Source organism: Gilvimarinus agarilyticus, assembly GCF_000832015.1.
GTDB classification, from domain to species: Bacteria; Pseudomonadota; Gammaproteobacteria; order Pseudomonadales; family Cellvibrionaceae; genus Gilvimarinus; species Gilvimarinus agarilyticus.
Window position 1 is genome coordinate 17,156 of record NZ_JXCJ01000001.1, and the last position, 57,671, is coordinate 74,826.

The 57,671-nt window shown below is 54.1% G+C and carries 51 protein-coding genes; 25 read left to right on the forward strand and 26 right to left on the reverse strand.

Annotation, left to right across the window (positions count from 1 at the left end; genetic code table 11):
* Positions 1–18: 18 nt before the first annotated feature.
* From SD69_RS00085 to glnA, 5 genes are all read right to left on the reverse strand, one after another.
* Complete coding sequence (locus SD69_RS00085; protein WP_041521576.1) at positions 19–1,368, reverse strand: alanine/glycine:cation symporter family protein; 1,350 nt, start codon at positions 1,366–1,368, stop codon at positions 19–21.
* Positions 1,369–1,478: 110 nt separating this feature from the next.
* Complete coding sequence (gene glnG, locus SD69_RS00090) at positions 1,479–2,903, reverse strand: nitrogen regulation protein NR(I) (RefSeq protein ID WP_041521577.1); 1,425 nt, start codon at positions 2,901–2,903, stop codon at positions 1,479–1,481.
* Entirely contained in the window at positions 2,890–3,993 is a 1,104-nt protein-coding gene (gene glnL, locus SD69_RS00095) for a nitrogen regulation protein NR(II) (protein WP_041521578.1), read from the reverse strand. Before glnL ends, glnG begins: the two co-directional genes overlap by 14 nt.
* Before the next feature lie 218 nt (positions 3,994–4,211).
* Complete coding sequence (locus SD69_RS17895) at positions 4,212–4,751, reverse strand: DUF4124 domain-containing protein (RefSeq protein ID WP_052480754.1); 540 nt, start codon at positions 4,749–4,751, stop codon at positions 4,212–4,214.
* Positions 4,752–4,880: 129 nt separating this feature from the next.
* A complete protein-coding gene (gene glnA / locus SD69_RS00105) occupies positions 4,881–6,284 on the reverse strand; it encodes a glutamate--ammonia ligase (RefSeq protein WP_041521579.1) in 1,404 nt (467 codons plus the stop codon).
* A 366-nt stretch (positions 6,285–6,650) separates the two neighbouring features.
* Between glnA and thiI the strand changes: the two genes are divergently transcribed.
* The 8 genes from thiI to SD69_RS00150 all read left to right on the forward strand — a co-directional run bounded on the left by thiI (position 6,651) and on the right by SD69_RS00150 (position 17,626).
* Positions 6,651–8,132: a tRNA uracil 4-sulfurtransferase ThiI gene (thiI, locus tag SD69_RS00115; RefSeq protein WP_041521581.1), complete on the forward strand. Its 1,482-nt coding sequence runs from the start codon at positions 6,651–6,653 to the stop codon at positions 8,130–8,132.
* Positions 8,133–8,134: 2 nt separating this feature from the next.
* Positions 8,135–8,596: a hypothetical protein gene (locus tag SD69_RS00120; RefSeq protein ID WP_041521582.1), complete on the forward strand. Its 462-nt coding sequence runs from the start codon at positions 8,135–8,137 to the stop codon at positions 8,594–8,596.
* A gap of 141 nt (positions 8,597–8,737) precedes the next feature.
* The gene (gene typA / locus SD69_RS00125) at positions 8,738–10,561 is read left to right on the forward strand and encodes a translational GTPase TypA (RefSeq protein WP_198144030.1); all 1,824 of its coding nucleotides are present in this window, start codon (positions 8,738–8,740) and stop codon (positions 10,559–10,561) included.
* A gap of 242 nt (positions 10,562–10,803) precedes the next feature.
* A complete protein-coding gene (locus SD69_RS00130; protein WP_041521583.1) occupies positions 10,804–12,147 on the forward strand; it encodes a glycoside hydrolase family 2 TIM barrel-domain containing protein in 1,344 nt (447 codons plus the stop codon).
* Positions 12,148–12,265: 118 nt separating this feature from the next.
* Positions 12,266–13,003: an alpha/beta fold hydrolase gene (locus tag SD69_RS00135; RefSeq protein WP_041521584.1), complete on the forward strand. Its 738-nt coding sequence runs from the start codon at positions 12,266–12,268 to the stop codon at positions 13,001–13,003.
* Between the two features lie 141 nt (positions 13,004–13,144).
* A complete protein-coding gene (locus SD69_RS00140; RefSeq protein ID WP_041521585.1) occupies positions 13,145–15,268 on the forward strand; it encodes a BCCT family transporter in 2,124 nt (707 codons plus the stop codon).
* Positions 15,269–15,278: 10 nt separating this feature from the next.
* Positions 15,279–16,541 (forward strand): hypothetical protein, encoded by a 1,263-nt coding sequence (locus tag SD69_RS00145; protein ID WP_052480756.1) that lies wholly within the window; start codon positions 15,279–15,281, stop codon positions 16,539–16,541.
* A 5-nt stretch (positions 16,542–16,546) separates the two neighbouring features.
* Positions 16,547–17,626 (forward strand): ABC transporter substrate-binding protein, encoded by a 1,080-nt coding sequence (locus SD69_RS00150; RefSeq protein ID WP_041524252.1) that lies wholly within the window; start codon positions 16,547–16,549, stop codon positions 17,624–17,626.
* A gap of 4 nt (positions 17,627–17,630) precedes the next feature.
* Here SD69_RS00150 and SD69_RS00155 read toward each other — a convergent pair whose 3' ends face one another.
* The 4 genes from SD69_RS00155 to fusA form a co-directional block, all read right to left on the reverse strand.
* The gene (locus tag SD69_RS00155) at positions 17,631–18,257 is read right to left on the reverse strand and encodes a MarC family protein (protein ID WP_041521586.1); all 627 of its coding nucleotides are present in this window, start codon (positions 18,255–18,257) and stop codon (positions 17,631–17,633) included.
* A 3-nt stretch (positions 18,258–18,260) separates the two neighbouring features.
* Positions 18,261–19,214 carry a hypothetical protein gene (locus SD69_RS00160; protein WP_052480758.1) on the reverse strand — a complete coding sequence of 318 codons (954 nt, stop codon included), beginning with the start codon at positions 19,212–19,214 and terminating at the stop codon, positions 18,261–18,263.
* 236 nt (positions 19,215–19,450) lie between these two features.
* The gene (locus tag SD69_RS00165) at positions 19,451–20,464 is read right to left on the reverse strand and encodes a Solitary outer membrane autotransporter beta-barrel domain (protein ID WP_084591436.1); all 1,014 of its coding nucleotides are present in this window, start codon (positions 20,462–20,464) and stop codon (positions 19,451–19,453) included.
* 128 nt (positions 20,465–20,592) lie between these two features.
* Entirely contained in the window at positions 20,593–22,680 is a 2,088-nt protein-coding gene (gene fusA / locus SD69_RS00170; protein ID WP_041521587.1) for an elongation factor G, read from the reverse strand.
* Between the two features lie 353 nt (positions 22,681–23,033).
* Here fusA and SD69_RS00175 point away from each other — a divergent pair, with 353 nt between their 5' ends.
* A complete protein-coding gene (locus SD69_RS00175; protein WP_041521588.1) occupies positions 23,034–23,327 on the forward strand; it encodes an immunoglobulin domain-containing family protein in 294 nt (97 codons plus the stop codon).
* Between the two features lie 21 nt (positions 23,328–23,348).
* Here SD69_RS00175 and SD69_RS00180 read toward each other — a convergent pair whose 3' ends face one another.
* Entirely contained in the window at positions 23,349–24,149 is an 801-nt protein-coding gene (locus SD69_RS00180) for a polysaccharide deacetylase family protein (protein ID WP_041521589.1), read from the reverse strand.
* Between the two features lie 140 nt (positions 24,150–24,289).
* Between SD69_RS00180 and SD69_RS00185 the strand changes: the two genes are divergently transcribed.
* The 6 genes from SD69_RS00185 to SD69_RS00210 all read left to right on the forward strand — a co-directional run bounded on the left by SD69_RS00185 (position 24,290) and on the right by SD69_RS00210 (position 28,948).
* Positions 24,290–25,003 (forward strand): glutamine amidotransferase-related protein, encoded by a 714-nt coding sequence (locus SD69_RS00185; RefSeq protein ID WP_052480760.1) that lies wholly within the window; start codon positions 24,290–24,292, stop codon positions 25,001–25,003.
* Positions 25,004–25,060: 57 nt separating this feature from the next.
* The gene (locus SD69_RS00190; RefSeq protein ID WP_041521590.1) at positions 25,061–25,609 is read left to right on the forward strand and encodes a YdeI/OmpD-associated family protein; all 549 of its coding nucleotides are present in this window, start codon (positions 25,061–25,063) and stop codon (positions 25,607–25,609) included.
* 526 nt (positions 25,610–26,135) lie between these two features.
* Positions 26,136–26,495, forward strand: coding sequence for a Rid family hydrolase (locus SD69_RS00195; protein ID WP_041521591.1), 360 nt, complete (start codon positions 26,136–26,138; stop codon positions 26,493–26,495).
* A gap of 115 nt (positions 26,496–26,610) precedes the next feature.
* A complete protein-coding gene (locus SD69_RS00200) occupies positions 26,611–26,967 on the forward strand; it encodes a hypothetical protein (RefSeq protein ID WP_041521592.1) in 357 nt (118 codons plus the stop codon).
* A 90-nt stretch (positions 26,968–27,057) separates the two neighbouring features.
* Positions 27,058–27,519 (forward strand): hypothetical protein, encoded by a 462-nt coding sequence (locus SD69_RS00205; RefSeq protein ID WP_041521593.1) that lies wholly within the window; start codon positions 27,058–27,060, stop codon positions 27,517–27,519.
* Positions 27,520–27,643: 124 nt separating this feature from the next.
* The gene (locus SD69_RS00210; RefSeq protein WP_157471582.1) at positions 27,644–28,948 is read left to right on the forward strand and encodes a hypothetical protein; all 1,305 of its coding nucleotides are present in this window, start codon (positions 27,644–27,646) and stop codon (positions 28,946–28,948) included.
* Between the two features lie 157 nt (positions 28,949–29,105).
* On the opposite strand, the gene SD69_RS00215 is transcribed toward SD69_RS00210, so the two are convergent.
* The 10 genes from SD69_RS00215 to SD69_RS00260 form a co-directional block, all read right to left on the reverse strand.
* Positions 29,106–30,308 carry an MFS transporter gene (locus tag SD69_RS00215; RefSeq protein WP_041521595.1) on the reverse strand — a complete coding sequence of 401 codons (1,203 nt, stop codon included), beginning with the start codon at positions 30,306–30,308 and terminating at the stop codon, positions 29,106–29,108.
* A gap of 246 nt (positions 30,309–30,554) precedes the next feature.
* Positions 30,555–30,812 carry a cell division topological specificity factor MinE gene (gene minE, locus SD69_RS00220; protein ID WP_041521596.1) on the reverse strand — a complete coding sequence of 86 codons (258 nt, stop codon included), beginning with the start codon at positions 30,810–30,812 and terminating at the stop codon, positions 30,555–30,557.
* The gene (gene minD / locus SD69_RS00225) at positions 30,812–31,621 is read right to left on the reverse strand and encodes a septum site-determining protein MinD (protein WP_041521597.1); all 810 of its coding nucleotides are present in this window, start codon (positions 31,619–31,621) and stop codon (positions 30,812–30,814) included. The genes minE and minD overlap by 1 nt, the downstream gene beginning before the upstream one ends.
* A 27-nt stretch (positions 31,622–31,648) precedes the next feature.
* On the reverse strand, positions 31,649–32,365 hold the full coding sequence (gene minC, locus SD69_RS00230; RefSeq protein WP_041521598.1) for a septum site-determining protein MinC: 717 nt from the start codon (positions 32,363–32,365) through the stop codon (positions 31,649–31,651).
* A gap of 167 nt (positions 32,366–32,532) precedes the next feature.
* Positions 32,533–33,672: an endo-1,4-beta-xylanase gene (locus SD69_RS00235; protein WP_041521599.1), complete on the reverse strand. Its 1,140-nt coding sequence runs from the start codon at positions 33,670–33,672 to the stop codon at positions 32,533–32,535.
* Between the two features lie 22 nt (positions 33,673–33,694).
* Entirely contained in the window at positions 33,695–34,243 is a 549-nt protein-coding gene (locus SD69_RS00240) for a DUF2058 domain-containing protein (protein ID WP_041521600.1), read from the reverse strand.
* A 200-nt stretch (positions 34,244–34,443) separates the two neighbouring features.
* The gene (locus SD69_RS00245; protein ID WP_041521601.1) at positions 34,444–36,411 is read right to left on the reverse strand and encodes a glycoside hydrolase family 97 protein; all 1,968 of its coding nucleotides are present in this window, start codon (positions 36,409–36,411) and stop codon (positions 34,444–34,446) included.
* Positions 36,412–36,600: 189 nt separating this feature from the next.
* The gene (locus SD69_RS00250; RefSeq protein WP_041521602.1) at positions 36,601–36,930 is read right to left on the reverse strand and encodes a hypothetical protein; all 330 of its coding nucleotides are present in this window, start codon (positions 36,928–36,930) and stop codon (positions 36,601–36,603) included.
* 1 nt (position 36,931) lies between these two features.
* Entirely contained in the window at positions 36,932–37,729 is a 798-nt protein-coding gene (locus SD69_RS00255; RefSeq protein ID WP_052480761.1) for a transporter substrate-binding domain-containing protein, read from the reverse strand.
* 98 nt (positions 37,730–37,827) lie between these two features.
* Positions 37,828–38,520 (reverse strand): TrmH family RNA methyltransferase, encoded by a 693-nt coding sequence (locus SD69_RS00260; protein ID WP_041521603.1) that lies wholly within the window; start codon positions 38,518–38,520, stop codon positions 37,828–37,830.
* 62 nt (positions 38,521–38,582) lie between these two features.
* Here SD69_RS00260 and SD69_RS00265 point away from each other — a divergent pair, with 62 nt between their 5' ends.
* Together SD69_RS00265 and SD69_RS00270 are read left to right on the forward strand one after the other, a co-directional pair.
* Complete coding sequence (locus tag SD69_RS00265; protein WP_041521604.1) at positions 38,583–38,834, forward strand: hypothetical protein; 252 nt, start codon at positions 38,583–38,585, stop codon at positions 38,832–38,834.
* A 30-nt stretch (positions 38,835–38,864) separates the two neighbouring features.
* Complete coding sequence (locus SD69_RS00270; RefSeq protein WP_198144031.1) at positions 38,865–39,671, forward strand: sulfite exporter TauE/SafE family protein; 807 nt, start codon at positions 38,865–38,867, stop codon at positions 39,669–39,671.
* Between the two features lie 154 nt (positions 39,672–39,825).
* On the opposite strand, the gene hemH is transcribed toward SD69_RS00270, so the two are convergent.
* The 3 genes from hemH to SD69_RS00285 all read right to left on the reverse strand — a co-directional run bounded on the left by hemH (position 39,826) and on the right by SD69_RS00285 (position 42,790).
* Positions 39,826–40,845, reverse strand: coding sequence for a ferrochelatase (gene hemH, locus SD69_RS00275; protein WP_041521606.1), 1,020 nt, complete (start codon positions 40,843–40,845; stop codon positions 39,826–39,828).
* A 152-nt stretch (positions 40,846–40,997) separates the two neighbouring features.
* Positions 40,998–42,134, reverse strand: a complete 1,137-nt coding sequence (locus SD69_RS00280; RefSeq protein ID WP_041521607.1) for a PQQ-dependent sugar dehydrogenase — start codon at positions 42,132–42,134, stop codon at positions 40,998–41,000.
* A gap of 59 nt (positions 42,135–42,193) precedes the next feature.
* Positions 42,194–42,790, reverse strand: coding sequence for a DNA-3-methyladenine glycosylase I (locus SD69_RS00285; RefSeq protein WP_041521608.1), 597 nt, complete (start codon positions 42,788–42,790; stop codon positions 42,194–42,196).
* Positions 42,791–42,907: 117 nt separating this feature from the next.
* On the opposite strand from SD69_RS00285, the gene SD69_RS00290 reads away from it, so the two are divergent.
* The 5 genes from SD69_RS00290 to SD69_RS00310 all read left to right on the forward strand — a co-directional run bounded on the left by SD69_RS00290 (position 42,908) and on the right by SD69_RS00310 (position 47,288).
* The gene (locus SD69_RS00290) at positions 42,908–44,218 is read left to right on the forward strand and encodes an endo-1,4-beta-xylanase (RefSeq protein ID WP_041521609.1); all 1,311 of its coding nucleotides are present in this window, start codon (positions 42,908–42,910) and stop codon (positions 44,216–44,218) included.
* Positions 44,219–44,332: 114 nt separating this feature from the next.
* Positions 44,333–45,304 carry a prolyl aminopeptidase gene (gene pip / locus SD69_RS00295; protein WP_041521610.1) on the forward strand — a complete coding sequence of 324 codons (972 nt, stop codon included), beginning with the start codon at positions 44,333–44,335 and terminating at the stop codon, positions 45,302–45,304.
* 3 nt (positions 45,305–45,307) lie between these two features.
* Positions 45,308–45,751 carry a D-aminoacyl-tRNA deacylase gene (dtd, locus tag SD69_RS00300; RefSeq protein ID WP_041521611.1) on the forward strand — a complete coding sequence of 148 codons (444 nt, stop codon included), beginning with the start codon at positions 45,308–45,310 and terminating at the stop codon, positions 45,749–45,751.
* A gap of 58 nt (positions 45,752–45,809) precedes the next feature.
* Positions 45,810–46,679 carry a TraB/GumN family protein gene (locus SD69_RS00305; protein WP_041521612.1) on the forward strand — a complete coding sequence of 290 codons (870 nt, stop codon included), beginning with the start codon at positions 45,810–45,812 and terminating at the stop codon, positions 46,677–46,679.
* 51 nt (positions 46,680–46,730) lie between these two features.
* Complete coding sequence (locus SD69_RS00310; RefSeq protein WP_041521613.1) at positions 46,731–47,288, forward strand: HdeD family acid-resistance protein; 558 nt, start codon at positions 46,731–46,733, stop codon at positions 47,286–47,288.
* Positions 47,289–47,389: 101 nt separating this feature from the next.
* On the opposite strand, the gene SD69_RS00315 is transcribed toward SD69_RS00310, so the two are convergent.
* The 3 genes from SD69_RS00315 to epmB form a co-directional block, all read right to left on the reverse strand.
* Positions 47,390–49,501, reverse strand: a complete 2,112-nt coding sequence (locus SD69_RS00315) for an EAL domain-containing response regulator (RefSeq protein ID WP_041521614.1) — start codon at positions 49,499–49,501, stop codon at positions 47,390–47,392.
* A gap of 283 nt (positions 49,502–49,784) precedes the next feature.
* Entirely contained in the window at positions 49,785–51,578 is a 1,794-nt protein-coding gene (locus SD69_RS00320) for a hypothetical protein (protein WP_041521615.1), read from the reverse strand.
* A gap of 95 nt (positions 51,579–51,673) precedes the next feature.
* A complete protein-coding gene (epmB, locus tag SD69_RS00325) occupies positions 51,674–52,681 on the reverse strand; it encodes an EF-P beta-lysylation protein EpmB (RefSeq protein WP_041521616.1) in 1,008 nt (335 codons plus the stop codon).
* Between the two features lie 40 nt (positions 52,682–52,721).
* Here epmB and efp point away from each other — a divergent pair, with 40 nt between their 5' ends.
* The 3 genes from efp to ppc all read left to right on the forward strand — a co-directional run bounded on the left by efp (position 52,722) and on the right by ppc (position 57,304).
* Positions 52,722–53,294 (forward strand): elongation factor P, encoded by a 573-nt coding sequence (efp, locus tag SD69_RS00330; RefSeq protein WP_041521617.1) that lies wholly within the window; start codon positions 52,722–52,724, stop codon positions 53,292–53,294.
* A 3-nt stretch (positions 53,295–53,297) separates the two neighbouring features.
* Positions 53,298–54,263, forward strand: a complete 966-nt coding sequence (epmA, locus tag SD69_RS00335) for an EF-P lysine aminoacylase EpmA (protein WP_041521618.1) — start codon at positions 53,298–53,300, stop codon at positions 54,261–54,263.
* A 425-nt stretch (positions 54,264–54,688) separates the two neighbouring features.
* Positions 54,689–57,304, forward strand: coding sequence for a phosphoenolpyruvate carboxylase (gene ppc / locus SD69_RS00340; RefSeq protein WP_041521619.1), 2,616 nt, complete (start codon positions 54,689–54,691; stop codon positions 57,302–57,304).
* Positions 57,305–57,671 lie beyond the last annotated feature (367 nt).

Here is a 57,671-nt window from a genome sequence, read left to right on the forward strand (position 1 = left end):
TCCGTCATCCGTCATCCGTCATCCGTCATCTTCCTGCCGTGCAAAATACTCTTTAGCAGCCTGCATTATGCGCGGTGCAAGTACTAGGGCCGAGATCATAGTGGGTATGGCCATGGCGGCATACATGGCGATTAAAAAATTAAAAATAACCCCTACCGAGCCAACACTACCTGCGATAATCAGCAGGCCGTAGGCCCACACATAATGATGTTGATGTTGAGCGCCAATTAAAAAGCCCAAGCATTTACTGCCGTAGTACCAAAAGGTCATGATGGTGCTAAGGCTCAAAAAAATCACCATAACCGTTAACAACAGTGGGCCCCAGTTGCCGTAGGTACTGCTAAAGGCGTTGGCGGTGAGTGTTACGCCACCGGCCTCGGTGCCCTGCCAGACGCCAGTTATAAGAATCACCAACGCGGTACAAGTGCAGACGATTAAGGTATCGATTACCGGGCCTGTCATGGCGACCAGCCCTTCGCGTACGGGCTCGTTGGTGCGCGCGGCGCCGTGGGCCATGGATTCTGTGCCAATACCGGCTTCGTTTGAAAACGCGCCGCGACTAACCCCAACCTGAATCACTGTGCCTAACGCGCCGCCAGCCACCGCCTGGCCGGTAAATGCGTCTTGAAAAATTAAGCCAAAGGCGGCCGGGATGTCGCTTACGTGAGTTACCAGAATACCGGCGGTCATTAGCATGTAGCCGATCACCATGCTCGGCACTAAACGAGAAGTTACTTTGCCTACGCGTGGCAGGTTGCCACTGATAACCGCGAGCACCAACAGTGCGGCGATAACGCCGACGATTAAATCAAAACCAAAGTGCGATTGCTCGCTGGCCAGTTGCAGCGGGTAAGCGACCGAGGTGCGCAACATGGCCACCAGCTGATTAATTTGAAACACTGGTTGAGTGCCGCACAAACCAGCAAAGGAGAAAAATATCGCCAGTGGTAGCCAGCGTTTGCCCAGCCCTTCGCGTATGACATACATTGGGCCGCCCTGTAACGCCCCCTGGCTGTCATAACCCCGATACATAACAGCCGCAGTACCGGTAAAAAACTTGGTGGCAATACCGACAACGGCGGTGAGCCACATCCAAAATACAGCACCCGGGCCGCCGGCGGTAATGGCGAGCGCCACACCGGCAATATTGCCGAGTCCGAGCGTGCCCGACAGGGCGGTGGTGAGGGCCTGAAAATGACTCAGCGTGCCTTTATCGTTGCTGTTGTCATAGCGGCCGGTGAGAATCGCAAAGCCGTGGCCAAAGTGGCGGTAGGGAAGGGCGCGGCTATAAATAAGAAAAAATAAACCGCCACCTACCAGCAGTAAAATTAGGGGCGTACCCCACATAAAGCTGGCGAATCGCTCCATCCAGTTAGCCACGTAATTGCTCCCGTTAATAAATGTACGGGATATACCCTAGCATGGTCACGGGGAACGGGGAACGCCGGGCCATCTGAGTAGCCCGGCGTAATGCAGGTTTAGTTGTTAGCTTCTTCAGCGCCGGCCATGCCCAGCTCTTTGAGTTTGCGGGTGAGGGTGTTGCGGCCCCAGCCCAACAGGTTGGCAGCGTCGCGCTTGCGGCCTGCGGTGTATTTCAGGGCTGTTTCGATCAGCGCTTTCTCAAACGTGGGTACGGCTTCGCTGAGTAGCTGGTGGTGACCCCGTGCCAGCGCTTGGTCGGCCCAGTGACGCAGTGCTTTCTCCCAATCATCAGCAGGTGCGTTGCCCTCTTTGTTATCCATCAGTTCGGGGGGTAAGTCTTCGGTGTGAACTTCCCGGCCCGATGCCATGACGGTAATCCAGCGGCAGGTGTTTTCTAATTGGCGTACGTTGCCGGGCCACGCCAGGCTGCACAAAAACTCTTCGGTTTCTGGCAGTAAAATTTTGGTGTCGACGTTTAGCTCGCCCGCGGCTTTTTGCAAGAAAAACTGTGCCAGCTTGGGGATGTCTTCACGGCGTTGCGACAATTTCGGGATGTGAATCCGGATCACGTTCAGGCGGTGGAATAAATCTTCGCGGAACGAGTTTTCGGTGACCAGGTTTTCTAGGTCTTGGTGCGTAGCGGCAATAATCCGCACGTCGACTTTCACCGGGGTGTGGCCACCCACGCGATAGAACTCCCCGTCGGCTAAAACTCGCAGCAGGCGCGTTTGAGTCTCGGCGGGCATATCGCCAATTTCATCCAAAAACAGCGTGCCGCCATTGGCTTGCTCAAAGCGGCCCTGACGCTGGGTCGCGGCACCGGTAAAGGCGCCTTTCTCGTGACCAAACAGCTCGGACTCCATTAAGTCTTTGGGGATAGCCGCCATGTTAAGCGCGATAAATGGTTCGTTGCGACGTGGGCTGTGGCGGTGCAACGCACGCGCTACCAGCTCTTTACCGGTACCGGATTCACCATTTATGAGCACGGTGATGTTCGATTGCGACAGGCGGCCAATTGCGCGAAACACCTCTTGCATAGCCGGCGCTTCGCCGATAATTTCGGTATCGATCTCGACGGTGTCTGGATGGCTGCGCTCGGACTTTTGTTCTTCGGCGTGCGCTAAGGCACGTTGCACCACGGCCACGGCCTCGTCGACGTCAAAGGGCTTGGGGAGGTATTCAAACGCGCCGCCTTGATAGGCCGCCACAGCACTGTCGAGGTCGGAGTGGGCGGTCATAATAATAACCGGCACGGTTGGGTGATTGGCGTGTAACGTGGATAGCAACCCCAAGCCGTCGACGCCAGGCATACGGATATCGCTGACGATGGCGTCGGGCACTTCGCGGTTTAGCTGGCCAAGGGCCGCATCACCGGAGTCAAAGGTGCGGGTTTCTATATTGGAACCTTGCAGGGCTTTCTCTAAAACCCAGCGGATAGAACGGTCGTCGTCAATGATCCAAACTCGATTAGACTTCTGCATGGCGGTTTCTCATTGGTGTTGAGTTTGTGTTGGAGGCGGCCATTGGCAAAAACAGCGAAAAGCGGGTTTCGCCTGGTTCACTGTGGCACTCGATTAGCCCCTGATGTTGATGTATTAAATGCTGTGAGATGGTTAGCCCGAGGCCGGTGCCTTCGGCGCGCCCCGATATCATCGGGTAGAAAATTTGTTTGGCCATGTCGTCGGGAATACCGGGGCCGTTATCAATCACCTCAACATGGGTGACCAATGGGTGATGTTGCCGGCCAATGGTAAATTGGCGGCGCACCCGGGTGCGTAACGTCAACGCCGGTGCCAATGTTTGGTTTTCGAGCATTGCCTGCATGGCGTTGCGGGCGATATTGAGCAGAGCCTGAATCAACATCTCTTTGTCGCCGTGCATGTCCGGTATGCTTGGGTCGTAGTCGCGCACGATGCGAATCGCATCGTCGCTCTCGGCGCGGATCATAGTGGCGACGCGCTCTAACACCTCGTGGATGTTTAAATCACTTTGCTGCGGCAACTGATTGGGGCCGAGCATACGATCAACGAGGTTGCGCAGCCGGTCGGCCTCGTCGATGATTATGTTGGTGTACTCCGTAAAGGTGTCGCCCGGTAGCTCGCGTGCCAACAATTGCGCCGCACCGCGAATTCCACCCAGCGGGTTTTTAATCTCGTGAGCCATGCCGCGAATTAAGCCGCGGGTGGTTTCCTGGCTTGAGGTCATCATCTCTTCGCGGGAAATTCTCAACAGCCGATCGATGGGTAAAATCTCGATCACCAGACCGTCATTGTTGGTAAAAGGCGTTACGGTGTAATCCACCGTAATTTGTTCGCCATTCAGTAGCTGCCATTCGGCATGACGTTTGGTGTAGTGATCGGCGTTACGCGCCGCTTGCAGTAGCTCGCCCGCGGTGTCCGCTGACTCGTGAAAGAAGTGAGTAATAGCCTCACCCTGACAGCGCTCACAGCTGATCGACAGCAGCACCTCGGCGGCCGGGTTCATGTGGCACAGCTGCAGGTGACTGTCGAGCAAGATGATCGCCGTGCTCAGGCTGTCCAGCAGTGGTTTGTGTATATCTTGGGGCGTCACGTCGGCTTACTACTCCAAAGACCGCGTTGCGGTGGTTGATATAGGTGCACTATGCAAATAGCGAACCAAAGCGAAAAAGCCCGAAAAACGGGCGTTATCGTCACAAATGCTTAAGTTACTTGTTTATTTTTGCACAAAAATAGTGCTTTTGCGTTAAAGAAGGGCGCAGTGTGCGCCCCCGAATGGGGTGTGACGCAATTTAGGGCTGGCCGCGGGCGTTAGTTGATCACTGAAGCCCGGTGAACATAAACAGTCACGGTATCACTCTTGGATAGCACCTTACCTTTGGCGGATTCTACCTGAGCATAGATTTTGTGCTCGCCGCGGTATATCTCGCGAATCGAGTAGTTGTTAACCGTGCCTTTGCCAAGCAGCTCGCCATCCATAAAGTAGGCGATTCGGGCGCCGTCTTGCAGTGGTGCCTGCAAGCTGACCGCGATAATTAAATCTCGCTGGCCTGGGGTTACGGTGTACTCGTCGGCGGGGCTGACAATGCGGATAGCGTAGTTGGGCCGGTCGCGCTCGGTCTGGCTGGGCGCTTCGGGTTCGGTAATCTCGATGGGCTTACCGGCGGGCATCACATTGGTGGGGCGCACCTCGATTTTTTCCGATTTGCCGCTTTTTTGCGCCGTGCCCGGATCGTCGGTATAGGTGACGTTGCCGTATTTGTCGACGGACTTGTACACCTCGGCCTGTGCGCTAGCCGCAAACATCAGCAGAGCGGCGATAAAGAGTTTTTGTCCTATATGCGGTTTCATGGTGCTGTCCTGCGATTAACCGTTCAGAGCTATAAGATAGCGTGTCGGCCGGCAAAGAAAAAGGCCCGATCATTGCTGATCGGGCCTTTTTGTGAGCATTGACACGCGGGCGTGTCGGGCTCGGGTGACTTACACGCTGTAGTAGAGTTCGAATTCTACTGGGTGTGGAGTCATTTGCAGACGCTGGATGTCGGCTTTTTTCAACTCGATGTAAGAGTCGATGAAGTCTTTGGTGAAAACACCGCCAGCTTGCAGGTACTCGTTGTCGTCTTCCAGCGCTTGCAGAGCTTGCTCCAGGCTTGAGCACACGGTTGGGATTTGTGCTTCTTCTTCTGGGGGCAGGTCGTACAAGTCTTTAGAGGCTGCTTCACCTGGGTGGATCTTGTTCTGAACACCGTCGAGGCCAGCCATCAGCAGTGCTGCAAAGCACAGGTATGGGTTGGCGGTTGGGTCAGGGAAGCGAGTCTCAACGCGCTTGGCTTTAGGGCTGGTGACAAACGGAATGCGGATAGACGCAGAGCGGTTGCGAGCCGAGTAAGCCAGCATAACAGGAGCTTCAAAGCCTGGAACCAAACGCTTGTACGAGTTGGTAGAGGCGTTACAGAAGGCGTTCAGTGAGCGCGCGTGCTTGATGATACCGCCGATGTAGTACAGGGCAGTTTCAGACAAACCAGCGTAGTCGTCACCGGCAAACTGGTTTACACCGTCTTTGGTGAATGACTGGTGTACGTGCATACCAGAGCCGTTATCGCCAATCAGTGGCTTAGGCATAAAGGTAGCGGTTTTGCCGTAGGCGTGTGCCACGTTGTGTACGCAGTACTTCAGGATCTGGACTTCGTCCGCTTTCTTCACCAGAGTGTTGGCGCCAACACCGATTTCACACTGACCAGCAGTGGCCACTTCGTGGTGGTGTACTTCAATTTCCAGGCCCATGGCTTCCATGGCGTTACACATTGCGCCACGCAGGTCGTTCAGTGAGTCAACTGGAGGAACGGGGAAGTAGCCGCCTTTAACGGTTGGGCGGTGGCCGGCGTTGCCGTCTTCAAAGTCGTCGCCAGAAGACCAGGCGCCTTCTTCTGATTTGATTTTGTAGAATGCGCCGCCCATTTCAGAGGCCCAGTGTACGCTGTCAAACACAAAGAACTCAGGCTCGGGACCAAACAGGGCGGTGTCACCCAGACCGGTAGACTTCAGGTACTCTTCAGCGCGCAGGCCGATAGAGCGTGGGTCGCGATCGTAGCCTTGCATGGTGGTAGGCTCAACGATGTTACAGCGAATAATAATAGTCGCGTCTTCAGAGAATGGATCGACGATAGACGTTTCGTCGTCTGGCATCAAAATCATGTCTGATTCGTTAATGCCTTTCCAGCCGTTGATGGATGAGCCATCAAACATTTTGCCTTCTTCAAAGAAGTCGTCGTCGATGGTAGATGCAGGAATGGTTACGTGCTGTTCTTTACCGCGAGTGTCGGTAAAGCGCATATCTACCCAGCGAGCTTCATGTTCTTTGATCAGATCCAGTGTTCTAGACATCGAGTGCCTCCAGTTTGTAATAGCCAGCAGGGCTACGGTCGTTAATAATCAAACTTATTTGAAAATACGTGGTAGCGCATTTTCGGTGCTTGCTCGCCGCGCTGCAAGCAGCTTGGCGAACAAACATATTTTTGTCTCTGGCTAAGGGCAAGAAGTATGCCACCGCTCCGGCTGCCAGTGTAGCACGGCAAATGCGCGCCTGAAGCACAGAAAGTGAGTTGCCCTTGCTTTTGTGTGCGCCAATTTGGTGCGGCACCGGCTTGGGGTTGCACAAGCTTGGTGCGATGGTGTTTGGGCGAATTTTGTCTCGCCTTGCTCCATGCATTATAATGTTGCGCCATTACCCCGCGCTTACAGTAGGCTTTCATGCATTTCATCGTCAAGGTTTTCCCAGAAATAATTATCAAGAGCCCGCCGGTTCGCAAACGCTTTATTCGTCAGTTGCGCGACAACCTGCGCTCACTGTTGGCGGGCATTGATCGCGATATCAAAGTGCAGCGCGATTGGGAAAAAATCGAAATTACCGCGGATGATTCCAGCCTCGATGAGGCGGCCCGGGCGCAGCGTGAAGCGCAGGTGGCCGAAGTGCTGTCGCGCACCCCTGGCATCGGTAATTACCTGCATGTGGTCGAGTACCCGCTGGGTGATTTGCACGATATTTACGAGAAAACCCTGGCTAACTGGGGCGACTCGCTGGCCGGACGCACCTTTTGCGTGCGAGTAAAGCGCAGCGGCAATCACGATTTTACCTCCACCGAGATCGAGCGCTATGTGGGTGGCGGCTTGGCGCAAAATACAGAGAATGCTGGCGTGGCGCTGAAAAAGCCCGATGTCACCGTGCGGCTGGAAGTAAAGCAAGAGCGGCTGTTTGTGGTAGCGCGTCAGTGTCAGGGGCTGGGCGGCTATCCACTGGGCTCACAGGAATCGGTGTTGTCGCTGATCTCTGGCGGCTTTGACTCGACCGTGTCCACCTACCTCACCATGAAGCGCGGTATTCGCACCCACTTTTGCTTTTTTAATTTGGGTGGGCGCCAGCACGAGCTTGGCGTTAAAGAGGTGGCCTACTATCTGTGGCATAAATATGGTGCGTCGCACCCGGTTAAGTTTGTCACCGTGCCTTTTGAGGGGGTGGTGTCCGAGATATTACAGCACGTGGATAACTCCTATATGGGGGTGGTGCTTAAGCGCATGATGCTGCGCGCCGCCAGTGCCGTGGCTGAGTCGGCCAAGTTGCCGGCGCTGGTAACCGGCGAGAGTGTGGCGCAGGTGTCGAGCCAGACGCTGCCCAACTTGAGTGTGATCGACCGGGTCACCGATACGCTGGTGCTGCGGCCGCTGATTACCATGGATAAGGGCGAAATTATCGATATCTCGCGCACCATTGGTACCGAAACGTTTGCCGCGAGTATGCCCGAGTACTGCGGGGTCATTTCCGTTAAGCCCACTACCCGGGCGCGGCTCGATAAAGTCGAGCAGGTAGAGTCGAAGTTTGATTTTGACGTGCTCGAGCGCGCGATCGCCGAGCAAGTAACGGTGGATGTGCGCGAGCTGGCCGAGACTATCGACGATGGCGCCACGGCCGAGGTAGTAGAAGTATTGCCTGCGGGGGCGGCTGTGGTGGATATTCGTCACCCCGATGAAGAAGAATTGAAGCCCCTGTTAATCGACGGAGCTGAAGTGTTGAAAATTCCGTTTTACACACTCAATAATGCCTTGGCGCAACTAGAGGCCGGACGTCAGTATTACCTGTACTGTGAGAAAGGCATCATGAGTCAGCTGCACGCCTCCCACTTAGTGGACGACGGCCACGCCAATATCGGTGTGTATCGCCCTCAGGGTGCGCTCTAGCTGTGCCGGCTAAGACGCCGTTGCGCCAATTGCTTGCGCTGCTGGCGCTAGCTCTGGTCATAGTGGCGCTATCGGTCGCCTCGACGCTGTATGTATTGGATGTTCCGGCGGGGCAATTTGCCGGTAAGGTGGGCCGCTCACTGGGGCTGCGTTATTACCACGCCACCATGACGGACGCTCAGCTCAACTGTGAAAAAAAGCTGAATACCAGCTTTAAAGATCGCATCAGTGTGATGCATGTGGACAGCTACAGTAGCCGCTTGTCGGCCGATGGTGAGTTGTACAAGATTTTTCTGGAGGCGGATGTTTACCCCGATAGCGCCCGTCAGGGTAAGCCGCGCGAGCTATTTGTCAGCTGTTTTGTGTTTGCCGGCAGTGGCAAAATCGAGCGCTTTCAGTACGCCGGCGACGGCGAGCCGGTGCGCGGCGTTGACGGGGAAGGTACCAATGCCTTCGGTTTATAGCACTAATTCACCATTGTTTGTCTGATTTCTGATCTTTTTGATTCCTGCCGGCGCACTTGATAGGTATAATGCGCGCCTTTTCAGCGCTATCGCCCTTGCTAAGGGTACGCTGCCATTTCTATCGCACCCGAGAGCATTACAGTGACCAGCCAATCTAAAATCGCAAATTTGCGAAATATCGCCATTATCGCCCACGTTGACCACGGCAAGACGACCTTGGTGGACAAGCTACTGTCGCAGTCCGGCACTCTCGATCGCCGCGACGAAGGCGCCGAGCGCATCATGGACTCTAACGATCAGGAGCGTGAGCGCGGCATTACCATCCTGGCCAAAAACACCGCGATCCAGTGGAACGACTATCGCATTAATATCGTCGACACCCCCGGGCACGCCGACTTTGGCGGTGAAGTAGAGCGGGTACTATCGATGGTGGACTCGGTATTGCTGTTGGTTGACGCCGTTGATGGCCCCATGCCACAGACGCGCTTTGTTACCAGTAAAGCGTTTGAGAAGGGTCTAAACCCAATCGTTGTTGTTAACAAGGTCGATCGCCCCGGCGCGCGCCCTGATTGGGCTGTGGACCAAGTGTTTGACCTGTTTGATCGCCTGGGTGCCACCGACGAGCAGCTCGACTTTCCGATCATTTACGCCTCGGCCCTAAACGGCGTTGCCGGCTCCGAGCCAGATGATTTGGCCGACGACATGACGCCGCTGTTTAAAATGATCACCGAGCACGTAAAAGCTCCCGACGTTGATATCGATGGCGATTTCCAGATGCAGATCTCGGCGCTCGATTACAACAGCTACACCGGCGTTATTGGTATTGGCCGCATTTCGCGCGGTAGCTTGTCGCCCAACCAGCAAGTGGTTGTGGCCAAGCGTGAAGGCGGTACTAAAAAAGCCAAGGTGCTGCAGGTGATGGGTTACCACGGTCTGGAGCGGGTTGAGACGGATCGCGCAACGGCGGGTGATATCGTTTGTATTACCGGTATCGATGGCCTGGGTATCTCCGATACGCTGTGTAGCCCTGATAATATCGATCCGTTGGTGCCGTTAACTGTAGATGAGCCCACTGTTAGCATGACCTTCCAGGTAAACGACTCGCCGTTTGCCGGTAAAGAAGGTAAGTTTGTGACCAGCCGTAATATTCGCGAGCGCCTTGATCAAGAGCTGATCCACAATGTGGCGCTGCGGGTAGTGCAGGGCGATAGCCCTGACAAGTTCGTGGTATCGGGTCGCGGTGAGCTGCACTTGTCGGTGTTGATTGAAAACATGCGCCGCGAAGGCTTCGAGCTGGGTGTGTCGCGCCCAGAGGTGATTCAGCGTGAAGTGGATGGCGAAATCCACGAGCCCTATGAAAATGTTGTGATCGACGTAGAGGAACAACACCAAGGCTCGGTCATGGAAGAGCTGGGCTTGCGCCGCGCGGAAATGACCAACATGGAGCCAGACGGCAAAGGCCGCGTTAAGCTTGAGTTTATCATTCCGTCGCGCGGGCTGATTGGTTTTCGCGGCCAGTTCCTGACGCTTACCTCCGGCTCGGGCATCATGACCAGTATTTTTGATCACTACGGCCCGGTGAAGGGCGGTGAGATCATCAGCCGTCACAACGGCGTGCTGGTTTCTATGGTTAAAGGTAAAACGCTGGCGTACGCGCTGTTTACTCTGCAAGATCGTGGCCGTCTGTTTTTGGGTCACGGCGCCGAGGTGTACGAAGGCCAAATCATTGGTATTCACTCACGCGATAACGACTTGAGCGTTAACCCGACTAAGGCTAAACAGCTGAATAATATTCGCGCCGCCGGTACCGATGAGGCGCTGACCCTGTCGCCGCCAATTCGCCACACGCTGGAGCAAGCGCTGGAGTTTATCGAGGACGACGAGCTGGTCGAAGTGACCCCCGAATCAATCCGGGTGCGTAAAAAGCTGCTGACCGAGAACGAGCGTAAGCGCGCTAAGAAGTAAGTACGACTTTGCGCATTGGTGATGCACCAGGCGTCACTCCAAAAGCCCTGCCAAGTGCAGGGCTTTTTTGTGGGCGGTTTTTATTGCGCCCCGCGTGGCTGCTAAGCGCTAGCTGCTTGCGTGTTTTGGGTGCAATTGGGCAGAGGTGGTTAATGTAGCGTCCCACTTTTGTGGCCGTGTGTTAGTGGGCCGCAAACGCTGCCAGAGTTTGGTCTGATGGGCAAAAAACCATGAGGCTTACTATGTATAAAAATATCATGATAGGGGCAACACTACTGGTTGCCGCCGCGGGCGCATCCACGACGACTCTCGCCTCATCCGAGCCGGCCACCGTGGCACACGTTGAGATCGTCAAGCGCGATGGCGCCTACCAGTTGATGGTTAATGATGCCCCATTTGCGGTTAAGGGCGTGGGGTTAGGCGGCAATGCCCAGGGCAGCTTAAGTATGCTTACCTCGGCTGGCGGCAATAGCATACGTACCTGGAGCGCACGCAACGCGGAAGCGGTATTACAAGAGGCGGCGGACGAAAACGTGATGGTTGCGCTGGGCTTTGATACCGATAAGGAGCTGCACGGCTTTGATTACAACGACGAGGCCGCCGTAAAGGCGCAATTTGAGCGTTTTAAGCAAACCGTACAGCGCTATAAAAATCACCCCAATTTATTGGCCTGGGTGGTGGCCAATGAGCCCAACCTGTTGTTTAACGACGATGGCAGCTTAAAAGACGTTAACCCCAAGGTGTATCAGGCTATCGGCGAAATGATTGACTACATCCACCGCGAAGACCCCAACCATCCGGTGACTTACGCGTTTGCCGGCGCACCCGAGCGACACATCAAAACCGCCATGCGGTACACGCCCAACGTCGACTTTATTTCGTTGCAGCTATACGGCGATGTGGGCGACTTGCCCGAGATTATTGCCAAACTCGATATCGACAAACCGTTTATGGTGACTGAGTACGGCGCTATCGGTCACTGGGAGCGCCCGACGACCGAGTGGGGTCGTGAGATTGAAGAGCCCAGCGGCGTTAAAGCGGCGAGCTTTGCCGAGCGTTTACACAGCGCTTTTGACGGTAACCCCAGCGGTAAGGTGATAGGCTCGTTCGCTTTTTTATGGGGGCAAAAGCAAGAGCGCACGCCCACCTGGTACGGCATGATCAACGCCGATGGCAAACCCAATGCACGGGTTGACGAATTAACCCGCTACTGGAGCGGCGAATACCCCGCTAATCGGGCACCGCGCGCGCAGCAAATTACCTTAAATGGTAAACAAGCCATCTCTAGTGTTTATGTTGAGCCTGAGCAAACATTGGTTGTACAGGTTAAGGTGGAGGACGAAGACGCGTTGCGCTACGAGTGGGAGCTTTTAAAAGAAGTAGATGTACGCAGTCAGGGCGGCGCCTTTGAGCAAAAGCCCGATGCTATTGAGCTCGATGTCGTCAGCCAGCAAAAAGACACCTTGACCTTTCGCGCTCCGTCGCAGGCGGGGGACTACCGTATTTACTCTTACAGCTACGATGGCAAGGGTAAAGTGGGTAACGCAAACTTCCCCTTTTATGTAAGGCCCAGCGCGGCAGATTAATACACCGCAAGGCTCGTTCGCAGATTCGCAACAAACGCCCGCCCTTACCTCGCGTGACGGCGGGCTTTTTTGTCGTTAGGCTTAAGCCCATCAGTTATACGCGGACAGGGAGGCGGTTATGCATTGGGTTTTGCTGCGGGGCTTGGGGCGCGAGTCCGCCCACTGGGGAGCGTTTAGCGCGCAGTGCGAGGCGCAGCTGGGGGAGCCGTTCCTGTGTTTGGATGTTCCCGGTAGTGGTGTGCACTACGGGCAAGTGTCGCCCGATACCATCGGCGCTATGCGCGAGTTTGTACAAGCCCAGCTGGCAAAAAAGCTACCGCCCGACGCACCGATAGCCATTGTGGGTTTATCCATGGGTGGCATGTTGGCACTCGACTGGGCACTGGCCGAGCCGCAGCGTGTGCGTCGGTTAGTGCTTATTAATTCCAGCAGTCGGCTCAGCCCCTTTTGGCACCGTCTACGCTGGCGTAACTGGGGCTCGGTTGCGGTGGCATTGTTTGATCGTCGTATCCCCCGTTGCGAGCGCCGTATCTTACGTATGGTGAGCAATAGCGCTGCTAATCGAGACGCGCTGTTGCGTAAGTGGGTGACAATCCAAACTCGCCGCCCGGTGAGTAAGTCAAACTTGCGGCGCCAATTGCATGCCGCCAGCTGTTATCAGGTAAACCAAGCGCCAACGCCAGCGACGCTGGTGTTGACCAGTCGCGCCGATCAGATGGTGTCCTGGCATTGCTCAGAGGCGCTAGCGCGGTATTTACAGGCAGACATGGCAATACACCCCAGCGCCGGACACGACTTGCCTGTGGATGCGCCTGAGTGGGTGCTCGACCAAATTCAGCAGTGGAAAAGCTCGTGATGAAGGAGTTAACGGCGAGCCGTTGCGGCGCTTGAATGCCTTTGGGGCTCCGTATGGGGATGCAGGTGTCGCTCGAGCCTGCTAGGCTATAGAGGTTTGTGGGGGAGTGTGCCCCAAACCATTAACCCATCGGAAGGATCTATGACTGAAGATGCCGTAAAGCGTGGCGCCGGCTCCACGGTGCTGATTCCTGTTTTTATTCCCGCTGTTATTGTTATTTTTTTGCTAGTAGTGGGCACCATCAGTAACCCGGATCTCGCCGGTAAATTATTCGACACCACACTTTCTTATATCACCGAAACCTTCGGTTGGTTTTATATGTTGTCGGTGGCTTTCTTCCTGGTGTTTATTGTCGGTATTGCCATGACTAAGTGGGGCAATATTAAATTGGGCCCCGACCACGCTGACCCGCAGTATAGTTTTCCCTCTTGGTTTGCCATGTTGTTCTCTGCCGGTTACGGCATCGCGTTGCTGTTTTTTGGCGTGGCAGAGCCAGTGTTGCATTACGCATCACCACCGGCAGGGGCCGCTGAAACGGTCGGCTCGGCCAAGCAAGCCATGCAGATTGCGTTTTTTCACTGGGGCTTTCATATCTGGGCGATTTACGGCTTGGTGGGCCTGGTGCTGGCGTATTTTGCTTTTAGGCACGGCCTACCGCTGTCTATTCGCTCGGCGCTGTATCCGCTAGTGGGCGATAAAATCTACGGCCCTATTGGTCACGCCGTGGACGTTTTTGCCATTTTGGGCACAATGTTTGGTATTGCCACCACGTTGGGTTTATCGGTTACGCAAATTAATGCCGGCATCAACTATCTTTGGCCGCAAATACCGGTGAGCATCAATGTGCAGCTTATTACCATTGCTTGCATCACGGGTCTGGCAATTCTATCGGTAGTGGCCGGGATGGATAAGGGCGTAAAGCGCTTGTCGATTTTGAATATGGTGCTCGCCATTTCACTGATGTTGTTTGTCTTTATCGTGGGGCCATCGGTTCATATCCTAGAAACTTTTTTGCAAAATACCGGTAGCTATCTGAACTTTATTGTCGAGCGTACTTTTAATTTAGAAGCCTACTCACGCAGTGATTGGATAGGTAACTGGACGCTGTTTATTTTTGGCTGGACCATTGCTTGGGCGCCTTTTGTTGGGCTGTTTATCGCGAAGATCAGCCGTGGCCGCACCATTCGAGAGTTTGTGGTGGGGGTTATGCTCGTGCCCTCGCTGTTTACTTTTTTATGGTTCTCGGTGTTTGGCGATACCGCACTCAATGAAATTATGAACGAGGGCTACACCTCGCTCATTGGAGAAGTGCAAAATAACCAGGCCATCGCGCTGTTCAAGCTCTACGAAGTATTGCCGCTGACGTCGATCGTCTCGTTTATTACCGTACTGCTTATTATCACCTTCTTTGTCACCTCGTCGGACTCGGGCTCTCTGGTAATCGACTCACTGGCCTCGGGTGGTGCGATGCACACACCGGCTTGGCAGCGGGTTTTTTGGGCCAGTGCCGAAGGTTTGGTTGCCGGCACGCTCTTGCTGGCTGGCGGTTTGGGTGCGCTGCAAACTATGACGATTGCCAGTGCATTACCCTTTAGCATCATCATGATTATCTCGGCGGTTGGTATGTGGCGTGCATTGGTGATTGAAGGGCATCATCAGAGCAGTTTAAAAACCGACATACATACGCGTTTTACTGGCACCAATGGACGCGGCCTATGGCGTCAGCGGCTACACGGGCTGGTGACCTTCCCCAAGCGCGATGAAGTGCTGGAGTTTATGGATACCACGGTGAGTAAAGCCATGCACCGGGTAGAGCGCGAGTTAGTAAAAGAGGGGTGGGATGCTCAGGTCCAGGCCGATGATGAAAATCAGCGTATTTACCTGGAAGTTGTTAAAGATGAGCATGTGGATTTTATTTATGAGATTCGCCTGCTGGATCACGCATTGCCCGACTATGCGTATCCCGAGATGCCGCGTAATGATGACGAGCAAAAGCATTATTATCGCGCCGAAGTATTTTTGCGCCGTGGCGGTCAGTCGTACGATGTGTATGGCTTCGATCAGCAGGATATCATTACCGACATTCTCGATCAGTTTGAAAAACACCTGCACTTTTTGCATATCTCTACCGCGAGTTTGCCCTGGCGTATGGAGGAGCACGACGATATGTTGAGCACACCGCCAGAGCCGCCGGAAGAAGAACCAGATGTTCACGCCGGTGAACCATCGGCCAAAGATAAAGATCCCGCTAATCCATCGAGCTAGGAGCGCTGCGGTGAAAAGGATTAACTTGTATGTCGCGATAGGAGCCTCCGTTTTTTTTAGCGGCGGGGCCTGGGCGCAAGACGATAGCACCATCAAGGTAATGCAGGCGCAGATTAAAGTTCTGCAGGAGCGTATCGAAGCGCTCGAGCGAGAGCGCAGTATGCCGCCGGTGCAGAACTTGGGTGAGGTTGAACTGGCCGCCGAGCGAGAAGATGAACCCGAACCGGTGTCTGAGCCGGCGATTAAGGTTGGCGGCGCATTGCGTTTTAACCTGGTGTACAACGAAGAGTCCGATGCCTCGGTGGGTAAGCGCGGCGAAAGCGGGCTGGATACGTTTCGGCTAAATGTCGACGGCAAGCTCGATCAGTTTTTAATATCGGCCGAGTATCGCTTTTACTCTTACATGGATGTTATTCACCACGGTTGGGTCGGCTATGAGTTTGAAGATTTAAGTCAGCTGCAGCTGGGTATCAGTCAGGTACCTTTTGGCTTGTTGCCGTACGCATCACACAACTCCTGGTATGGCGTACCTTATTATCTTGGCCTGGCCGACGATTACGATATGGGCATTAAATACGTGCGTAACGATGGCCCCTGGAGTTCGCATCTGGCGTTTTACAAAAATGAAGAGTTAAACGATGCAACGAATCTGGACCGTTTTGGGTTTGATTTAGTGCGTGTTGACGAGCAGCAAAACGAAGAGGCTAATACCGTTAATGGCCGCTTGGCGTATACCTTTGGTTTGCAAAGCGGCTGTGAGACAGAGGTAGGTGGCTCGCTTGAGGCCGGACAAATATACAATGCGCTGGTTGATGAGAGTGGCGATCGCTACGCGGCGGCGGCCCATGTGGACAGCCGTTGCGGCCGCTGGAATTTTCAGTTGCAGGGAACCCGCTATGAGTATGAGCCGGTTAACGCCCCCGGTGCGGACGACTCGGTGGTTCGTGTAGGTGCCTTTGCGGGTAGCTACGATATCGACAGTGACGCCGACGTGTGGGTGGCCAATGTGGCCTATAACTTACCATCGCCCTGGCGTTTAATTGATAGCATCACCTGTTACAACGATTATTCTCGTTTGAATAAATCCATCGACGATGCGGTAGATTCACAAATTAACACCACCGGTTGTGCCATCGGCAGTGGGCCGATTTTTACGTACGTGGATTATATTTTGGCAAAAAATATGCCGTACTTTGGCGCCGGCTCACTCGCCGCAGGCGGCGAGGACGATTGGCAGGGGCGGTTTAATATTAATATTGGATACTATTGGTAGCGGTTATGGGTAAGCGAGCTTTTTTAGCGGCACTGTTAGTGTCCCTGGCCAGCGGTGCGGCGGCCGATACACTGAATGTCGTGTCCTGGGATGGCGCCTACGTAAAAAGCCAGATCCTGGGGTTCATTCGTCCCTACGAGGAGGCCACCGGTACGCGCGTTAATGTCATTCAGTACGCCGGCGGTATTGATGAGGTTCGCAGTCAATCGCGCGCCTGGAATGTTAGCTGGGATGTGGTTGATTTAGAGTTGTTTGATGCCATTCGCGCTTGTAATGAGGGGCTGCTGGAAACCATTGACCGCGCGACTTTACCCGCCGCGCCCGACGGTACACCGGCGGCGGATGATTTTATTAATCGGCAGGTGACTCCCTGTGGTGTTGCCAATGTAGCAGGCTCCACGATTGTTAGCTTTCGTCGCGATGCCTTTGCCAAGCCGCCCAGCAGCCTCGAAGATTTCTTTGATTTAAGTCAGTACCCGGGCAAGCGTGCGCTGCGTAAGTCGCCTCAGGGTAATCTAGAGTGGGCGTTAATTGCCGATGGTGTCGCGCACGATAACGTGTATGAAGTGCTCGATACCGAAGCCGGGTTAACCCGAGCCTTTGCGAAACTCGACGAGTTAAAATCGCAGTTGGTGTGGTGGCAAACCGGCCAACAGGCGGTGCGTTTGCTAGAAACCGAGCAAGTGGCTATGTCAGCCGTTTACAGTGGGCGAGTCGCCGCCGCGGTAGAGCGGGGCGAGCCACTTGAGATAATATGGGATCACCAAGTGTGGTATTACGATGTGTGGGGCATTGTCAAAAATGGCCGCAACACGAAGCTGGCCGAAGATTTTGTTCGTTTTGCCAGCTCGGCCGAGAGCTTGGCCGGGCAGGCAAAATATATTCCCTACGGCCCCATGCGCCGCTCCTCGATGGCGATGTTGGATGAATCCTTGCGCGAGCGACTGCCCACCTCCGAAGCGCACTTAAAAACCGCCGTCGAGCTTAACGCCACCTGGTGGTCCGAGAACTTAGATCGCATAGCGCCGCGTTTTGAGCGCTGGCTAGAGCGCCCGGTGATGGTGCCTAAATCAATGCCGCGATAAACGATTAGTTTATCGCCCCCTTTACCCCCTCGATAATAAGTTGTGCGCCGATTACGGTGAGAATTAAGCCCATCAGGCGCGTAATAACCTTGATGCCGTTTTTGCCAATTAACGCTTGCAGCTGGTTGCCCAGCATAAAAAAGCCGTAGGTGACGAGGCACAGCAAGCCAAAGGCCAGGGCAACCAGTATGGTTTCGCGCAGATCGCCACTGGCGGCGTAGTTAACGGCGGTAGCGATGGTGCCGGGGCCCGCTAACATGGGCACCGCCAGCGGCGAGATGGCGATGCTTAAGCTCGACTCGCGCGCGCTTTGCGCATCGCCCCGGCTGGGTTGTTGCACGCTGGAGGGTTCGCCGTGCAGCATCTGATAGCCAACCAGCGCCACCAGTACACCCCCGGCCAAACGAAACGCCGGTAAAGAGATACCAAACAGGTGGAAGATGGTGTTGCCCAACAGGCAAAAGCAGCAGGTGATGGCAAAGGCCAATAACAGCGCTTTGCGGGCTACGACTTTTTGGGTGTCGCGATCTTGTTCGCCTACCAGAGCCAAAAATACCGGAGTGTTAGCCACCGGGTTCATAATGGCAAAAAAACCTAAAAATACGGTAATAAAATGGCTGAGCAGCTCCATGGGTTAATCCCCCAGTGACGGCCTAAAATTAAAACCGATGTTAATGTAGGGGCTATTGCTGAGATCAAAGTCGGGCGCCTCCCAGTCACCGTCATCGACATCAATACTCAGCCCCTTTAGTCCGCCCACACCGGCTTCAAGCTCAAGCCAAAAATGGCTGTGGACGCGCTTTTCTACCGACAGCCCTAAGTCCCAATTGTCCATCACATAATTAAACTGGTCGCCATTGGTATCCAGCTGCCAGGAGTTGCCCGCCGGTGCTAAGCCAAAACGAAACAGCAGGCCATCGTTGGGCGCGTACATAATGGCGGGCCAGGGCATGATGGCGCTCAAGGTCCAACGGTCATTAAATTGGTACGAAGCCCCTAGGTAGGGCAGTACTAAGTTGGAGTGATCACTGACATCAAAGTACAAACCGTAGGCCCACCAGAGGCGGTCAGTTTGCGTGTAGCGGGCAAAGCCGCCGCCCATGAGCTCCCAGCTCCACTGCGCGTCAGCACTGTCGGCTTTGTGCCCTAAAGGCATTAAAAAACCGCCGGTTTGCCAGTCGTCACTGCGCTGGTGAAACCAGCCTATGGGGACTCCGATGGACAGCACCTCTAGCTCTTTGAGATGGCCTGATTCGGGAGTCAGACGCGACCAGCTGACCCACTCTCCCAGCAGCAGGGCGTCGCGGTCACTCATTAAGAAGGGCGCTACCGCCCCTTGGCTAACCGAGTCTTGTGAGAAGCTAAGCGAGCGGCCGTCGGTGAGTGTGACGGTACTGTCCTGATAATGGCGGGCGCTGGCAAATGCCAGCGGAAGAAACGGTACGTTGGAGCCGGAGCGACTAAAGTTTATATCGCTTTGAGCGAATTGCTCGGCCCATTGCGCCAGGATATCGGCTTGGGCACTGGCCGTTAGCAAGCAGGCTAAAGTACCGCTAAGCCAAACGTGGTGAGTTGTCTGCCTTGACATGGCGCTCTCTTAATAAGGTTAATGCTCTATTGTGCCCGACTCGTTTGTTCGCAGCCAGTTTGTTGTAGAAGCTTTGAATATTGCCGGCTATATGAGACTAGGGGCTTGCCTGGTGGTAGAGAGGCTTTTGAGTAATAAGGTTTTACGCGTGATGTGTTGGCGCTTAAGTATGAGCGTCAAGCGCCGTAGTAGTGCGATTATTGTCAGAGGCCGTCTTGTCTGACTTTGTGCCCCGGTTACATGGACTCGTTAAATAAAATGACCACGCTGCCACCGCTAAGCTCACTATCGATATTGAGCGAGAGGCCTATTCCGACGTTGTTAAGAAAGCTAATGTCGTTACTGGTATCGACCAGCCAGCCCGCGCCAAACTCGTAGTAGTGATGGGTGCCCATGGCTGGCACGGCATCGGCACTGAGGTCGATGCGGCGGCCCAGTACACGAACCTGACTGCGGCGGCTCCAAACGTCGGGGGTGTCAAAATGAAACACCACACTGTTGCTGAGGCGGCCGGCCTCGATGGTAGTGTCTTGGGAGTGATGGTCGGTATCGAAGCTCTGACCAACTGCGTAGCGGTAAACGGCTTTGTACTCCCAGCGGTAACCAAACAGCTCGCCTTTGTACGAGGCGCCAATACTGGGGTCGGCCGTCCATACCCGGTATGAGGTATTAAACACAGAGCCATCGAGGTAGGGGCCAATCTGTTGCAGCAAGCTGTCGCGGTAGCTTAGGTCGTTATCGTAAAACAGCACCTCAGTGCCCAGTCCGGCCTGTAGCGACCAGGCCTCATTAAGCTGGTAGCGCCAGTTGTTTTCAGCGTATAACAGATAGGTGGTTTCATCCAGCGGGTTACCGACGCTCTCATCGTCAAAAACAAGATCTTGCTCGGACGATATATACGACAGCCGCAACTGTGCCTGTGAGCTTAGGTTATCGCTGAGTTGACGCTTTTCAAAGCTCCAGGGCAGTGAGTAGATGGTGAGCTGGCTGCGTTGCTGTAACGTCGATTCATTGCCGGCGTTGACGTTGCCCAGTTTAACAAACTCATTGGGGTCGAAGTCCATTACCCCTAAGGTCACCAAATTCGCATCCGACAACACAATCGAGCGAGCGCTGTTTTGTGACACTATATCCCCGACTATATCGTCTAGGCCTAAGTCATCGAGGGATTGAGCGAAAGCGCCTGTGCAGGCAACGCTGGCCGCAGTGAGTAACAGTAATGGGCAGGTCAGTCGAGGGGTGAGTCGCATAGCAGTCCCGGCAATTTTTAATCCAGTATGAGATTACTTATATCAAAAAATTGAGAAGATGCCACCCCAGATACAAAAAAGCCCCCGCAACCGTCAGGCTGCGGGGGCTTTTTTAGTCGTACAAAGGCTTACTTCTCAGCGGCTTCGCGCGCTTTCACCTTGGCGATAACGTCTTCGGTGACGTTAGCGGGGCAAGGTGCGTACTGCGAGAACTCCATAGAGAACTGACCGCGGCCTGAGGTCATGGTGCGCAGGTGGCCGATGTAGCCGAACATCTCTGACAGAGGTACTTCTGCCTTGATGCGTACACCTGTGGCGCCAGGCTCTTGACCGTTGATCATGCCGCGACGACGGTTCAGGTCACCGATAACGTCACCCACGTGATCTTCTGGAGTGAATACGTCAACTTTCATTAGAGGCTCTAGCAGCTGAGGGCCGGCCTTAGGCATAGACTGACGGAAGGCGCCTTTGGCGGCGATTTCAAACGCAACGGCCGAGGAGTCAACGGCGTGGAACGCACCATCGTACAGCTCGATCTCTACGTCCAGCACAGGGAAGCCAGCCAGCGGGCCTTTTTCCATCATGCCTTTAAAGCCTTTTTCAATTGCGGGGAAGAATTCTTTTGGTACGTTACCGCCCACAACGCTTGAGCTGAAGGTGAAGCCAGAGTTTGGCTCGCCCGGCTTGATGCGGTAGTCGATTTTACCAAACTGGCCCGAACCACCAGACTGCTTCTTGTGGGTGTAAGAATCTTCGATTGGGGTAGTGATGGTTTCGCGGTAAGCCACCTGTGGCTGACCTACAACCATTTCTACGCCGTAAGTACGCTTCAGGATGTCGACTTTAATGTCCAGGTGAAGCTCACCCATACCTTTCAGGATGGTTTCGCCTGAGTCTTCGTCAGTTTCAACGCGGAAAGATGGATCTTCTGCCACCATTTTACCAATGGCAACACCCATCTTCTCGGTAGAGCCTTTATCTTTAGGCGCAACCGCAATCGAGATTACCGGATCCGGGAACACCATGGCTTCCAGGGTACATGGGTGCTTAGGATCACACAGGGTGTGACCGGTTTGTACGTTCTTCATACCGACGATGGCGATAATGTCACCGGCCTGGGCGTGCGACAGCTCGTTACGCTCATCGGCTTGCATCTCAACCATACGGCCAACACGCTCGGTTTTACCGGTAAACGAGTTGAGGATGGTGTCGCCTTTGTTCAATTTACCCGAGTAAATACGCACAAAGGTCAGAGCGCCAAAGCGGTCGTCCATAATTTTAAACGCCAGCGCTTTCAGCGGCTCGTCGGCGCTTACAATGGCTTTCTCGCCAGTTGGGTTACCTTCTTCGTCGGTCAGCTCTTGTGGGTCAACTTCGGTCGGTGCTGGCAGGTAGTCAACAACCGCGTCCAGTACCAACTGCATACCTTTGTTTTTAAAGGCTGAACCACAGAAAGTGGGGAAGAAGGTCAGATCGCGGGTGCCCTTACGGATGCAGCGCTTCAGGTCTTCGATAGAAGGCTCTTCACCTTCCATGTAAGCCATCATCAGGTCATCGTCTACTTCAACCGCGGTTTCGATCAGCTGCTCGCGGTACATGGCAACATCGTCAGCCATGTCGGCTGGTACGTCTTCTACGCTGTAGTTTTCTGGCTGGCCAGACTCGTCCCATACGTAGGCTTTGTTTTCCAGCAGGTCAACAACACCTTTAAAGGTGTCTTCTGTGCCGATTGGCAAAGTCATAACCAATGCGTTAGCGCCCAGTACGTCGCGAACTTGGTCAACAACGTTGAGGAAGTTGGCACCGATACGGTCCAGCTTGTTAACAAAGATGATACGGGCAACTTCAGACTCGTTGGCGTAGCGCCAGTTGGTCTCAGATTGTGGTTCAACACCACCTGAGCCACAGAATACGCCGATACCGCCGTCCAGTACTTTCAGCGAGCGATATACTTCAACGGTAAAGTCAACGTGCCCGGGGGTGTCGATGACGTTTAGGCGGTGGCCCTTCCACTCACAGGTAACAGCGGCGGACTGAATGGTAATACCGCGCTCGGCTTCCTGCTCCATGAAGTCGGTGGTGGATTCACCCTCGTGCACTTCACCCAACTTATGGATTTTACCGGTGAGCTTAAGGATACGTTCGGTGGTGGTGGTTTTACCCGCGTCAACGTGGGCAAAGATACCGATGTTTCTGTATAAACTAAGGTCTGTCATTTCGATACTCGTATAATCAAGGCCAAAAATTGGACGGCATTGTACAGCGAGGCAGGTGCCAATTGCCAATACTAATTAGCTAACAATGTCCAGCTTTTTACTCGGCGGCAATTTTAACGGTTAATTAGCCGTAATAGTGCTTTATTTCAGGCGATTTCGTGTAATTAACCAATAAAAAGCAATGGTTGCGGTTTGATCGATTTGTATTTTTTATAGGCTTGGCGTCCGCAGCCTCATCACCCGCTGTTATTTGATTGCAACAAAGCCTCGTTAGGCTGCAAGCACGTGCGCCACCCTCAGAGTTGGCGCGATATTCGAGCGGCGGGGCAAGCGATGTGGAAGGGGCGCCAGTCATGAAGATCGTGCGCGACTGGTTAATAACACTGGTTTCCTTAGTTGGGCTACTGCTGGGCGTGCTATTGCTGTTATCCCCCATTCCGGTGGGATTAGTGGTTATCACCCTCAGCCTGGCCACGTTATTGTGCGTTAATCAGCGCTCGCGCCACTTGCTACAGGCGGCGCGCTCACGCTGGCACAAAATAAACCGCACCGTCCATAAAGTGGAGAAACTGCTAGAGCGACGCTTTCGGCGCCTGTGGACGGTGATCTCTAGCACCCGCCCCCACAATGATGATCATTCGGGTTAATTGGGTGCCTTACCCGTGGTCTTACTTGTCTTTTAAGCCCTCGTCTTTGAGATATTGGGCGATGTCTACCATGGGGGCTACCCACAACTGGTCGCGCTTTTGATCCAGGTATTCAACCAGGGCGGTGTGGTTGGTGTTATCCACGTTTAACGGGTGCTCGCCGCCCACGCCGTGAAACAAAAACACCACTAGCCCCCCCTGGGCGATGGCCTGATCTACCAGTGCGGTTAGCTGCTCAATGCGGCTGCCGTTAATCATGTATGAATCGATATCAAACAGCTGCACCTGCGCCGGCTGCATAATGCTGTTTTTAACCCCGCGTGCGGCGGTAAACAGGGGTTTAATGGCCTCGATAAACGATTCCCCGCCGGCGGTCATATCGCCGCAGGGGTAAGMGTAAGTACGCGCTTTTTTGCCATCCACCGCCTCCAGCGCAATATTGGCCACTTTTAGGTTGTCTACCACCCGGCTCACGCTCCACTTGGATAAATCCCGCTCGGGGCTTACCCACTCGCGCCCCGGTTGTGACGCATCGCAGGGGTGAAACAGCGAGTGGTTGCCCAGTTCGTGACCGTTTGCGGCTACTGCGCGCCACTCGTTTAACCGGTCGCCAAAGGGCGGGTAACCTACGGTAAGGTAAAAGGTGGCGGTGAATTGGTGTGCATCCAGTACCGGTATGGCGTTGTCTAAATGAACGTTTAGTGAATCATCATAAGTAAGCGACACGGCCGCTCGCTTGCCGTTCCAATCGCCGCCGGCGGCAGACAGCTGGCTGGTGCCGATCAGTAGTAGCGTAAGCAGCCCGAAAGGTAATAGACGCATGAAAAAAATCCTATTGTTATTGGTGTGTGGGTCGTATTCAAGAATAATAGACGGCGCGCCGATCGCCAAGGCATGATTCGTAAAGGCACTTTAACGAGTGACAAGCTGCGTCTTTGGCTTGTCAGTATTGCGGAGGATATGTGAAACCTATTGCCATCTTTAACACCGACACCATTCCCACCGAGCTTGCCCGTGAGCATGGCCAATACCCCGATATGTTTATCAAAAGCTTATCGGCCGTTAACTCTGCGCTTCGTTTTGAGCGTTTTGATGTTAATAAACAGCAGTACCCACAGTCCTTAAACGAATACGCTGGTGTGCTAATAACCGGCAGTCAATCGGCGGCGTACGACAGTGACGAATGGATTGAGTTATTAAAGCAGCGCATAAAAGCCATGGAGAATGATCGGGTGCCATTGGTGGGCATTTGTTTTGGTCATCAAATTATTCATCAGGCTTTGGGTGGGTCTGTGGTTAACGCGCCGGGTGGCTGGTGTGTCGGTGTGCATCGCAATCAATTAACCGAATCGGCCGTGCGCTATGGCACGCCCGGCGATTCGTTTACGTTGCTGTCCAGTCATCAGGATCAAGTGGTATCAGTGGCGCCCGGCACCAACGTGTTAGCGGCAACCGACTATTGCCCCATAGCGATGACATCAATTGGCGATCATCTTCTTACCCTGCAGGGGCATCCGGAGTTTACACGCGATTATGCCAAAGCCTTAATGGATAAACGCCGCGCGGCGATTGGCGAACCGGTGTATCAGCGGGGAGTAAACTCGTTGGTAGAGCCGTTAGATGATGGGCAGGCGCTGCAGTGGATGTTGAATGTGTTTTCTCACGCTTGTGCTTAACTCTCTAATGATTGATGCAATGTGTTGTAGCGAATGATGTTTTAAGGTAGTGCGCTTATGGATAAACTTGGCGTCAATTCTGTGTTTAATGCGCGGCTGCTTCGCCCAAAAAACATGGGCGAGAGTCTGTGGGCTTTTGTGGTGTTGCCGCATGAGGTCAGCGACACCTTACCCAGGCGCGGCCGTACCTCGGTAGCGGGTGAGCTTAATGGCCAGCCTTTTACCTTAATGCTTGAGCCCGATGGCAACAAAAGCCACTGGTTGCGCATTGATGAAACGCTTATGCAAGCTGCGGGTGTTAATTTTGGTGATGTGGTGGAGTTAAAGCTCGCGCCGGTGGCGGACGAGCCCGAACCGGCTGTGCCGCGCGATTTACAGCAGGCTCTGGATGCTGCACCGGCAGCGCTGGATGTGTGGCAGGCAACCACCACCCTGGCGCGCGTCGATTGGATTCACTGGGTGGAGTCGGCCAGGCAAGCCAAGACCCGCGCTAAGCGAGTTGATGACGCCTGTGACATGTTGGCCTCGGGCAAAAAGCGCGTGTGTTGTTTCGATCCGTCGGGGTTTTACAGTAAAGCGTTTAGTGCACCAGAGGCCGATGGTTAACCGTCTGTTTGGTATTTTCGGGCATTATTAATGTGTGTCAGGCGCGGTTGTGTTTACCGGCATGGCGTAATATTCTACGGGAACATAAGATCCAGGCGTACCTGCCGGGGTAAGGCGCTGTTAGAAATCGCCTTTATTTCTTTACGAATACAGTTTCTGCCGCGTGTTTAAGCAATTGACTTAGCGGTGAAATCTAAGCGCGCGCATCAGGCAATTGAGGTGGTATTCGCTGCTCAGGGGAAACCCTTGAGCAAAATAGTGCGCTAATGTGACCCGGGCGATATATTGCTAAGCAACTCAATGGCTTAGTAGGGTTTGCAGATAAAGAGCAAAAAATAAAGTTAGACTGCTGATTAACATGAGTCGCACTTTCCCCAAACATGGAGCTGTTAGATTATGAGTTTTTCCCCTTTGTTTTCAACGGCCTATATGTTTGACTTCATCCAGTTTCTACCGGGGATAGGGTGATAGGACAAAGTGCGACTGAGTCGCATGAATTAGCTGTTAACAGTCAATGAGTAGTACCATGATTGAAAGAGTGGCCGGAATATATAAAGGAAGAAGTAAGTCTTCTGCATATAAAGATCTGGTGTTCTCCGTCGCTACTTCACCGGATACAAGTGTGGGTACAAAAGCGCAAACACGACAGGCTCTGGAAATACTATCTGCTAACTTAGAAGATCTTGGCTCAAGTACAGAGCACATACTTTCGGCTCAAGTATTCATCGCAAGAATGAACGAAAAGCCGCAGATGGACGAAGCATGGTGCTCCTGGATTGGCCCAAATCAAGCCAATTGGCCACAAAGAGCATGTCTAGGTGTTGAGCTAGAAGGTGATGTGCTAGTGGAGATTACGGCGGTCGCTATCAGGCCCCAAAACTGTTAACAAAGCACTGCAGCGGACGGCTTACCTTATGCACCTTATGCGCGGTCGCTTCGCTCCCATTTTCGCGCAAAAGGCGCACAAGGCAAGCCGCCACTGAGCGCGGCGTTAAGTTGCCATGAGAATTGAGCCTGAAGAAATAAACACAAAAAGAAGCTCGATTGCTCTTGAGCTAATGTCAGAGGGCAAAGAGCCGTTGCAAATTTCAAATTTATCCATAAGCAATAGTGAAACGGTTTTGTTGGTTTCGACGTGGAGCAGCGAAAACACCAATATGTCACGGGCAATATCAGATATTGAGCAAGGTCGTAGGTTGCTTTCACAGTTGTGCGCTGCTTGGCCGGAATTGAGCAAACACTTTGGTAGTAGTCACCCAGTCATAAAGCTTTTCGATGATTATGGGATGGGGGCTGTACTACTGGGGTCCAGTCCTAAAGAAAATGAGTACACTTGGCATGCCAGTATTGCAACTTAACAAGGCGGTGTTGTCGCCTTCGGCTGGGACTGCCATTCCGCTGGCGCTCCATGTCAGCCCCAAACCGCGGCGTTAGTTTTAAAGGTAGTCATGTTCAAAAAATTAATAAAAACTCAATCATTTACATATAATTTATGTATGATTTTTATAGTCTCTCTGTTAGCTGCAATCATTGGTTTGCTTGTGTACTGTATTAATGACAAAACTACTACACTAGATTGGTTTAATTTAGCTAATTCAGTATTTAAGTTTTCATCTTGGTTTATGTTTGGTTATGGCACTCTTCAAGCGTTTGGTAGAAGAATAGAACATGACAATATAGAGCAAAAAATTATTAAAGTTGACCAAGAAGCCTTGAAATGCACTCAAAATGAAAATAGCAATAGACAAGATATGAATGAAAAGTCTCTAGAAGTATATGAAGAGCAGATAAATGAATTAGAGCGCATTGAAAACGACGATAAGACAACTGTAAAACTTTATTGCTTAGGTGTAGTTGTATTTTTGCTCACGACTTTGGCAGATATTATTCTCCCTGCATTTCAAAACTAACAAGGCCAGTCAACCTGACCGCTAAACTTTCAGCTTTTTTTGCAAAAAGAAGGAGCCGCAAAAAAATCCACAAGTTCACCAGCAATTGCTGGCGGCGTTATGACTAAAGGACAAGGGCTATCCATTGAGCTACGAGACTGACCAAAGAATAAAGAACTATTTAGATACAAATCAGCTAAGTCGAGAACAATTGTGTCGATCAGTTCTTGCATTAGATAAGAGATTTTCTGATGTTCGCCCAAGACATCCTCGTGGAGGACGCGACGGTGGTCGTGATATTGAAGCTATCTACCGAAACGATCATATTGCATTTGGCGCTGTGGGGTTTGTGAATCAAGCAAATGATTCTGCGGATCAAAAGAAAACAATTAATAGAAAATTTAATGAAGACTTAAACAGCGCCTTGTCTGCTGATAAAAAGCCAGAGGTGTTTGTATTTTATACAAACATAAATCTAACAATCGGCGAAAAAGACCAGCTTATAGAGAAAGCCAAAACTCGTGGAATGATTCATTGTGAGATCATGGATAGGGAAAGAATAAGAATATCCCTTGATACCCCAGATGGGTTTTCAATTAGGTTTCAGCATTTAAATATTCCCTTGTCTGAGGAAGAACAGGCGAGTTTTTTTGCTAAGTGGGGCGATGATATTCAATCTGTAATATCAACCGGATTTCAAAAAGTTGAAAATACATTGAATCGAATTTTGTTCTTCCAAGAAGCTTCAAGTACTTTATCTCATTTGACTTTATCTATAGAGCTTAACCAAAAGTATACTGCTGAAGATATCGGTCATTTTAGACTCTTTTGTTCCCTATACTTGAAAGAACCAAAAAATAAAATCCTTTCAATACTATTTGGTCGTACGGATAGATCGAATCGAATGAGGGAAGATATTGCAGCGGATTTTACTGAGCAAAAAAGTGGCATCAAATATGGTATTGGCGGCGGTCAATGGGAACAAATTATAGATATTGAAGACGAAGATCAGGACTACGAAGAAGAGAAATATACTAAAGTGGGTTCTTCTTCTAGTATAGGAATGGATTATGTAGAATTTATCCCCATTCAATATAGTAAGGATAGTTTGATTAGAAATCCTGACGGTCTTACGCTTAGGGATATTGATGAAGCAATGCTATTCCCGTTTTGCAATAAAACTTTAGCAGAAAAAATTAAGGCTATTCACATCTATTCCAACGGTTATAAGATTAAGGAGCTTGGTCCCAGTGATATAGAAATAGATCTCACTGAATTCGGCCCAGAAATCCCAGTGGACTTTAGTGAGGATGAACTGAAAGACCCCTGGGTCAGAGTACTTCCTGCCGGAGGATATTCGTCTTTTAATATTGAGTTTTTTGATGAAACCCCAAAACGGATGTTTATGCCAAAGCAAACAGAAAATAGCTTAGAAGAAAGAAAGTCATAACAAGCGCATATTATCGGACTGGTTTTCCGCTGCGCTCCAAACCAGCCGCAAATGCGGGCGTTAGATTTTCAGATGACTGATGATATATATGTTGGTATGCCTTTATGGTTTGGGGTCTTCATTGCTTCCCTTCCATTTGCGATTGGTACAAGGCATTTTAAAGTAAAAGGTCTTTATCCTGCCATTGCAGAGCAATCACAAAAAAGATCAAGCCGACGGTGGCGGTTGCGGCGCCTACGTAGCCGGTTGAGCTCCAGCCAAAACCGGCCGAGATAGCCATGCCGCCCAGTAGCGGGCCCAGGGCATTGGCGGTGTTAAAGGCGGCGTGGTGCGAGGCTGCCGATAAGGTTTGTGCGCCGGGGGCGACGTCCATTAAATGAGTTTGCAGTGGTGGTGATACTGCCACGACAGTGCCGACTAAAAAAGTGGCGAGCAAAATGCTCCACAGCTCGGAGGTGGTTTGTGGGTAGAGCAGTAAGATAAATATGCTCCACAACAACACGCCGCCCACGGCTTTAAACTGGTATTTATCAAACAGCCAGCCGCCCACGATATTACCGGTAAAGCCGCCCAAACCAAAGGTGGCCATGGCGATGGGAATCCACATTTTGCTTTCACCGGTGACGTGCAAAATGGTGGGGGCCAGGTAGCTGAATACGGCAAACACGCCGGCAAAGCCGGTGGCGCCAATCAGTAGTGCCAACCACACTTGCGGCCGGTTAAAGGCTTTGATTTCGTGCAGCGGATTGTTGCGCACTTGCTGCTTGTTGAGCGGTACAAACCACACAATTAAGGCGAGCGTAAGCACCGAGATAACGCCCACTAAGGCGAATGCGTAGCGCCAGCTTATGGTTTGCCCGAGCCAGGTGGCCAGCGGGTTGCCAATCAGCACCGCGAGGGTGAGGCCGATCATGACCCGGCTGACGGCTTTGCCGCGCTGGCTGGGCGGCACCAGGCTTGCGACCACCAGCGCCGCCACGCCAAAGTAGGTGCCGTGGGGCAGGCCTGCAATAAAGCGCATGGCGATTAAGCTTTCGTAGTTGGGGGCAAAGGCGCTGGCAATATTGGCCAGCGCGTAAAAGCCCATTAATAACAGCAGCAAGTGCCGGTGAAAGAGCCGCGCGCCGGCAATGGCCAACAGGGGCGCGCCGATCACCACACCCAGCGCGTAAGCACTAATCACAATCCCTACCTGTGGCTCACTCACGCCGAGGCCTTCGGCAATGCCGGGCATTAAGCCCATGGCTGCGAACTCGCCGGTGCCGATACCAAAGCCGCCAATGGCCAGGGCAATTTCAATCATCAGCATGGCGCCTTTGCTGAGAGGCGCAGAGTTTTGTGTGGTAGCGCTGTGGGTCATGTCGACTTCCGTTGTGTAAACACCAGCAGCGCCGGCTGCACGCAGAGCGTGGCCGGTAGGTAGATATGCGGGTGTTTTAATTATGGAGCTAGAGTTTGGTGAGAACCAAATAGTGCCGCTATTGTAACGCGCCGGCGGTGGGCGTGTCTGTTAGGCAAAGTAAAGCTCGCGGCAACTGATGCGGTGGGTTTTGCCACCAAGCGCCGCGAGTTTAAGTGGGGCATGCCGGAATCGCGCCGCCAGAGGTTAGCGCTCTGGCAGGGTAATGTTTAACTCCAGCACCGAGCAGTCGTCGGCGTTATCGACCTGCACCGACACCTGGTCTTGATCGATCTCGACGTATTTGCGGATCACCTCGAGGATTTCCTGCTGCATCAGCGGCAGGTAATCGGGTTGGCCGCGGTGGCTGCGCTCGTGGGCGACAATAATTTGCAGTCGCTCTTTAGCCACCGATGCCGAGGAGGTGGGTTTGGTTTTCTTTAGCAGATAATCCAGTATGCCCATTATTTACCTCCTAGCAATCGCTTAAAGAAACCTTTTTGAGTTTGCTCTAAAAAGCGATGCTCTACTTCGTCGCCCAGCAGGCGAGACACGGCATCTTCGTAGGCTTGGCCGGCTTGTGATTCGGTATCTAAAATGACCGGTGCGCCTTGGTTTGAGGCTTTGAGTACGGCCTCGGACTCGGGGATTACGCCGAGCAGCGGGATGGCGAGAATCTCTTCGACGTCCGCCACACTAAGCATTTCGGCACTGGCCACGCGCGTGGGGTTGTAGCGGGTTAAAAGTAAGTGCTCTTTAACCGCCTTGCCCTGCTCGGCCATACGCGACTTACTTTGCAAAATACCCAAAATGCGGTCTGAGTCGCGCACCGAGGATACCTCGGGGTTGGTTACCACGATGGCCTCTTCGGCAAAGTACAGCGCCATCTGCGCACCCTGCTCAATACCGGCTGGCGAGTCACAAATGATGTAGTCAAAGTCTTTGGCCAGCTCGTCCAGTACCGCTTCAACGCCTTCGTGGGTCAGGGCGTCTTTGTCGCGGGTTTGCGAGGCAGGCAAAATAAATAAGCCGTCGGTGCGCTTGTCTTTGATCAGCGCCTGTTTTAACGAGGCCTCTTTGTTGATCACGTTGACAAAGTCGTACACTACGCGGCGCTCGCAACCCATAATTAAATCCAGGTTACGCAGGCCCACGTCAAAATCGATTACCACGGTTTTGTGGCCACGCAGTGCCAGCCCGGTAGAGATGGCTGCACTGGACGTGGTTTTGCCCACGCCGCCTTTACCCGAAGTCACAACAATAATTTTAGCCACGGTGTTTCCTCAATGTGTTTGGCACTTTTACAGTGCGGCAATTTCAATGGAATCGTCTTGTAAAAAAACCTGTGCCGGTTGCTTCCAGCAACGCTCCCGCAGGGTATCGTTAAGCACAAAGTGGCCGGCGATGGAGACTAGCTCGGCCTCTAAGTGCTGACAGAATATACGCGCATTAGGGTTGTCGCGCACGCCTGCTAAGGCGCGGCCACGCAATGGGCCGTAAGCGTGAATGTTGCCGTCGGCAATTACCTCGGCGCCCTCGCTAACCTGTGCCAGCAAAATCAAATCTGACCCCTCGGCATAAATCTGCTGCCCCGAGCGCACCGGGCGCTCGATAATACGGGTGGGGCGGCTAATGGCCTCTGGCTCCGGGCTGGCTACTGGGGCAGGTTCGGGCTCGGGGCTGGGCTCGGTTTTATCCGGGCGGGCGCGCGAGGCTGGTAAATGCACCAAACCTAAATCTTTGGCCAGCTTGGCCTGGGGTTCGCTGCCACCTTTACAGCCAAACAGCTGAAAGCCCAGCGATTGGCAGTGTTTAATAATCTCTTGCAGCTCGGGTTTGCTCAGCTCACCGTTAAAAGAGGCGAGGTTGATATACAGGGGCGAGCCGGTAAAAAACAGAGGGGCCGATTGCACTTTTTGATGCAGGGCGCTGGCGAATTCTTCGCCCTGATAGTGGTATAAATCCAGCACCATGCTGGTGACGCTTGTGCCTTTTATTTGAAAGCAGGGGTCTGCCATCGAGTCATCCTGATGCGTTGTAAGTGGCACTGATGGCCATTAGATCAATTTGGGCAGGTTAGCGACGCGGCGCCAGGGAGAAAAGCGCCTTGGCGCGGATTTGCCAAGTGGGCCGCAATATAGCAAATATTGCGGCTTCATCCTAATGGGGCAAGGGCCCGCAGCGGTTATTTTTTCAGGGCGGCGACTGCATGGTAGGCGGCGTTACGCTGGTAATCCCGGTCAAACAGCAGCGGGTAGTTGGTGCGCCCGCGTACCGGGAAGTTGTTTTTCCAGGATTCGCTGTCGCCGGTGCCCCACAGGGTCACCCGGGCAATGCTCTCGCGATGCTTTAAAAATAGCGCAAACCACTCGGCGTAGCGCTCGGCCAGCTGGGCTTCTACCTCAGCGGGTAAGCCGTTGGGGTAGGGGTTTAGCTCGTCAGCGTAGTCAAAGTTACTGGAGATCTCGGCGCCGATATGCTCCCAGGCAACCGGCAGGGTATCGACGTCTAGCTCGGTGATATGCACCGCGACGCCGGTGGCAGCGAATGCCTTAATGCTTTTTTCAAACTCGGCAATGTCGGGGTAGGCCAGCCCTACATGGCCCTGCATGCCCACGCCGTCGATGGGCACACCGGCCTCTTTAAAACGCTTAATCATGTCGACTACAAATTGGCGTTTACCGGGGTTGTGCATGTTGTAGTCGTTGTACAGTAGTTGCGCCTCGGGTGCGGCGGCACGGGCGTAGCGAAAGGCGTGCTCGACAAAGTCCGGGCCGATCTGGTTAAACCAGGGGCTTTTGCGCCAGCCTTTATCTTCATCCACTGCCTCGTTCACCACATCCCAGGCGTGGATTCGGCCTCGGTAACGGCCGGCCAGAGTATCGATGTGGGTTTTCATGCGTGCCAGCAGGGCTTTGCGGGGCAGAGGCTGACCGTGGTCGTCGTTAAACACCCAGTCGGGTGTCTGCGAGTGCCACACCAGAACATGGCCCACCATAAACATTTGCTGCTGCTCGCCCAGCGCCATAAATTTATCGGCCCGCTCCCACGCCCACTGGTCGGGCGTGGGGTGTATACGCTCCCACTTCATGTCGTTTTCCATGGTTAGGGCGTTAAACTCGCGGGCGACAAGGGCGTTAAACCCGGCTGGCGGGCTGTTTAGGCGGGCGTTGCCAATGGCGGTGCCGATATAAAAATCGTCTTTATAAAGATCTTTTAAACCGGTGTCGTTGAGTGCCTTGGCGATGGCATTTTGCTTGGTGAGTGCCAGCGCACCGGCCAGCATGGCTGTGCGCGCCAGGAGTGTTCTGCGATTTATTGTCATTATCTACCTGCGTTTGGCGGGCTTACCACATTAGGTCATCGGGAATCACAAAGTCTTTGTAAGGATCGTCTTCATCCTGCGTCTCGGCGCTAACGGTGTTGGCCACCAGCACGTAAGCGGCGTCGCGCTCGGCAATTTTGTCGGCGATCATTTTGGGCACCAGTTCGTAGCCCTCGCCCAGCTTTACAATATTGAGCTGGCCACGGGTCACCCGGCCATGGGCCTGCTCGCCCAGCACCAGCTTTTTAATGGTCTTGCCGTCGGTAAAGTTGTATTCCAGCTCGGCCTCGCGCCCTTCGTGCTTGGGTTGGCGGTTGCTTTCAATCAGCTGCTTAATTTGCGCGGCAATGGCCTTTTTCTCGGCCTCGGCCTGGCGCTGACGGTTTAGCTCGCGGTCGCGTTCGGCTTTGGCGGCGCGGGCGGCCTGAGCCGACTGTTTGGTTTCGTCCACTACCACTTGTTTGGATTTATGCGCTTGCTTAGTTTGCTTGCGCTTGTCTTTTTGAATCTGCTTGGCCTTTTTGTCGTTAATAAGGCCCGCTTGTTTCAGTTGATCCTGCAAAGACGCCATGGGTTACTCTCTGTTGTTGCGTGTCGGGTGATAGGTGCCGCTGCGGCAGCGGCTATTATGCCATGAGTTCGATGGGGAACGGGGAACGGGGAACGGGGAACGGGCTATCTTTGCCCAGCCCAGCCTAGCCCCGGCCAGTTAAAATCTCGCCCACCGTCCACCGTCCACCGTCCACCGCATCTGACCTCCGACAAGCCGCGTTAACGGCTTTTAACAATCCCCGCCCAGCCGCCGCCCGAGGCAAGATTGATGGTGAGCTTGTCCCCGGCCTTCACGGTTTGGTTGTCGATTTTATAATCTTCGGCAAAATGCTCGGTATTGATGCCGTCGCGCAGCGCGGTCAGGCTGAAGTTGCCCTCGCCCAAAAAGCTAAAGTCGATGGTTAAGGTGCGCGCGGTGTCGTCGGTCATGGCGCCGATGTACCAGGTATCACCGTTGCGCCGGGCCACCAGGATGTAGTCGGCCACTTGCGCGTCCAGCACGCGGGTTTCATCCCAGTCGGCGGGAAACTGACTGATAAATTCGGTGACTTTGGGCTCGCGGCGGTAGGTCGAGGGCGACTCGCACAGCATTTGCAGGGCGCTCTCGTACACGGCGTACATGGCCACCTGGTGAGCGCGGGTGCCTAAGCTCACCGGGCGGTAGTGGCTAATGTGGTGATTGGCGGCGTGCGCGTTGCGCAGGGCGCCGGGGGTAAAGTCCATGGGGCCGGCAACCATGCGAATAAACGGCAAGGTGACTGTGTGCTCTGGGGTAATATCGGCGCTCCACTTGTTGTTCTCGTTACCTTTTACGCCTTCGTAGGTCATCACGTTAGGGTAAGCGCGGCGCAGACCGGTGGGTTTAAAGCCACCATGAAAGTCCACTAGCAGCTCGTGCTTGGCGGCTTCGCGGGCGATTTTCTCGTAAAAGTTCACCATGTACTGATCGGAGCGCTGCATAAAGTCGGTTTTGATGCCGGCCACACCCCATTCGCCGTAGGTTTTTAAGATGTTTTGATAATCTTTGTCGAGTGGGCCCCACAGCGCCCAAAGAATAATCTCGACGCCTTTGCTTTGGCCGTAACGCACCAGCTCGTGCACATCGATGTCGGGGTTCATTTCCAGCAGGTTGGTGGTGGTTTTGGTCCAGCCCTCGTCCAAAATCACATACTCAAGGCCGTAGTCGGCGGCAAAGTCGATGTAGGCTTTGTAGGTTTGGGTATTGATGCCTGCCTTAAAGTCCACATCAAATAGGTTGTTGGCGTTGTACCAATCCCAGGCGATACGGCCGGGTTTAATCCAGCTGTTGTCGGCCAGTTGGTTGTCGCGCGATAACAGCCACACCAGTTGGCTTTCGATGAGAGCGCCGTCATCGTCGCTGATCACCGCCACGCGCCAGGGGAACGTGCGCTCGCCTTGTGTGTCGGCCAGAGTATCGCCAAAGCTAAGGCTTTGGTTGCGGTCTTCCGAGCCGGCCATGGGGGTGGCCTCGGTAACCCTGGGGGTAAAGCCCGCGCTAAAACCGTCTTGCCCGGTGCCGTATAAAAACAGGCCGGGGTAGTCGTACAGGTCGGCCTCTGTAAAGACTATATTAATATCGTTAACGCCGACGTAGGCCGGCAGTGAGGCAAAGCGCTCGGGGGCGATGTCGGCGACTTTTGCCGGTACATACAGGCGCTCGTAGTGAGAAACTAACGACTCTTCTTCAGGAAACAACGTGCTGGCACCGGCGGGAAAGTTAAGCGCCATGGTCTCGTCTGTGACGGCAATGGGCTGATCGTATTCACCCACAAAACGGTAGGCTACGCCGTCATCATAGGCGCGAAAATCAATGCCAAAGTCGTTATCAAACCGCAGCGACAGCTCGCGGTAGCGCTCGTCGATGGTACCGGATTTATGTTTAACCACCGGCGTATGCTGGGTATCGACGCTGTTGCGGTCAACGCTAATCAATTTGCTGTCGTGGGTGATGTCACCCAGGCCTTTTAGCGTTAAGCCGATGGTGCTGTCAGTAATGACCGGCGTTTTGTCGAGCGTGGCAGACCAGCTGACGCTTTGTGCCACGTCGATGCTAATCGCTAAGCGCTCGTCCGGGGACTGCAAGGTGAAAGTCTCGGCATGAGCGCTGCCGGCGGCTAAACAAACTAACAGCGCACCGTGAGGTGCAAACAAACGCAGATGGTTCATGGTATGTGCCTATTCTTATCTCGCCTGACTGGGGGCCGGGCCGCAATTAGTATGATTTATTAGCAGGTACTTTGCCGTGTAGCGTGTGCGAATACAAGCGCCAGAAAGCGAGTTAGGCTAAGGGATATGCAAGAAGTGTAAAGGAAGGGCGGCGCCTTAATCACAGGTGTGTTTAAGGCGCCGGACAAGCTAAAAGCTAAAGCGAAAAATCGTAGACGGCTCTGGCTCGTTGACGTCGCTGTGCAGCTTGATGCGGTTGTCGCTGTTGCGAATTTCATCCAGCACCGGGTCGTACCCAAATTGCATACGGCTTTGCATCTTAACCCGGGTTTCATCGTCAATTTGCCAGCGAGGGTCTTCCGGTAAAGTGGGAGCGGTTTCCTTACGCCAGTTGGGCGCGGTGACCACAATCTCTTCCATCGCCCGGTCGTCTGCGGCATTGCGGTTGCTGTCCTGGGCGACCGCTACCAGTGCGGCGCCGAGAAACAGGGTGGTTATTAACGGAAATTTAAGCGCCATATTATTGCGCCTCCTTCCACTCCAGGCTGGTAAACCAGTAACGGGTACTTGCCGGCAACCATTTGTCGGCAGTGCGGGCAACAATCCACGCATTTAAAAAGTTTAGCAGTGATTGCTCGCCTTTGTGCACGGCCAGGCCATTTTTATAGCTTAACAGCGGTGCATTCATAGGCAGGTCAATTTTTTTGCTGTTGCTGACCGAAAAGTACGTCACCACGGGTTGACTGGCAATGTAAGCGTGCGCTTTGCCATCCAATACCGCTTGCTCGGCGGCTTTAGAGGTTTCAAATACTTTTACCTCGGCGTTTTTAAACAGCGAGCTGGATACGTCAAAGGCGATGGTGTCGCGTACCACGGCAATGGTGAAGTCTTTGTTGTTCATTTCCGCGAGGGTTTTAACGTTGCGGGTTTTCTCGATATTGGCGGCTAAGCCAACGCCCGACTCCGAGTAGGGGTTAGTAAACTCAACCTGCAGCGCGCGCTTGGGGGTAATGGCCACGCCAGCGGCGACCATATCGACTTTACCTTCGGCCAGCGATGGCAAGATTTTTTCCCACTCGTACTCGACAAACTCGACCTTAACGCCCATGTCGGCGGCAATTTTGCGGGCCACATCAATATCAAAGCCCGTCAGCTCGCCTTTTTCGTTTTTCATGGTCCAGGGGGTGAACTCGGCCACACCCACGCGGATGGTGCCGCGATCTAATATATCGTCGAGCGCGTCGGCACTGGCGCCAGCGCTGATACAGCACAGGGCGATGGCCGCCGTGCGAAAGAAGTTTTTAACAATAGATACCATGATTCACTCCATTTATTGATCAAGATACTGGCAGCCTGCGTGGCCGAGGTAAAACGTAAGCCGAGTGTACACCAATTTTGTGCTGCGCCGGGCGTGGGTTATGCGTCGCGCTTGTCCCTGGGGCGGCGATAGGCGGTCGCCTCTGGCGGTATCAGGTCGCCGTCCTCATCCAGCTCGGGGTAGGGCAGCTGGTGTTGTTTGCAGTAGCGGGCCATATCGGGCTGCGCCCATTCAAACAGGGTTTTATGGTAATGGTCATCTTCGGTGCAGCCACGTTGGTAGTGCCCTGCCTGCTGCCGTTGGTGTAGTGCCTCTTGCAGGATAATCCCGGCGGCGACACTGACGTTGTAACTCTCGACCAAACCCATATTGGGGATGGTGACGTGGGCGTCCGCCTCGCGGGCGGCGTAATCGCTCAGGCCTTTTTTCTCGGCTCCCATCACCAGCGCAAACGGTTGGGTGTAGTCAAACTCGCGGTAGTGCACCGCCCGCTCGGACCAGTGCGCCGCTACCAGGGTAAAGCCGCGTTTGCGCAGGTGGGCAAAGCCATCTTCAATGCGCTCGTGCACGCGCTGGCTGGTAAAACGGCCGATGCCGCCGGCGGTGTTGTGGTACACAATGTGACCGCGATCGGGCTTTACCATATGCACCTGACCGATGCCCGCCGCCTCGGCGGTGCGCATAATGGCCGAGATATTCTGCCCCTTATGGACTTTATCGGTCAGTACTGTCATGTCGGGCTGACGCTGGTGCAACACTCTTATAAACTTCTCAAAACGCTCGCGGCTCATGGATGATCTTTCATTAATAGCGGAAAAGGCGTCATTATAGTGGCTAACCACCGGAGGTGATTATGAAAGCATCGGAATTTCTCAAAAAGTACGAGCGCGACCAACAGGCGAAACAGGATAAAACCAGCGAGAACGAGGATGAAGATCACTCGCTGGAGCACAATGCCCGGGAGCGCGCGGCGCACCTGGAGCAAGGGCTTAACGTCGGCAGCCCCTTCGATTGGGAAGATCTTGAAAAGTACAAGCAAGAGCTTGAGCGGATGGAGCGCGAGGGGCCGGGCCGCGGTAAAAAGCGTGATAGCGACGGGCAATAGGTACGCGATTTACATGGATAGGAGTTGTTAGTGGAGTGGATCTGGTTGCTGAGTTATCTCGCGTTGGGCGCGGTAACCGGCGTCTTTGCAGGGCTGCTTGGTATTGGCGGTGGCGGCATTATGGTGCCTGTGCTGAGCATGATGTTTACCGCTCAGGGTTTTAGCGCAGAGCACAATGTGCACCTGGCGCTCGGCACCTCGATGGCGGCCATTGTGCCTACGGCGGTAGCCAGCGCTCGCGCCCACCATCGGCGCAAAGGGGTGGTTTGGCGTGCGGTGCAAGGTTTAGCGCCCGGCGTGTTAGTGGGCACGTTTGCTGCAACCTTTATCGCCAGTTTTTTAAGTGCAGTGCCGTTGGCGATTTTCTTTGCGTTATTTATGAGCGCGGTGGCGCTCTATATGATTATTGGCAAACCGCCGCGCCCCGACCGCTCGTTGCCGGGGCCGCTCGGGCTTGGCGCGGTGGGCACCGGCATTGGCGGTGTATCGGCATTAGTCGCTATTGGTGGCGGCTCGCTGACCGTGCCGTTTTTGGTGTGGTGCAATACACCTCTCGCCCGTGCGGTGGGCACCTCGGCCGCCGTAGGTTTGCCGATCGCCGCCGCCGGGGCGGCGGGCTATATTGTTAATGGCTGGGGCGTCGGTGGGCTGCCCGATTACACCCTGGGCTATGTCGTATGGCCGGCGGTGCTGGCGATGGCGTTGATGAGCTTTATGACCGCGCCGCTTGGCGCGCGTTTGGCGCATCGGTTGCCGGTGGCCGTGTTAAAGCGGATTTTTGCGGTGGTCATGGTGTTGTTGGCGCTTAAGATGTTACACGGGGTGTTGTGGGGATAGTGTTTCGTTGCCAGCGCGTGGTAGTCATACGACTCGCCGGGGCCTTTGATTTGTTTGTCCTCTGTCGTTTGGCGAGGAGGACAAACAATCTCAATATGGGATCTAAATAAGTCGAGTGGCACTCCAACTTACATCGTTTTTTTGTGGATGAAGCCTAAGCCGCTCCCGCCTTTTGCAAAATATCCACCAACAATTCAATATGATCGGCCCTATCATTTAGCGCCGGTATGTAATGGTATTGCTCGCCGCCGGCGTCTAAAAAGAAATCGCGGTTTTGTTCTTCTAGCTCTTCTAGGGTTTCTAGGCAGTCGGCGCTAAAGGCGGGGCTTAGGATGGCGATATTTTTTACGCCTTGGGCGGGCAGTTCTTTTAGGGTTTGTTCGGTGTAGGGTTTTAGCCACTCGGCTTTGCCAAAGCGCGACTGGAACGTGGTGATGCAGTCGTTGGGGTTGAGGCCGGCTTTCTCGGCGGCCAGGCGGGTGGTTTTTACGCAAAAGCAGTAGTAAGGGTCGCCTTTTTCCAGGCTGAACTTGGGGGTGCCGTGATACGAGAACACCCATTTGTCGGGTGCGCCGTGTTCGGCTTGGTGCTCACTCATGGTTGCAGCGAGGGCGGTGGCGTAACCCGGGTGCTCGCAGTAGCCGCTTAAAAAGTGCAGCTCGGGCACCCAGCGCCAGTGTTGCAGCTCTTTAGATACCGCATCGAAAGTGGAGCCAACCGTCGCGGCCGCGTACTGAGGGTAGAGCGGCAATACGACAATTTTGCGCACGCCGGCCGCTTGTAACTCGGCCAGGGCGCTGGCGATAGACGGATTCCCGTAGCGCATGCCGAGGGCGACTTTTACCTCGGGGCCAAGGGCTTTGGCGATGGCGTCGCGCTGGCGGCGGCTGATGGCCAGCAGTGGCGAGCCCTCGTCGGTCCAGATACTTTCATAGAGTTTGGCGGATTGCTTGGGGCGGATGTTTAAAATAATGCCGTGCAAAATCAGCAGCCAGAGCAGGCGGGGGATCTCGACGATGCGTGGGTCCGATAAAAACTCGGCCAAATAACGACGTAAACCCGCTTTAGTGGGGGCGTCGGGGGTGCCGAGGTTTGTTAATAAAACCCCGGTGCGGGGTGTGGTTTTAACCGTGTCATGGGCGTTGTCGGTAAGAGCCCGGTACCGTGCTGTCATGGTCTTGCCTTTGTAATGTCGTTAGGCAAAGTTTACCAGCTGTGGCGTGAATTTGCCGGATAGGTCGTTGGTGCACGGTTGTCGCCGGGTGGCTACGGATAAAACCCGCCTCTGGAGGTAGAGGCGGGAGCTCGGGTGTACTCGGGTTGGGTTTACTCTTCTGGGCTCAGGCGCAAGATGGCGCCGTTAGAGTCATCGGTGAGTAAGTACAGGTAGCCCTCTGGTCCCTGCACCACGTGGCGCAGGCGCTTGCCCACGTCGTCTTTTAATAGGCGCTCTTCGTGCAGCACACGCTCGCCTTCGATATCAAGGCGCGACAGGGTTTGGCCTTTTAAGCTGGCGACAAACATATCGCCTTGCCAGTCGGGGAATTTATCACCGGTGTAAAAGGTGAGGCCCGCGGTTGCCAGTGAGGGTAGCCAGTAATACACGGGTGTTTCCATTCCCTCTTTTTTAAAGCCCTCGCCAATTTTGCCACCGCCGTAATCTTCACCGTAGGTAATTACTGGCCAGCCGTAGTTTAGGCCGGCGCGGTCGATGTTAATTTCGTCGCCGCCCTGGGCGCCGTGCTCGCCGCTCCACAATGCGCCAGTTTGAGGGTGAATGGCCGCGCCTTGCATGTTGCGATGGCCGTAAGACCAGATCTCGGGTAGCGCACCTTCGGTGTCAACAAAGGGGTTGTCGGCGGGCACACTGCCATCGGTGTTAATGCGCACGACTTTACCGTGGTGGTTGTCCAGGGTTTGGGCGTCGTCTTTGCGCGAGTAGCGGTCGCCGAGGGTGACAAACAGGGTGCCGTCGCTGCCAAACACCAGCCGTGAGCCAAAGTGCGAGGTGCTTTTGACTTTGGGTTGCTGGCTAAAAATGCGGGTGACATCGACTAATTGATCATCGTCGATACGCGCTGAGGCAACGGCCGTACTGTTGGTGTCACCATCTTCGCTGGGTTCCGAGTAGCTAAAATAGATACGTCCGTTAGAGGCGTAATCTGGGTCGATCGCGACATCCAGTAGCCCGCCTTGCCCTTTGGCGACAATCTCGGGCAGCCCTTTTAGGGCTGGCCAGATTTGCCCTGAGGTGCTCACCAAGCGCAAGTTTCCGGCGCGTTCACTGACGAGCATGGTGCCGTCGGGCAAAAACGCCAGGCCCCAGGGGTTTTTTAGGCCCTCGGCAATGGTTTCAACGGCAAAACTGGCGCGTTCACTGTCGATAACGGTTTTGCCGCTGGCACTAAACGGGGCGGCCAGTACGGCGGCCAGGCCCAATGCCGTCAAGGTGCGTGTCAACATGGTGACTCTCCTGTGTAATGTGGATCACGGGTTTGTTTCGATGCTTAAGTGTAACAGCCTTATTTGTTGTCTGGCGCGAGCTTGGCACAGGGTTGGTGACGAAAACAGTCGATGGTGTGATCGTTGACCATACCGGTGGCCTGCATAAATGCGTAGCAAATGGTGCTGCCGACAAAATTAAAGCCTTTGTTTTTTAAGGCTTTGCTCATAGCGTCGGACTCGGGTGTGGTGACCGGCACGTCGCTCAGGCTGCGCCAGCGGTTTTGTATCGACTGACCACCGACAAAAGACCATAAAAACGCTACCCAGTCGTCGCCGTCTTGTTGCATCTGTAAATAGGCGCGGGCGGCCTTGATGGCGCTTTCGATTTTAAGCTTGTTGCGAATAATGCCGGCATCCTGACGCAACCGCTCGACGTCCTGATCGGTAAATTGAGCGATTTTGCTCGGGTCAAACTGACAAAAAGCCCGGCGGTAGCCCTCGCGTTTTTTAAGCACGGTAATCCAGCTAAGGCCCGCTTGGGCGCCTTCTAAAATCAGCATTTCAAACAGCTCTTGGGCGTCGTAACAGGGCACGCCCCACTGCTGGTCGTGGTACTCCTGATAAATTGGGTCGTCGCTGCACCATTGGCAACGGATTGGCTGTTCGCTCACGATAGCTCCTTGTGGCTGACTTTACTTAATGGCATCAAGTGGTCATAATGACCATAAGAGGGTGCTATAGAAAGTATACGCCACTCTGCCCATTACAATAAAACTAATGATAGGTGATTTATGCGCACGCAACTTTTATGGCTGGCAGGGTTACTTGCCGCTACTTCACTCACGGCATGCGGCGGTGGTTCCGGTGGTGGCGACAGCACTCCAAGCAGTTCCAGTGCCTCGTCGGTGGACTCCTCCTCATCCAGTTCGTCCAGCAGCTCGCAACCGAGCAGTTCGTCGTCATCTGTGGAAAACTCATCTAGCTCCTCGGTGAGCTCAGACGGCCCGATTGCGATTGAGCCCGATTTTGACCTGTATGCCACAACCCCGTCGGATTTTCCTGTCGGTCTAGCGGTATCAGCCGCCAATGAGGGTTACAGTATTTTCAATCACAGTGACGCCAGCGAGCGTCAGGGTGTGATTGCCCGGCACTTCAGTCAGTTGACCGCCGGTAACATCATGAAGATGAGCTATCTGCACCCTTCTGAGGACACCTTCACATTTGACGATGCCGACCAGCTAGTGGCGTTTGCCGAGTCCAATGGCATGAGTGTTCACGGCCACGCGTTGGTGTGGCATTCCAGCTATCAGGTGCCGGGCTTTATGAACGGCTATGAAGGCGATTTTGCCGCGATGTTGGCGAATCACGTCACCGGTATTATTGAGCACTTTGAGGCTGATTACCCCGGTGTAGTGACCAGCTGGGATGTGGTGAATGAAGCGGTGGATCAGGGGGCCAGTGATGGTTTCCGTCGCTCGGTGTTTTATAACGAGTTGCCCCCAACGGCTGAGGGTGAGATCCCCGAGTACATTAAAGTGGCTTTTCAGGCAGCGCGGGATGCGGCCCCGGGCATTGATCTGTACTACAACGATTACGACAATACCGCCAATAGTACGCGGCTAGGTAAAACTTTGGAGATTGCCGAAGCGCTCAACGACGAGGGTATTATCGACGGGGTGGGCTTTCAGATGCACATCTACATGGGTTACCCCTCGATTAATGACTTTCAAAGCGCCTTCCAGCGGGTGGTGGATATGGGCCTGAAGGTTAAACTAACCGAGCTGGATATTGCGGTAGTGAATCCCTACGGCGGTGGTAACCCACCGCCGCAGCCAGAGTATGATGAGCAGCTGGCTGCCGAGCAAAAGCAGCGTTTTTGCGAAGTGACCAAAGTTTATCTGGACACTGTGCCCGCTGATCAGCGGGGCGGGTTTACCGTCTGGGGGCTGACCGACGATGAGAGTTGGTTAATGAATCAGTTTGCCAACGCCGCTGGTGCGGATTACGAGGATGTTTGGCCCTTGTTATTTAATGCCAACCTGTCGGCGAAGCCTGCATTACAGGGCGTAGCGGACGCCTTTAGTGGGCAAGGCTGCCTTTAATGTTTGACCCGGCCCCGGTGCGACGCACTGGGGTCTCCCTCCCATCGTCTTTGTGTGCTAAGTTGCAAGCTGATATTCAGTCGCACTCTTTCTTAGTACGCAGGGCCATCCTACATGTTGATGTTCTACCCCGAAATTAAACCGTTTGCTCGTCACCAGATTCCCGTAGAGGCACCCCATGAGTTGTATGTCGATGAATCGGGTAACCCCGACGGCATTCCGATCCTGTTTGTGCACGGCGGGCCCGGAGCTGGGTGCGGCAAGTACGACCGGCGCTTTTTTGACCCGGAGCGCTACCGGATTATTTTGTTTGATCAGCGCGGTGCCGGTCGCTCTACCCCTCACGCGGAGTTAGAGGGTAATAGCACGCAAGCGCTGGTGGAGGACATCGAGCGTATCCGGGTGGCACTGGATATCGACCGCTGGGCTCTGTTTGGTGGCTCGTGGGGTTCGACGCTGAGCCTGGTGTACGCCGAGACGTACCCAGAGCGTGTGCTGGGGCTGATTTTACGCGGCATCTTTTTGTGCCGTGAGCGGGATTTACGCTGGTTTTATCAAGATGGCGCCAGCGCTATTTTCCCGGATTACTGGAAGGATTTTCTCGCTCCGATCCCCGAGAACGAGCGCCACGATTTAATGCACGCCTATCACCAACGTTTAACAGGTGATAACGAGCTGCAAAAGATGTCGGCAGCCAAGGCGTGGTCGCTATGGGAAGGGCGCTGCGCAACATTGCGGCCGAACCAAGATGTGGTGGACACCTTCTCTAACCCTTTTAAGGCGTTAGCGCTGGCACGCATAGAGGCTCACTACTTTGTGAACAAGGCCTTTTTGGAAGACAACCAGATTATTAAAAACGCCGATAAACTAGCGGGCATCCCCGGCATGATTGTGCACGGGCGCTACGATATGGTGTGCCCGCTGGATAACGCCTTTGCTCTGCAGGCGGCCTGGCCCGATGCCGAGCTGCAAATTATCCGCGACGCTGGGCATGCCTCGCGCGAGGCGGGTATTGTCGATGCGCTGATCCGCGCCACCGATGGCCTGGCGCGCAAACTCAGCAACGACTCTGACCAAATGGCGTAACCGATGCGTGGTTTGATACAGCGTGTGTCTCAGGCATCGGTGGCGGTTGATGGTGAGTGCGTCGGGAGTATCGATCAAGGCCTGTTACTGCTGCTGGGTGTCGAGCGCGACGATACTCGCGAGCAGGCCGATAAACTACTGCACAAGCTTTTACACTACCGGGTATTTGCCGACGCCGACGATAAAATGAACTTAAACGTTGGCGAGGTCGATGGCGGGGTGTTGGCCATATCGCAATTTACACTGGCGGCCGATACTCGCAAAGGGTTGCGCCCGGGGTTCTCGAGTGCCGCTAGTCCGGCACTGGCCGAAGAGCTGTACGATTATTTTGTCGCTCAGCTTAAAGCGCAGCACCCACGGGTGGCCACCGGTATTTTTGCAGCCAATATGCAAGTTAGTTTAACCAATGATGGCCCGGTCACCTTTTTATTAGAGGCTCGCCCGTAGCGTCCGCTATGGGTTAACGCTTACCGTTTTACACTATACCAACTCCTAAGGACTCATTATGAAGCCAGTAAAAGGACTTTTAGCCGCTTGCGCTTTGTGTGCAGCATCGGCGGCCCAGGCCGACAGCTACCTATGGCAGGTTAGCGACGGTGATAACGCGCTGCTGATTGGCGGCACTATCCATATGTTAAAGCCCAGCGATTACCCGCTACCGGATGAATTCCCCGCGGCGTTTGCCGCTGCCGAGAAGGTGGTGTTTGAAACCAACATGGATGTGGTCAGCGACCCGGCATTTAGCCAAAAGTTGCAACAGGCGATGATGTTGCCCAAAGGCAAAACGCTACAAGATCAGTTGAGCGAAAAAACCTGGGCTCGCCTAAGTGAGTACGCCATTAGTCGCCAACTACCGCTGGCGCCTATGCAAGCGTTTCAACCGGCTTTTGTGGCACTGGCTTTTACCATGATGGAAATGCAGAAGCTGGGCTTTGGTGACGGCATCGATCAAAAATATTTTGCCCAGGCGAAGGCGCAGAACAAATCATTGGGCCAACTGGAAACCCCGGATGAGCAGCTAGGGTTTATGGTCGCCATGACGGAAATGGACCCCGACTTATTTATTAACGCCACGCTCGACGATCTGGAGCAAATGTCAGAGATGTTTGATCAGATGGTAGCCGAGTGGCGCGAGGGCGATGCCGATGAGCTCTTTACCCTGATGGGTAAGCCAATGTTGGATGAGGCGCCGGCACTGTACGATTTGATTTTAACCCAGCGCAATAAAACCTGGGTGCCGCACATTAAACAGCTGTTGGCCACCCCAGAAAAGGAGCTGGTGTTGGTGGGCGCGCTGCATCTGGCGGGCCCCGATAGCGTGCTGCTTATGTTACAGCAGTCGGGTTTAAAGGTTACCCGCTACCAGCCTGAGTAATGCCGCCTATAATGTAGTGGGTTTATTTTATTCGCATCAAGGAGAAGCATAATGGACGCATCGAAACTCTCTCTGGCACAGGCATTCTCAGCGAATTGGTGGGTGCTGTTAGTGCGGGGTGTTATCGCCATTGTATTTGGTCTTACGGCTTGGTTTATGCCAGCACTCTCTATCGCCTTGTTGGTGATTATGTTTGGTGTGTTTTGTCTGGCGGATGGCCTTGTGGGTATTTATTTATCGATCTCGGGCCGGCGTCACACCGATTATTGGTGGGTATTGTTACTCAGTGCACTGCTGAGCACGATTGTTGGTGCGCTGGCGTTGTTTGCCCCGGGTGTGACAGCGGTGGTGCTGGTGTACTACGTGGCGGCCTGGGCGATTCTGACGGGCGCGGTGCAGTTGCTAGCAGCGTTTCGTCTGCGTAAAGAAATGACCGGCGAGTGGTGGTTGATGCTTAACGCCGTTATCTCGATTATTTTTGGCCTGGTACTGTTTGCCCAGMCAGGTGCCGGGGCCCTGGCGCTGTTGTGGTTAATTGCCACCTTTGCGATTGTTATTGGGGTCTTATTAATCGTGCTGGCCTTGCGGGTACGTAAACTCGCGCTGTAAATGCCTGGCTACTCATTGTAGCCGGTATAGCTTACAAAAAAAGGCAGCCCACTACCGGGCTGCCTTTTTTGTGTGGCGATATTGCTTACATCGCAACAGAGTTAGCCTTCCATATTAAAGTCGTAACTCATCGATTGGGTTGGCTCTTGCAAATAGTGCCCCTGAATGTAGTGCACCCCAGCCTGCCAAAGGGTTGAGAGCACGCTGGCATTCTCAACAAACGGCACAATGGTAATTTTATCGGCCTCGTGCAGCTGTTCTAACAGCTGGGTTAGTGACTCGGGGCTTTCACTTTTGCTCTGTACATCCTGCGTGAACGAGCCGTCGACTTTAATAAAGCCGGCATCCACATGCTTGAGCGTGTTAAAGGGGTTGAGCGAGCAGCCAAAGCTGGAGATCGAAAGCTTGCTGCCGAGTTTTTCCAGGCCATTGTTAAGCGCTTTGGCGGCGTTAAGGTGATTAGTAATGTCCACCTCTTGGGCCTGAAAGACGATTGCATCGGGTGGCAGGCCTGCGGCTTTAAAGGCGACGCCCAACCACGCCACCAGTGAGCTGTCGCAAATGGATGAGTTGTTTAAATTAACAATTAATTTGGTTTTGTTGCCGCGGCTGCGGTGCTCGGATAACAGCTTAATGGCTTCCAGAATTACCCAGCGATCAATCTTAATTCCAATGCCCGCTTGATGGGCAGTCTCGATAAACTGGTTGGGTGAAACTTCTTCATTTTCGCTGTTTAGCAGGCGCAGTAATACTTCGTAGTACTCTTCCTCTGAGCCGCGCAAACTAATAATGGGTTGAAACAAAAGGCGAAACAGATCGTTGTCTAGCGCGTTCTGTACGTCTTTTAGCATGTCGCGCTCTTGTTTTTCTTCCGCGCTGACGGGGGGCTCGTACAGCAGCGCGCAGTTGTGCTCGTGCTCGCGCACCTGGTCGGCAGCGGTCATGGCTTGTTCAATGACCTGCTCGGCATTGCTGGAGTTTTCGTTAACCAGCGAGATACCAATGCTGGCGTTTAGCTGCAGTGTTTTACTGTTAACCTCGATGATGTGCTCGGCAATGATGGCGCACAGCTTTTCAGCTCGGCTGACGGTTTCACTGGCGGTGGTGGTGGTACTCAGTAGTGTAAAGGCACTGTCGCCAAAACGGGCCAGAGTCTCGCCTTCGGCGCTTTCACGGGTTAGCAGTTGCGCGAGGTCTTCGAGAGCAGCGTCGGCGCCGGTCATCCCCAGCTTGGCCTGGGCGGTATCGGCAAAATCGTCGATATCAATGTACAGCAGGCAACGGCTTTGCTCGTCGTCTATGCTGTCGATAATTTTTTCGGTATGTCTCAGGAAATAGCTGCGGTTATAGAGGCCGGTGATGCTGTCCTTCCATTTGGCTTCTTCCAGCTCTTTGGCCGAGACACCAGCGGCGGCCGCCGCTGCCGCTACGGAGGCTCCAGCCCGAGTGCCACGGGTTAAAAATTGCAGGCAGGGTTCGTCGTCGTAGCTGGCGTGGGCCACCTCCAGTGATACCTCGGTTTGCCCGCCGTCGTGGCGTAGGCCCTGAAAGCTCAGTGTGCTGGATTCGGCGTCGAGCCCTTTAAGGGTAAACTCTTTCAAAAAGTTTTTAAGTTTGTCGTGATCGCTCTCAGCCACCATGTCCATGATGGGCATACAATCGATGTCGTCTTTGTCGTCGTAGCCGAACAGCTCGGCGAAAGATTCGTTGGCGTAGAGATAGAGGCCATCTTGCACGTAGGCAATGGCGTCGCGAGAGCTATCGAGCAGCGATTGCGCGCGGCGCTCGGACTCGCGCAACCGGCGGTCGGCAATGCGCTTGTCGTGGCGCTGAGCGCGATTGGCGAGCTCGCGGCTAATAACCAGCAGCAGGTGTTGGTCTTCATCTAGGCGTACAACGTCAGCCGCGCCCACTTTAAGACCCTCGACAATGGCTTGGCTGGTCTCGTCGTCGGTCAGCAGTACGGCGGGGATGTCCTTGTTCAGACGACGAATTTGCTGAATGGCAGCCGCCGGTGTCAGATTTTGGGTTTGGTCATGAGCGATCAGAATGTCCCATGCCTGCTCTTCGATCAGCTTGTTGAGTGACTCGTCACTGGTTACATGCTGAGCGCGATTGGGGCGCCCGGCATTGTGCAGCATGCTGATTAAGCGCTCGGCTTCGGCTTGCGAATCGTTCAGGATGAGCAGGCGGATCGTTTCATTGGGATTCATAGAGGTCTACTGCGCTCGCTATTCCACGGTTTTTATCGAGTGCCAGGTGTGTTTTGCTGCAAGGAAGAATTCCCCCCATTCGCTCGATATTTCGAGCCGGTAGTCGGCTACCGCTTGCAAACTGGCACTTATAGATGAAGAGGCAACTATATTACCCGAATATTCTCTCACCTCAACACTTGTACGCTGATTGGCATAAGCTTGCCATATCATGCGTTGAAAAATGCGACGAGATCGACGCTTTCATTACCCCTTCAGCTTACCTATTGTCGGGTGTGCTTGGTTACTCTTTTGTGTCCCACAGGGCGGCAAAATCTGTTTTGGGGCGTGCGGCCTCCTCTGTAACCGGCTCGGCGCTGGCCAGCACCTTATAGGTAAACTGGCTGACAATGCCGGTAGAAAACAAGCGGCGCGTTAGCTGCAAGCTGGTAACAGCGCCGTCTTGGTAGAGCCTGATTTTTTGCATTTCGCGAAAGCTCACGGCGTTTGTCAGTAAACTGGCCGGCTGGTTGGCGAGACGCTGGGCCGGCAGCGCCAGTACCCGCAGGTACTCGGCGTAGTCGCCGGTTTTTTGTACGATGGCGGCCGCCGCTGGTTGCGCCTGAGGCGCGAGCATTTGCACCCCTACCTGAGTGGTGTTGCGCGCCTGCTGCACCCAGCGCACCGCCGCAATCCCCCATTTATGTCGGCCGGGCTCGCGCACGCCGAGCAGCTCGCCCGCTTTGAGGCCAGCTGGGCTGGCGCCATGCCATTCGAGGCAGTAACCGCCGGCGCTGACATCGATCACGGCGACTTTATCGATGGGGTGCTGGCCGCGATATTTGGCTCGGGTGGCGCGGCGAATATTCTCTTCCATGTTGGCAGTCGAGTGGGTGCCGCTTTGCAGGGCGGGCTTGGCCACATCAAAAGCCTCGCCCCAGGGGTCGGCGGCGCTGGGGCTGATGCGGTCTTTTAGCTTGAGGCTACGCTGTTTGAATATGCCCTCGCTGCTATCCTCTAGCCCTAACTCAGAGGGGCTCTTGAGGTACAGATTAAAAGGGGTTTCGTCGGCGCTGTAAAAATGTAGGTTGCCCAGCCCAATTGTCACCTCAAGCTCGCCGTTGCCGGCATGGCGTGGGTAGCTGCGCTCGACGGTGCGCTGCCAGGCGGCCTGTAAGTGGCCGGTTAGCGCCGGCGACAAACGTGTCGTGGCGTTCTCGGGTAAAGTTTGCAGGGTTTGGCATGCCGCGCTGCTGTCTAATACGCGAACCTCTTGACTGTTGTATAACGACAGGCGGCTGCGATACACCGGCGGTTTGTCTTGATCGAGCATCACGGCGTATAGGCCATCGGGCGCTTGATGATCATCGGGATAGAGCTGCGCTTTGGCGCTGAGTGACTCGAGCGATAGATAAAGGTTGTATAAGTCGTTTTGCCCCAACTGGTTGGGGCGGGCCGCGGCCAGTAATACGATGCGCAGATAGGCCTGTTTGATACTTGCGATACCCTGGTGGTTGGGCAGAGGATCGTCAACTTTAAACTCGGTAAGGCCGTTGCGCTCAGCCAGTAAATACAGCGTGTTTAGCTCGAGCCAAAGCTGCTTTATGGTGGGGGTATACAGCTGGTAGCTGCGCAGCAACAGTAGGCCCAGCCCGGTAATGGCCCGGTGAATTGCCCGGCCGCGTAGCTCGTCGTTGCTGCGCTCGGTAAAGGCAGAGCGCAGCGCGACCAGGTAGGCGTTACTCAGATGTTTTTGCAGTGCCTGAGCGATGACGGCGGCCTTGCGCGCGGGCTCGGGTAAGATCAAAGGCTGGTGCAAAAACGCTTTACTGAGCCCTTGGATGGCCACATGCACCGCCGGGCGTACTTGATCGAGTACATCCAGGTGGTTTTGGGCGCCGGTCTTGAGGCGCGCTAACTCGGGCAGCGCCGCATACAAAATGGCACTGATATAGCGTGTTTGCGTTAGTGGTTGGGCGTCAATCCACCGGGCAACATTAGCGCTTGTCGCACTTTTGCAAAAGCTGAGGCTTTTAAGATCTGGCTCTGGCAGTTTTAGCTGCGCCAGCAGTGCGTCGTTGGTTAAGGCTTCGTTCATGCTATCGCTTATTACTCTGAGGTTACCGTTATACTATAGCGGATGGTGCCTGATTGTGACGCACGCTATAACAAAACCAATAAAATACGGCGGCGTTATATGACCGGCGTTTTGGATGGTTGGCCGGGAATCTCACGTACCAGCTTGGGTACTAAATACCCAGACAGGCTGTGAAGTAGCCCCTGATGCAACCGTCTTGCTTTTGCCTCGGGCACGTCAAAATGCGCCGCCCCCGAGACTTTGTCCAGTAAGTGTAAGTAGTAAGGTAACACACCGCAGGCAAACAGCCGCTCACTAAGCTCGCTTAGTGCCGCTTGCGAGTCGTTGACGCCCTTTAGTAAGACGGTTTGGTTGAGCAGCGTAACGCCAGCCTGGCGCAGTTGGCCGAGGGCGTGGGCTACCGAGCCGTCCAGCTCGCGGGCGTGGTTGGCGTGTATCACCAGGGTGTTGGCAAAGCGCGGTCGGGCCAGCCAAGCCAGGCATTCATCGGTAATACGCTCTGGCACGACAATCGGCAGGCGCGAGTGCACCCGCAGGCGCGTGATGTGCGTAATGTGGCTGATCTCGTCGGTTAGCCAGCTAAGGGTAGCATCGGGGGCATTTAACGGGTCGCCGCCGCTAAAAATCACCTCGTGAATACTGGAATCCGCCCGAATGTAATCGAGTGCCTGTTGCCATTGGGCGCGGCTGGGGCGGTTGTCCGCGTAAGGGAAGTGCCGCCTAAAACAGTAGCGACAGTTAATGGCGCAGCTGCCGGTAACTACCAGCAGTACCCGGCCCTGATATTTGTGCACCAGCCCGGGGTGCGGGTTGGTGGTTTTTTCGGCAAGCGGGTCGTGGCTGTAACCGGGCACAGCCAGCAGCTCGTCGCCAATAGGCAGCACCTGACGCAGCAGCGGATCGTCGATATTACCGGGCTCCATCCGTCGCACAAAGCTGCGCGGCACCCGCAACGCAAAGTCGTTACCGGCTAAATGGGCGGCCGGCAGTAGTGCCGGGTCGAGTTTGAGGAGCGAAAATAGCTCTTCTGGGGTGCGAATAACGTTTTTAAGCGCCTCTTGCCAGGTCTCGGTCTGCCATGTAGCGACGGTTCGATGTATCATTGGCGCCTTTCAAATTCTGTTAATGATTACGAGAGGGGTTATGGCCACCTATTCTATCAATGATTTCCGCACCGGTCTGAAAGTAATGCTAGACGGTGACCCATGTAACATCGTTGAAAACGAGCTGGTAAAGCCGGGTAAAGGCCAAGCCTTTAACCGCGTTAAGCTGCGCAACCTGGCCACCGGCCGTGTATGGGATCGCACTTTTCGCGGCAGTGAGAGCCTTGAAGCCGCTGACGTGATCGACCGCGATATGGAGTACCTGTACAGCGACGGCGAGTTTTGGCACTTTATGGATCCGGAGTCATTCGACCAGTTTGCCGCCGATGCCAAAGCGGTAGCCGACGCTGCCAAGTGGCTGCGCGAGCAAGACAAGTGTGTAGTAACCCTGTTTAACAACGCGCCTTTGGTGGTAACCCCGCCAAATCATGTCGAGCTGGAAGTGACTGAAACCGACCCGGGCTTAAAAGGCGATACCGCCCAGGGCGGCACCAAGCCCGCCACGTTAAGCACCGGCGCCGTGGTTAAAGTACCGCTGTTTATGAACGTGGGTGACGTGGTTCGCGTAGATACCCGCACCGGTGAGTACTTAGGCCGCGCCTCTAAAGACTAAGCCGTGAGCGACTCATGGCAGCCGAGCTGCTCGCCCGCGTTATTAAAGGCGCGGGCGGCGCTCAACCATCACATACGCGAGTTTTTTAGCGCACGCGAGGTGCTTGAGGTCGAAGTACCGATTCTGGCCAGTACCTTTGTTACCGATCCGTTTGTCGAGCCGGTAACTGCCCACCACACGGGCCACACCTATTATTTGCAGAGCTCCCCCGAATACGCCATGAAGCGCCTGCTGGCCGAGTATCGCCAGTGTATCTACGCGCTTACTAAGGTATTTCGCGCCGGCGAGAGCGGCTCGCGCCACAACCCAGAGTTTACTATGCTGGAGTGGTACCGCGTGGGGCTGGACGACCATCAGCTCATGACGGAAGTCGGTGATCTGGTGGCGCAGTTGATTCCCGAGCTGGCTATCCACAAGCTGAGTTACCGTCAGTGGTTTTACCGCCGCTGGCAGATTGACCCCCATGAGATCTCTTTGGCTGAGTTGCGCGTATTAGGCAAAAGCTTGATTGAGATCGACGACACCGGTTTGGACAAAGATGCCTGGCTGGATTTATTGGTCACCCATGAATTAGAGCCAGCGCTGCCCGTTGGGCTGACTTTTGTGCACGACTTCCCCGCCAGCCAGGCCGCGTTGGCCCGCATCGTGAATGATGCTAACGGCACACCCGTGGCGCGGCGCTTTGAGGGGTATTTGGCCACCGCGCCGGGCAACGCTATGGAGCTGGCCAACGGCTACTGGGAGCTAACGTGCCCAAACGAGCAGCGCCGGCGCTTTGCGCGCGATATCGCCCGGCGCAGCGCGCTGGGTTTGCCCCAATATCCAGTGGATGAGCAACTGCTGGCGGCACTGGCCCACGGGCTGCCCGACTGCGCGGGTGTTGCCTTGGGGGTCGACCGGTTATTGATGCGCCAGCAAGGCTTGTCGCGCATCGGCGAGGGCCTGAGTTTTGAGTTTTCCCGCGCTTAACAAAATTGTGCAAAACATTTTTTAAACGGCTTATTTTGCCTTAAAGGCTGCGCCAAAATGGCCTCGTGTCAAGCCCTTTTGTGCTTACAAAGCGGGCGTTATTGATTGCCAAGTGCTCGAATCTGTGCATTTTAAGCTGTTGATTTTGTTTGTGTTTTGCACTGTGTGAGAATCGCACAGTAAGCCCAGAGCCGGCGCTGCCGGTGGCTTTGAGCGGTTACGCAAAGCTCATGCACAAAGTTGTCCACAGGCTGTGTGGATAAGCAAAATTACGCGGTCTTGGCGCTGACGTTAAGGGCGCGATTACCGTAAAATAGAACGTTGCCTCTGAATAGTAGAGCGGTGTTGTGGCCTTGGCGTAGGTTTGTGACACACCTGTATTATTCAGAGGTTCCTTTTACCTTTATTGGCTATGGAGATAGTAGATGCAACAGCTACCGGAAACCCTGCGGGAAAACGTCCGATTATTGGGCGAGCTGCTGGGCGAGACGATTCGCGAGCATGAAGGCGAAGAGCGTTTTGCCAAAATTGAAGATATTCGCCAGCTGGGCAAAAGTATCAACCAAAGCGAAGACGAAGACTCCAGCGCCTTGGTAGAGATGCTGGGTGAGCTGGACGACAACGACATTCTGCCGATTGTCCGGGCGTTTAATCAGTTTTTGAACCTTGCCAATATCGCCGACCAAGAGTACGGCGCCAGTGCCGAAGCTGAGCCCGAAGACGGCTTAAAAACCATGGTGCTGGATTTTGCCGAAACCTACGGCAAAGAAAACCTAATTGAGGTGATGCAAAAACTCAGCATCGAGCTGGTGTTGACGGCGCACCCCACCGAGGTAACGCGTCGCACACTGATCCGTAAATACGATCAAATTGTTAACACTCTGTCCGATCAACAGCGCGGCAACCTGCTGTCGTTTGAAAAAGACAAAGTGGTGGGGCGGTTGCATCGTTTAGTGGAAGAGATGTGGAGCACCGATGAAATTCGCGGTGAGCGCCCAACGGCCGTCGATGAAGCCAAGTGGGGCTTTGCCGTTATTGAAAATAGCCTTTGGCAAGCCGTGCCAGATTTTATCCGGCATATGGACCGCATTTGTAGCCGCCATTTGGGCCAGAACTTGCCCATCGATTTACACCCTTTTAGCTTTTACTCCTGGATGGGGGGCGATCGCGACGGCAACCCCAACGTCACCCACGACGTTACCCGCGAGGTATTACTGCTGGGCCGCTGGATGGCCGCCGAGTTGTACTTAAGCGATGTGCAAAACCTGTACGGCGATTTAAGTATGCACGAAGCAAGCGCCGAGCTGCGGGAAGTTGTCGGTGACAGCGAGACGCCGTATCGCGATTATCTGGCCGGACTGCGCAGCCAGATTCAGGCGACCCTGGATTGGGCCGAGGCGACGTTAAAAGGGGAAGAGCCCTCGCGCCCGAAAAATCTGATCGAATCGCGCGACGATTTATTGGCCCCATTAATGATGTGTTATCGCTCATTAAAAGAGGTGGGCTTACCGCACATCGCCAACGGACCCTTGCTCGACACGATTCGCCGGGTGCACAGCTTTGGTATCAATTTAGTGCCGCTGGATATTCGTCAAGACGGTGAGCGTCACGTTAAAGTCATGGACGAGCTAACCCGCTATTTGGACATGGGCAGCTACTTTGACTGGAGTGAGGCCGAGCGTCAGGAATTCTTGCTCAAACATTTAAAAGACAAGCGCCCATTGTTGCCAGCTGAGTGGCCGGTGAGTGGCGAAGGTCGCGAAGTGCTGGCCACCTGCAAAGTCATCGCCGGCGAGCCGCGCGAAGCGCTGTCGCAGTACATTATCTCCATGGCGCAACAACCCTCCGATGTTCTGGTTGTGGCACTGCTGTTAAAAGAGTGCGGCATGGGCTGGAATATGCCGATCGTACCTTTGTTTGAAACCCTGGACGATCTTGATCGCTCCGCCGAGGTAATGGAGTTGTTGTGGCAACTGCCTTGGTACAAAGAATACACCGATGCCAAGCAAACCGTGATGATCGGTTATTCCGATTCGGCCAAAGACGCCGGGAAATTTGCGGCGACCTGGGCGCAGTATAAATCGCAAGAGCGCTTAGTGGCGCTGGCCGATCAGTATGGCATTGATTTGATTCTGTTCCACGGTCGTGGCGGCACCGTAGGCCGTGGTGGCGGCCCGGTAGAAAAAGCCATGGCCTCGCAGCCTCCGGGTTCGGTAAAAGGCAAGATCCGGGTGACCGAGCAGGGCGAGATGATTCGCTATAAATTCGGTTTGCCGAAAGTCGCCTTTAGCAGTTTCTCCACTTATGTGGCCGCTACCTTGCGCGCCACTATGGAACCGCATTCGGCGCCCACCGATGAATGGCGTGATTTAATCGAGCGCATGGCACAGGCCAGCCTCGAAGGGTACCGCCGTGTGGTGCGCGGCCATCCGCAATTTGTGCCTTACTTTCGCTCACTCACACCCGAGCAAGAGTTGGGCTTGTTGGCGCTGGGCTCGCGTCCGGCAAAACGTAAAGCCACCGGCGGTATCGAAAGCCTGCGCGCTATTCCCTGGGTATTTGCCTGGATGCAGGTGCGTTTAAACCTGCCTGCGTGGCTGGGTGCGCGCCAGGCCCTGGAGTTTGCCCTGGAGCAAGCCCCTGCTACCCTGAACGACATGGTCGACAACTGGCCGTTCTTTTCGTCGTTCCTGGATTTGCTGGAGATGGTGATCGGCAAGGCCGATGGCCCCATGGCCGCTTACTACGAAAAACAGTTGGTCCCCGAAGAGCTGCACCAGCTGGGGCAGCAAATGCGCGCCGACCTGGCCGCACTTGAGGTGCTGATTAATCGTATCAAGCGTCAGGACGAACTACTCGATTCCGACCCGATCCTACGTCAAACCATTAGCGTACGTAAGCCTTATATCGACCCGCTAAATTATTTGCAGGCCGAGCTGCTTAAGCGTCACCGCAGCGGCAAGCCCTTTAGTAAAGAGTTAGAGCGCGCACTTAAGGTAACCATGGCCGGTATCTCGGCGGGGATGCGTAATACGGGTTGATTTGGATGCTTGGATGCTTGGATGACGGTTCACGGGAAACGGTGAACGGGGGGAGATGGCTATGGCTGTCTCCCCCTTTTTTTGTTGGGGGAGTTTGACGTTGAATGTTCGGGGTCTGATGCTTTTGGGTATTTCGGCGAAGCGTTTTGTTTCACTTTGCCCGAGGGGTAATATTAATAGAGGTAAGGTCTTTCTAAGTAATTCAATGGCTCAATGTAGCTTGTGCGACAGAATAAAGACAATTAACTTACGTATACTAATTGATAGTAGCTGAGCTAACCTTTCGGTAAGAATGTTACAAATGATGGTTTTCCCGCTTTTTCAAGCGCCTTTATTTCTAAGTTAATCCAGATTTGAGTGGGTATTG

Bases quoted from the DNA above. Each gene is read 5' to 3' on its own strand.
- SD69_RS00085 (WP_041521576.1), bottom strand. From the start codon at position 1,368: ATGGAGCGATTCGCCAGCTTTATGTGGGGTACGCCCCTAATTTTACTG.
- glnG (WP_041521577.1), bottom strand. From the start codon at position 2,903: ATGCAGAAGTCTAATCGAGTTTGGATCATTGACGACGACCGTTCTATC.
- SD69_RS17895 (WP_052480754.1), bottom strand. From the start codon at position 4,751: ATGAAACCGCATATAGGACAAAAACTCTTTATCGCCGCTCTGCTGATG.
- glnA (WP_041521579.1), bottom strand. From the start codon at position 6,284: ATGTCTAGAACACTGGATCTGATCAAAGAACATGAAGCTCGCTGGGTA.
- thiI (WP_041521581.1), top strand. From the start codon at position 6,651: ATGCATTTCATCGTCAAGGTTTTCCCAGAAATAATTATCAAGAGCCCG.
- SD69_RS00130 (WP_041521583.1), top strand. From the start codon at position 10,804: ATGTATAAAAATATCATGATAGGGGCAACACTACTGGTTGCCGCCGCG.
- SD69_RS00135 (WP_041521584.1), top strand. From the start codon at position 12,266: ATGCATTGGGTTTTGCTGCGGGGCTTGGGGCGCGAGTCCGCCCACTGG.
- SD69_RS00140 (WP_041521585.1), top strand. From the start codon at position 13,145: ATGACTGAAGATGCCGTAAAGCGTGGCGCCGGCTCCACGGTGCTGATT.
- SD69_RS00150 (WP_041524252.1), top strand. From the start codon at position 16,547: ATGGGTAAGCGAGCTTTTTTAGCGGCACTGTTAGTGTCCCTGGCCAGC.
- SD69_RS00155 (WP_041521586.1), bottom strand. From the start codon at position 18,257: ATGGAGCTGCTCAGCCATTTTATTACCGTATTTTTAGGTTTTTTTGCC.
- SD69_RS00160 (WP_052480758.1), bottom strand. From the start codon at position 19,214: ATGTCAAGGCAGACAACTCACCACGTTTGGCTTAGCGGTACTTTAGCC.
- SD69_RS00165 (WP_084591436.1), bottom strand. From the start codon at position 20,464: ATGCGACTCACCCCTCGACTGACCTGCCCATTACTGTTACTCACTGCG.
- fusA (WP_041521587.1), bottom strand. From the start codon at position 22,680: ATGACAGACCTTAGTTTATACAGAAACATCGGTATCTTTGCCCACGTT.
- SD69_RS00175 (WP_041521588.1), top strand. From the start codon at position 23,034: ATGAAGATCGTGCGCGACTGGTTAATAACACTGGTTTCCTTAGTTGGG.
- SD69_RS00190 (WP_041521590.1), top strand. From the start codon at position 25,061: ATGGATAAACTTGGCGTCAATTCTGTGTTTAATGCGCGGCTGCTTCGC.
- SD69_RS00195 (WP_041521591.1), top strand. From the start codon at position 26,136: ATGATTGAAAGAGTGGCCGGAATATATAAAGGAAGAAGTAAGTCTTCT.
- SD69_RS00200 (WP_041521592.1), top strand. From the start codon at position 26,611: ATGAGAATTGAGCCTGAAGAAATAAACACAAAAAGAAGCTCGATTGCT.
- SD69_RS00205 (WP_041521593.1), top strand. From the start codon at position 27,058: ATGTTCAAAAAATTAATAAAAACTCAATCATTTACATATAATTTATGT.
- SD69_RS00215 (WP_041521595.1), bottom strand. From the start codon at position 30,308: ATGACCCACAGCGCTACCACACAAAACTCTGCGCCTCTCAGCAAAGGC.
- minE (WP_041521596.1), bottom strand. From the start codon at position 30,812: ATGGGCATACTGGATTATCTGCTAAAGAAAACCAAACCCACCTCCTCG.
- minC (WP_041521598.1), bottom strand. From the start codon at position 32,365: ATGGCAGACCCCTGCTTTCAAATAAAAGGCACAAGCGTCACCAGCATG.
- SD69_RS00235 (WP_041521599.1), bottom strand. From the start codon at position 33,672: ATGACAATAAATCGCAGAACACTCCTGGCGCGCACAGCCATGCTGGCC.
- SD69_RS00240 (WP_041521600.1), bottom strand. From the start codon at position 34,243: ATGGCGTCTTTGCAGGATCAACTGAAACAAGCGGGCCTTATTAACGAC.
- SD69_RS00245 (WP_041521601.1), bottom strand. From the start codon at position 36,411: ATGAACCATCTGCGTTTGTTTGCACCTCACGGTGCGCTGTTAGTTTGT.
- SD69_RS00250 (WP_041521602.1), bottom strand. From the start codon at position 36,930: ATGGCGCTTAAATTTCCGTTAATAACCACCCTGTTTCTCGGCGCCGCA.
- SD69_RS00255 (WP_052480761.1), bottom strand. From the start codon at position 37,729: ATGGTATCTATTGTTAAAAACTTCTTTCGCACGGCGGCCATCGCCCTG.
- SD69_RS00260 (WP_041521603.1), bottom strand. From the start codon at position 38,520: ATGAGCCGCGAGCGTTTTGAGAAGTTTATAAGAGTGTTGCACCAGCGT.
- SD69_RS00265 (WP_041521604.1), top strand. From the start codon at position 38,583: ATGAAAGCATCGGAATTTCTCAAAAAGTACGAGCGCGACCAACAGGCG.
- hemH (WP_041521606.1), bottom strand. From the start codon at position 40,845: ATGACAGCACGGTACCGGGCTCTTACCGACAACGCCCATGACACGGTT.
- SD69_RS00280 (WP_041521607.1), bottom strand. From the start codon at position 42,134: ATGTTGACACGCACCTTGACGGCATTGGGCCTGGCCGCCGTACTGGCC.
- SD69_RS00290 (WP_041521609.1), top strand. From the start codon at position 42,908: ATGCGCACGCAACTTTTATGGCTGGCAGGGTTACTTGCCGCTACTTCA.
- pip (WP_041521610.1), top strand. From the start codon at position 44,333: ATGTTGATGTTCTACCCCGAAATTAAACCGTTTGCTCGTCACCAGATT.
- dtd (WP_041521611.1), top strand. From the start codon at position 45,308: ATGCGTGGTTTGATACAGCGTGTGTCTCAGGCATCGGTGGCGGTTGAT.
- SD69_RS00305 (WP_041521612.1), top strand. From the start codon at position 45,810: ATGAAGCCAGTAAAAGGACTTTTAGCCGCTTGCGCTTTGTGTGCAGCA.
- SD69_RS00315 (WP_041521614.1), bottom strand. From the start codon at position 49,501: ATGAATCCCAATGAAACGATCCGCCTGCTCATCCTGAACGATTCGCAA.
- SD69_RS00320 (WP_041521615.1), bottom strand. From the start codon at position 51,578: ATGAACGAAGCCTTAACCAACGACGCACTGCTGGCGCAGCTAAAACTG.
- epmB (WP_041521616.1), bottom strand. From the start codon at position 52,681: ATGATACATCGAACCGTCGCTACATGGCAGACCGAGACCTGGCAAGAG.
- efp (WP_041521617.1), top strand. From the start codon at position 52,722: ATGGCCACCTATTCTATCAATGATTTCCGCACCGGTCTGAAAGTAATG.
- ppc (WP_041521619.1), top strand. From the start codon at position 54,689: ATGCAACAGCTACCGGAAACCCTGCGGGAAAACGTCCGATTATTGGGC.